General features: G+C 51.3%; 40 protein-coding genes and 1 pseudogene. 31 read left to right on the top strand and 10 right to left on the bottom strand.

The window, feature by feature from the left end:
- The 6 genes from VGK02_10025 to VGK02_10050 form a co-directional block, all read right to left on the bottom strand.
- On the bottom strand, positions 1 to 244 hold a 244-nt coding region (locus VGK02_10025; GenBank protein HEY3375388.1), incomplete at its 3' end, for a hypothetical protein.
- A 97-nt stretch (positions 245 to 341) separates the two neighbouring features.
- Positions 342 to 1,253: a zf-HC2 domain-containing protein gene (locus tag VGK02_10030; GenBank protein ID HEY3375389.1), complete on the bottom strand. Its 912-nt coding sequence runs from the start codon at positions 1,251 to 1,253 to the stop codon at positions 342 to 344.
- The gene (locus VGK02_10035) at positions 1,250 to 2,824 is read right to left on the bottom strand and encodes a zf-HC2 domain-containing protein (protein ID HEY3375390.1); all 1,575 of its coding nucleotides are present in this window, start codon (positions 2,822 to 2,824) and stop codon (positions 1,250 to 1,252) included. The genes VGK02_10030 and VGK02_10035 overlap by 4 nt, the downstream gene beginning before the upstream one ends.
- A 104-nt stretch (positions 2,825 to 2,928) precedes the next feature.
- Positions 2,929 to 3,783, bottom strand: coding sequence for a NapC/NirT family cytochrome c (locus tag VGK02_10040; protein HEY3375391.1), 855 nt, complete (start codon positions 3,781 to 3,783; stop codon positions 2,929 to 2,931).
- A 20-nt stretch (positions 3,784 to 3,803) separates the two neighbouring features.
- Complete coding sequence (locus VGK02_10045) at positions 3,804 to 4,679, bottom strand: hypothetical protein (protein ID HEY3375392.1); 876 nt, start codon at positions 4,677 to 4,679, stop codon at positions 3,804 to 3,806.
- 364 nt (positions 4,680 to 5,043) lie between these two features.
- Positions 5,044 to 5,763: a cytochrome c biogenesis protein CcdA gene (locus tag VGK02_10050; GenBank protein HEY3375393.1), complete on the bottom strand. Its 720-nt coding sequence runs from the start codon at positions 5,761 to 5,763 to the stop codon at positions 5,044 to 5,046.
- Between the two features lie 220 nt (positions 5,764 to 5,983).
- On the opposite strand from VGK02_10050, the gene VGK02_10055 reads away from it, so the two are divergent.
- The 7 genes from VGK02_10055 (at position 5,984) to VGK02_10085 (ending at position 11,951) form a co-directional block, all read left to right on the top strand.
- A complete protein-coding gene (locus VGK02_10055; GenBank protein HEY3375394.1) occupies positions 5,984 to 6,400 on the top strand; it encodes a BlaI/MecI/CopY family transcriptional regulator in 417 nt (138 codons plus the stop codon).
- Positions 6,401 to 7,381: a M56 family metallopeptidase gene (locus tag VGK02_10060; GenBank protein ID HEY3375395.1), complete on the top strand. Its 981-nt coding sequence runs from the start codon at positions 6,401 to 6,403 to the stop codon at positions 7,379 to 7,381. It begins immediately after the preceding gene.
- Positions 7,382 to 7,526: 145 nt separating this feature from the next.
- On the top strand, positions 7,527 to 8,189 hold the full coding sequence (locus VGK02_10065) for a Fe-S-containing protein (GenBank protein HEY3375396.1): 663 nt from the start codon (positions 7,527 to 7,529) through the stop codon (positions 8,187 to 8,189).
- 38 nt (positions 8,190 to 8,227) lie between these two features.
- Positions 8,228 to 8,860: a hypothetical protein gene (locus tag VGK02_10070; GenBank protein ID HEY3375397.1), complete on the top strand. Its 633-nt coding sequence runs from the start codon at positions 8,228 to 8,230 to the stop codon at positions 8,858 to 8,860.
- 34 nt (positions 8,861 to 8,894) lie between these two features.
- Entirely contained in the window at positions 8,895 to 10,055 is a 1,161-nt protein-coding gene (locus tag VGK02_10075) for an FtsX-like permease family protein (protein ID HEY3375398.1), read from the top strand.
- 10 nt (positions 10,056 to 10,065) lie between these two features.
- Positions 10,066 to 11,223, top strand: a complete 1,158-nt coding sequence (locus VGK02_10080) for an ABC transporter permease (protein HEY3375399.1) — start codon at positions 10,066 to 10,068, stop codon at positions 11,221 to 11,223.
- 8 nt (positions 11,224 to 11,231) lie between these two features.
- Positions 11,232 to 11,951, top strand: coding sequence for an ABC transporter ATP-binding protein (locus tag VGK02_10085; protein HEY3375400.1), 720 nt, complete (start codon positions 11,232 to 11,234; stop codon positions 11,949 to 11,951).
- A gap of 117 nt (positions 11,952 to 12,068) precedes the next feature.
- On the opposite strand, the gene VGK02_10090 is transcribed toward VGK02_10085, so the two are convergent.
- Positions 12,069 to 12,344 (bottom strand): metal-sensitive transcriptional regulator, encoded by a 276-nt coding sequence (locus tag VGK02_10090; GenBank protein HEY3375401.1) that lies wholly within the window; start codon positions 12,342 to 12,344, stop codon positions 12,069 to 12,071.
- 337 nt (positions 12,345 to 12,681) lie between these two features.
- Here VGK02_10090 and VGK02_10095 point away from each other — a divergent pair.
- The 5 genes and pseudogenes from VGK02_10095 (at position 12,682) to VGK02_10115 (ending at position 19,577) form a co-directional block, all read left to right on the top strand.
- Positions 12,682 to 13,020: pseudogene (locus tag VGK02_10095) on the top strand (heavy metal-associated domain-containing protein).
- Positions 13,021 to 13,149: 129 nt separating this feature from the next.
- Positions 13,150 to 15,066 carry a copper-translocating P-type ATPase gene (locus VGK02_10100; GenBank protein ID HEY3375402.1) on the top strand — a complete coding sequence of 639 codons (1,917 nt, stop codon included), beginning with the start codon at positions 13,150 to 13,152 and terminating at the stop codon, positions 15,064 to 15,066.
- A gap of 184 nt (positions 15,067 to 15,250) precedes the next feature.
- On the top strand, positions 15,251 to 16,033 hold the full coding sequence (locus VGK02_10105; GenBank protein ID HEY3375403.1) for a metallophosphoesterase: 783 nt from the start codon (positions 15,251 to 15,253) through the stop codon (positions 16,031 to 16,033).
- Positions 16,034 to 16,044: 11 nt separating this feature from the next.
- Complete coding sequence (locus VGK02_10110) at positions 16,045 to 17,004, top strand: ROK family glucokinase (GenBank protein ID HEY3375404.1); 960 nt, start codon at positions 16,045 to 16,047, stop codon at positions 17,002 to 17,004.
- A gap of 125 nt (positions 17,005 to 17,129) precedes the next feature.
- Positions 17,130 to 19,577, top strand: a complete 2,448-nt coding sequence (locus VGK02_10115) for an ATP-binding protein (GenBank protein HEY3375405.1) — start codon at positions 17,130 to 17,132, stop codon at positions 19,575 to 19,577.
- 97 nt (positions 19,578 to 19,674) lie between these two features.
- Here the strand turns inward: VGK02_10115 and VGK02_10120 are convergent, their stop codons facing one another.
- A complete protein-coding gene (locus tag VGK02_10120) occupies positions 19,675 to 20,334 on the bottom strand; it encodes a BON domain-containing protein (protein ID HEY3375406.1) in 660 nt (219 codons plus the stop codon).
- 274 nt (positions 20,335 to 20,608) lie between these two features.
- Here VGK02_10120 and VGK02_10125 point away from each other — a divergent pair, with 274 nt between their 5' ends.
- Positions 20,609 to 21,709: a DUF362 domain-containing protein gene (locus tag VGK02_10125; GenBank protein ID HEY3375407.1), complete on the top strand. Its 1,101-nt coding sequence runs from the start codon at positions 20,609 to 20,611 to the stop codon at positions 21,707 to 21,709.
- A 95-nt stretch (positions 21,710 to 21,804) separates the two neighbouring features.
- Positions 21,805 to 22,665: a 16S rRNA (cytidine(1402)-2'-O)-methyltransferase gene (gene rsmI, locus VGK02_10130; GenBank protein HEY3375408.1), complete on the top strand. Its 861-nt coding sequence runs from the start codon at positions 21,805 to 21,807 to the stop codon at positions 22,663 to 22,665.
- An 81-nt stretch (positions 22,666 to 22,746) separates the two neighbouring features.
- Here rsmI and VGK02_10135 read toward each other — a convergent pair whose 3' ends face one another.
- Positions 22,747 to 22,998, bottom strand: coding sequence for an AbrB/MazE/SpoVT family DNA-binding domain-containing protein (locus tag VGK02_10135; protein ID HEY3375409.1), 252 nt, complete (start codon positions 22,996 to 22,998; stop codon positions 22,747 to 22,749).
- Between the two features lie 132 nt (positions 22,999 to 23,130).
- On the opposite strand from VGK02_10135, the gene metG reads away from it, so the two are divergent.
- The 10 genes from metG (at position 23,131) to VGK02_10185 (ending at position 31,919) form a co-directional block, all read left to right on the top strand.
- On the top strand, positions 23,131 to 24,663 hold the full coding sequence (gene metG, locus VGK02_10140) for a methionine--tRNA ligase (protein HEY3375410.1): 1,533 nt from the start codon (positions 23,131 to 23,133) through the stop codon (positions 24,661 to 24,663).
- Positions 24,664 to 24,814: 151 nt separating this feature from the next.
- Positions 24,815 to 25,591, top strand: coding sequence for a TatD family hydrolase (locus tag VGK02_10145; protein ID HEY3375411.1), 777 nt, complete (start codon positions 24,815 to 24,817; stop codon positions 25,589 to 25,591).
- A gap of 254 nt (positions 25,592 to 25,845) precedes the next feature.
- Entirely contained in the window at positions 25,846 to 26,886 is a 1,041-nt protein-coding gene (locus VGK02_10150; GenBank protein HEY3375412.1) for a ubiquitin-like domain-containing protein, read from the top strand.
- A 42-nt stretch (positions 26,887 to 26,928) separates the two neighbouring features.
- Complete coding sequence (gene rsmA, locus VGK02_10155; protein ID HEY3375413.1) at positions 26,929 to 27,795, top strand: 16S rRNA (adenine(1518)-N(6)/adenine(1519)-N(6))-dimethyltransferase RsmA; 867 nt, start codon at positions 26,929 to 26,931, stop codon at positions 27,793 to 27,795.
- A gap of 210 nt (positions 27,796 to 28,005) precedes the next feature.
- Complete coding sequence (locus VGK02_10160) at positions 28,006 to 28,293, top strand: Veg family protein (protein HEY3375414.1); 288 nt, start codon at positions 28,006 to 28,008, stop codon at positions 28,291 to 28,293.
- 52 nt (positions 28,294 to 28,345) lie between these two features.
- Positions 28,346 to 29,242, top strand: a complete 897-nt coding sequence (gene ispE, locus VGK02_10165) for a 4-(cytidine 5'-diphospho)-2-C-methyl-D-erythritol kinase (protein ID HEY3375415.1) — start codon at positions 28,346 to 28,348, stop codon at positions 29,240 to 29,242.
- Between the two features lie 45 nt (positions 29,243 to 29,287).
- Positions 29,288 to 30,037 (top strand): nucleotidyltransferase family protein, encoded by a 750-nt coding sequence (locus tag VGK02_10170; protein ID HEY3375416.1) that lies wholly within the window; start codon positions 29,288 to 29,290, stop codon positions 30,035 to 30,037.
- On the top strand, positions 30,030 to 30,413 hold the full coding sequence (locus VGK02_10175; protein ID HEY3375417.1) for a Rid family detoxifying hydrolase: 384 nt from the start codon (positions 30,030 to 30,032) through the stop codon (positions 30,411 to 30,413). The genes VGK02_10170 and VGK02_10175 overlap by 8 nt, the downstream gene beginning before the upstream one ends.
- A 17-nt stretch (positions 30,414 to 30,430) precedes the next feature.
- Positions 30,431 to 30,691 carry a septation regulator SpoVG gene (gene spoVG / locus VGK02_10180; protein HEY3375418.1) on the top strand — a complete coding sequence of 87 codons (261 nt, stop codon included), beginning with the start codon at positions 30,431 to 30,433 and terminating at the stop codon, positions 30,689 to 30,691.
- Positions 30,692 to 30,746: 55 nt separating this feature from the next.
- Complete coding sequence (locus tag VGK02_10185) at positions 30,747 to 31,919, top strand: copper amine oxidase N-terminal domain-containing protein (GenBank protein HEY3375419.1); 1,173 nt, start codon at positions 30,747 to 30,749, stop codon at positions 31,917 to 31,919.
- A gap of 76 nt (positions 31,920 to 31,995) precedes the next feature.
- Here VGK02_10185 and VGK02_10190 read toward each other — a convergent pair whose 3' ends face one another.
- Positions 31,996 to 33,018 carry a hydroxyacid dehydrogenase gene (locus VGK02_10190; protein ID HEY3375420.1) on the bottom strand — a complete coding sequence of 341 codons (1,023 nt, stop codon included), beginning with the start codon at positions 33,016 to 33,018 and terminating at the stop codon, positions 31,996 to 31,998.
- Between the two features lie 222 nt (positions 33,019 to 33,240).
- Here VGK02_10190 and glmU point away from each other — a divergent pair, with 222 nt between their 5' ends.
- From glmU to mazG, 7 genes are all read left to right on the top strand, one after another.
- Entirely contained in the window at positions 33,241 to 34,623 is a 1,383-nt protein-coding gene (gene glmU / locus VGK02_10195; protein HEY3375421.1) for a bifunctional UDP-N-acetylglucosamine diphosphorylase/glucosamine-1-phosphate N-acetyltransferase GlmU, read from the top strand.
- Positions 34,624 to 34,637: 14 nt separating this feature from the next.
- Entirely contained in the window at positions 34,638 to 35,603 is a 966-nt protein-coding gene (locus VGK02_10200; protein HEY3375422.1) for a ribose-phosphate pyrophosphokinase, read from the top strand.
- 207 nt (positions 35,604 to 35,810) lie between these two features.
- A complete protein-coding gene (locus VGK02_10205) occupies positions 35,811 to 36,455 on the top strand; it encodes a 50S ribosomal protein L25 (protein ID HEY3375423.1) in 645 nt (214 codons plus the stop codon).
- A gap of 54 nt (positions 36,456 to 36,509) precedes the next feature.
- Positions 36,510 to 37,088, top strand: a complete 579-nt coding sequence (pth, locus tag VGK02_10210) for an aminoacyl-tRNA hydrolase (protein HEY3375424.1) — start codon at positions 36,510 to 36,512, stop codon at positions 37,086 to 37,088.
- Positions 37,089 to 37,247: 159 nt separating this feature from the next.
- Entirely contained in the window at positions 37,248 to 40,664 is a 3,417-nt protein-coding gene (gene mfd, locus VGK02_10215; protein HEY3375425.1) for a transcription-repair coupling factor, read from the top strand.
- Positions 40,665 to 40,668: 4 nt separating this feature from the next.
- Complete coding sequence (locus VGK02_10220; protein ID HEY3375426.1) at positions 40,669 to 41,763, top strand: peptidylprolyl isomerase; 1,095 nt, start codon at positions 40,669 to 40,671, stop codon at positions 41,761 to 41,763.
- Between the two features lie 263 nt (positions 41,764 to 42,026).
- Positions 42,027 to 42,806 (top strand): nucleoside triphosphate pyrophosphohydrolase, encoded by a 780-nt coding sequence (gene mazG / locus VGK02_10225; GenBank protein HEY3375427.1) that lies wholly within the window; start codon positions 42,027 to 42,029, stop codon positions 42,804 to 42,806.
- Positions 42,807 to 42,919: the final 113 nt, after the last annotated feature.

The raw sequence follows: 42,919 nt of genomic DNA on the forward strand, positions 1-42,919 counted from the left end.
GGCAGACAAAGCAATTATTTGCCGCGGTCGAATGCGATGATATCTTCCACGAATCGTAGTACTTTTGCATATCATGGCAGCGGGTGCAGCTTTGAGGGTTTGACGTATACCAATAGGGGATAGCGAGGAACAGGATGATAACTGCTGTAACAGCAATCCACAGTGTGGTGCGCCGCTTGTTTGCGGGCCCGGACGGCTGTGTTGGTTGCGCTACATCTGTGTCTAGTTGTTTCGAATCAGGCATAATAACCCCCACTTGCTTCAGTTATTGGTTAGTCGGCTACTCGTTATTTTTTTAATTATCTAGCAACTGACGGTCTATGACAACCATGTATGCTTCATTACTCTGTATACATAACCGCGTTGCGAGTCGGGTCGATTACAAACGCAGATACATTAGAAAGCTGCGATCCAGGCCCGCCGGCGCTCCATACAATCACGATAATCCAGGCGTTTTTACCCTCAAAGCGTACTTTTTCTATATACGCGGGGAGGGCCGGCTTTTCAAACCGTGAAAGCAGTGTTTTTAAAGAGGTCTGCAACATCGCTTGGTCTTCTCCAGCCTGTGCGGCCTGGCGTGCAGCATCCGATACATACTGGTTTTGCAGTTGTGCTACCTGCATTTCGTTATATGTCAAACTAAAATCGCGCACGATTGATTGAAATTTCGCATCGTCAACATCGGAACGATCGTAACGAGCATGAGTAATCTTAACCTGGGGCTGTGGCATACGATTTGCCCTGTCGTTAGCATTTGCGTCTTCAAGGCTTTCAACGCCAGGCTCCGCAGCTTTTGGCTTGGCCGGCGAGCGCAGCGAAACCGGAGGTTGCTGCGCGGTCGTCTCGACGCTGCTTTGTGCCGAGGTATTATTGTCTGAGGCATTCTCCCCCTGAGGTATCCATAGCCTGAGAAGAAAAGCGATGCATACGAGCATAACAATTACGTAAACGATGTTTGCCAGCGTACGGTAGATGTGACGACGATTAATCGCCATAACGCGAGCCGCTCCGACCATACGCTGTCGCGTGCTGGTGGTTTGCACGGTGCCCGCTAGCTGTTCGGCTATTGATTTTGGCAGCTCAATGCCCGAAATTGTCTGAAGTGTGCCCACAAGCTGTTCTACCCGCGCAAATTCCGCGCTACAATCGGGGCATACTTTGATGTGCTCCTCGACCTCTTTTTTCTCGCTTGTATCGAGCTTTTTATCGAAATACGCAGGTAGAAGTAAACGGATTCTCTTGCACTGTTTCATCTGGTACCCTCCGGTTTTGCGCTATGCTTCTTGCTCGACATACTAGCCGTCTCGGGCTCACTGCCTAGGAGTCCGGTTATTGCAGTTAGGTACCGCATGATAAATGTACTCTGCAATTCTTTATTATACCCGTGGATAAGTTTTGCATACGCGGCGAAATTGCTGTCGGAACCCTCGTGACATTTCTTACACGTGCTCGGCAATTGGACGGATGCTACATGAGACCGCGTATTCGTTAGAGGCTGGATATCATGGTAACCATGGCAATCCCAGCAGGCGGGGGCATCTTGGGCGCCGGCTTTATAGCCTTTCCCATGGTAGTAATCATTGTATGATTGCCAATATTTCTCGTGGCATCTGCCACATATCGCTTTAGCCATTCGGTGCATTTCAGCCTGTTTCCCAGGGTTGTTTTTAAGGGCAAGCGTGGTATGCCCGCTGTGGCAATCGGCGCAGGTCGGGGCCGGGATACCATCTTTCCCGGGTTTATTTGCGAGCGCGAGTTTACCGTGAATACTGGTTTTATACTTTGCAAACTGTTTCTTATGATCGTGGCACTTAGTGCAAGCCGTTTTTGCGGTTCGGCGCCAATCGACAGATGAAAACCTCTTTGGCGTATTATCGAAGTTAGGATGGCAGTCTCTACAGAACAGCGTTTTATGGGGATTCTCTCCTTGCGCATACATATCGAGAAGCGTCGGTTGCGGCCACGACTCTACGATTTTTGAAGTGGATTCATCGATTGCATAAACGGCAATTCGGGATAGTGCCGTACCCGGTTTACCGCTTTCCCAATTCAATACAATAACCCAGGCATTGTGTCCGTTAAGGACCGCATGTTCAGCAAAAGACGGAACCGCCGGCTTCTTAACAGACGCAGCCGCCGTTAATACCGCTTGTCTCAGCGTCCCCGCGTTAAGCCCAAGCGATGACGCTTGCAGTAGTAATTGGTTAATAACCTGATCGCGATATGCATTTGCCTCAACGATCCTAAAGTCCTGAGAAAATTGAACCACTATAGGCTGGATTGCGGCTTGCTCAATCGTTTCCTTGGTTTTGTGTTCGGTGCCTATGCGTACTTGCGGATCTGGAAGATATATAAACGGTTTTGGAAAAACGGGTTTCTCCGGCTCGGCATGCTTTTTCGTTTTATTACCTTGCACTGAAGCATGCTGCGAACCTTGGGAAATGTTAAATACATCTTTAACGTGCGTCGCCACCAGTGATAACCGTCCGGTTATCATAAGAGGGGTGATAACCAGCATAGCTGAGACAAGGATAATCGCCACAGCAATAGCCCATGCCGGAAGCATCGGCTGTTTTGTTCGAGCAGCCTCATTCGTTGTTCTGTCGTGGAGGCTAGACCTGCGTACAATGTGGCGTTTTGTTGTTTTCGGCAAGTTTTCAACAGAGATGCCCCGCAGAAGGTGCGGTAGCCCGGTTAAGGCAGCTAACACTTCAGAGCAACGCGTGCAGCTTGCTAAGTGGGTCTCTAGCTCTTGCTTATCGGCAGAATCAAGACGATTATCATAATAAGCGGCGAGCAATTTGCGTGCCTTCGTGCAATCCATATGACCCCTCCTATAAAAATCATAGTATGCAAAAGCAATCCTGACAATAAAAAAGGCTGCCTTTTAGCAGCCTTTATATCTGTCTTAGATCATGCGCGAAATGCTTACGGTGCGACACCGTGGCAGCGCAAGCAGAAGGTCTCCTGGTGGCAGGCGTTGCAGCCGGTGCGATCGGCTTTTGCATTTGCCCCATGATTCGAACGCCACAATACAAGGTGAGATTTCGGTTTTTGTTTGTGACACTGCATACACCAGTCAGGTCTCCAGTTGTGGCACTGGCCGCAATTGATCGTCTTTGTCATCTGGCCGTGAACCTTAAACCAGTTACCTTGCTTATGACTCGCCGGAACCGCTTTCTTGGTATGGCAGGCGCCACACTTGTCCGGCGCCTTTTTGCCGTCGTGGCACGTTAGACACGTTTCCATTTTTGGTTTGCGCTGATCAGGGTTTCCATGCACGACTCGCGAATGGCATGTCGGGCAGGTGAGGCCTTTATCGAGGTGCAGCTTATGCGGCACTTTCAAATCGCCTGAGAACGAGTACGTTCTGTTCATCGAATGGCATTGCCCGCACGCATCATTTACCGGTTCGAAGTCCCGTGCGTGAATCTTCGGTGCGTTGGGTTTGTTGTATACCGTTAAATGGGCGACGATCTCTTTATAAGACATCATCTTATGCAGCAGGAGGTTGCCGAATCCAGGTTTTATATGGCAATCGACGCAGCCAACCTCGGCATGGACCGATGTTTTCCAGTTGCCGTACGCCGGTTTCATCTCGTGGCAGCTTTGGCAGAACAGCGGTGAGTTTGTCGCCATAAGCATCCCATAGCTTCCAAGCACCACCACCACGACTGCGACACCAAGCAATTTTAAGCGTCTCGGGTTACCGCGGAAATACTTGATCACGGTTTTCGATATATCTTTAGTTTTATTAAGTATATTTCTCGGGCCGCCGCTCACGGTTTTCTCTGTCCTTCCTATTAATTCTTAAATGGATCGTGACATCTCTGGCAGAAGCTTTTCTCGTTATGGCACACGAAACAGCCGGTTTTATCTGCTTTGGCGCGAATCGCATGGAATGAGCGCCACTTTTCGCCGCCGTAGTGTGTCGACGGGCGCTTGCCGGCATGGCACGCGTTACAGAAATCGGTTGTCCAACCATGGCAACGCCTGCACTGCTCGTCCGGATTCTTCGGATCTTTTGCGATTGTGCCGTGCATTGCAAACCAATTGTCTTTTTTATGATTTGACGGAACCGCTTTCTCCGTATGGCATTTCTTGCAAGTTAACGTTGGCGCGGTGTTCGAGCCGCCGCCATGGCAGCTCAAGCAGAGTTCCATCGGTGGGCGCCGCATGAATTTTCCTTCGGTTTGCTCACCGTGAACGACGTCGGCATGGCACCGAACGCACGCAAGTTTTGCTTTCTTGAAGTGTTTCTCATGCGGGATAACAAGGTCGCCCGATGGGGATACGTTTCTCCAACTCACGTGGCATTGCTGGCAAACCTCGTTTTGGATCGAGCTTTTTGCTTGAATCGGCTCTTCGTAGGCACCCATCATGTGGGTAACTCCGTCCGTTATTTTGTGCGGTATGCCTAAGATAAAGCCGTAATAGCCTGGTTTTTTATGGTGACATTGGGTGCAAAGTATTTTTTCATGCGAAGACGCCTGCCACGTGCCTACCACCGTATTCATTTCATGGCACATCTGGCAGGTTTGATGGCGGTTAACCATGGCGTTGCCTGCGACCATGAAGCCAAGAAGCACAACGACGAGTAGCCCAACTTGGTAAAGAGCGAACCTTCTTACTCTAGGTGTGATTTTCGGTAATTTAGGTAATTTCTTAGGCAATCGCATCTAATGAACCATCCTGAATTCGTTATGAACGGCATGTTATACAGCTATCAAACAAAGAATCGGCCAAAATGCCGTAGACTTTAGCGGCTATGTCCAGGCCGATGAATATTACAAATTCACAAAATAAGAAAAACTTACACCTTGTTTCACAACAGTAATCCTGCAACACGGTAACCATCAGGTGATTTCGTTGCTTAAGTAGTAGTGCGCAGGATGTGTCAATAATTACAAGGTGCGATAAGGCCATCCCTATTATAGCCAGTATGGGCTTGGGTTTGTCAAGTGTTTGTCAAGCGAATCAGATGTAAATATTAACAAGGCTCCCTGCTTTTTAAATTGCCCTACAAGCCGTATGTACTGCATGCTAACTTGCAAGCTTTTGAAACAAGATGTTCAGCATATTCAATTTTCCGGTTAGGATAAGCACACCCATTGTGAGTAGAAGCAGACCGCTAACAATATTTACCGCACGATAGTTCTTTTTAATCCATTTAAATGCGCTCAATGCGGCATTAAAGAACAACGCCGTCGCTATAAAGGGAACACCTAAGCCTAGCGCGTAGGTGCTGAGCAGTATTGTGGCTTGGCCCACGTTCTGGCTTGTCATTGCAACCGCATAAATAGAGGCAAGGATCGGGCCGACGCATGGTGTCCAGGCAAAGCCAAACGCCATACCGAGGGGAAGCGCACCCCAGATGCCGAAATTCCGCGAACCGAAATCAAGGCGCTTGGTACTATAGAGTTGTGGAATTTTGATGATCTCCATAGTAAATAAGGCGAACACGATAATCATCACGCCCGCAGCTTTGGTTAACACCGATTTATATGAGATAAGCCAGGACCCGGCGAGCCCTGCCGAGGCACCGAGCGCAACGAAAATCGCGGCAAAACCGGCGATGAAGAGAAGCGTAGCCGCCAGCACGCGCATGCGAGATTGCGCCGAGGCGTTTCCGAGTTGATCTACCGATACCCCTGAGATAAAGGAGAGGTATCCTGGAATTAGCGGCAGGACACACGGAGAAACAAACGATATAATACCTGCCGAAAAGGCCATAAGCAAACTAACTTCTGGACTAGCGCTCATATATACCCCCCGATACCCCCTACCGGTATAAGTATTACTTCCAATTCTAACATAGGATACCAGAAAAAGGAGTGGTTTTTAAATGTTTCAACTTTTGTTTATGTTCGCTAGTGCGATCAAGCACACATTCTCTTGCCAGTATGGTTGAACCGAGATATACTACAAAGCATAGTAAATAGAAAAATAGTTTGCTTAACACGGAAATCAGAGGTTGGCTACAATGGTATTTAGGGTGGGAAATCTAAGGCTTGGTGAATCGGGCGTCCGGAAAGCTCTCGGAGACCTTGAGGCCGATATTATGGAACTGGTATGGCAGCGTGACATCGCCAGCGTGCGCGAGATACACGGTCTGCTCGAGCAAAACCGCGATATCGCGTACACAACGGTAATGACGGTTATGAGCAGGCTTGCCGACAAGGGTATTTTGAAGAAAGAACGTGACGGTAAGCAGTACCTCTACGCTGCCGCAATCAGCAAAGCCGAGTTTAGCCAAACCATGTTCGATTTAGTTATGAAAGGCTTCCACATCGATCTCGGTGCCCGAGCGCTCGCGTTTTTTGTCGACAGCCTAACCGAGGATGAGAGTACGCTTGACGAGCTCGAACGGTTGATTCAGGAGAAAAGGAAACAGCTGTAAATGACTGATTTGCCCTCTAAAAACACGAAGTACAGCTTAATAGGGCTTGGGGCGCTCGGGTTGGCTGTAGCCTGCCTGCTTCTCTATAATCTGGGCTCCTGGATTGCCGGCAGCGCTGCAATTCAAGAAGTGACGCATACCTGCAACGTGCTGGAATCACGGTGCACGAGTGCGTATCATTCAAGTCTACAGATACTTGGAAATCCGCAGCAGCTGTTGTTTACCGTTACGCTCGCAGCACTGATACTTGCGGTTATCAGGGCGGCAACGGTTATTGTTTTAGCTCGCAGAGCAGCACAGCGGTACCATATTAAGGCTGTTTGCGTGCCAAAGCTTCGCACTGTTCTTGAAGAGCTTAATGCGGAATCGTTCGATGTTCGCGTCTCCGAGGAGAGCAATGTTGTGGCGTTCACGTACGGCGTGCTTAAGCCGGTCATGTGCCTTTCGGGAGGCGTTATCGAGGTTTTGAGCACTGAAGAGCTATCGGCACTGGTTGCCCATGAGATCGCTCATATCAAGCGGCGTGATAACCTGGCAATATTTGTCGCCCTTTTTGTTCGCGATTTCTTGTGGCCGTTACCGGTAAGCCACCACTTGCTCTCAATTTTTATACACGAAAAAGAATTTGCGGCGGATGATTTCGCCGTTAGTATTACCGGCAAGCCGGTAGAGTTGGCGAGCGCGATTGTTTCGGTTTCGAAGGCCGCCCGCAGTCACAAACGCTTATCGCCGGCGTACGCTACGTTTTTTTCCGACAAGGCTACGGCAAAAACCCGGGTTCACCGGCTTCTGGGCTCTACGGACCGGGTGCGACCGTCTGCCGTGAGGCTGGTTGTTAGCATAGGTTTAAGTATCGTTATTCTTGCAGGTGCAATAGGCCTTGCCTACGCACAGCCGTATGCAAAATCTGCGCTTGTTTCGAACTGTAAAATGGGAGGGGAATGCACCGTAAAGAATAAGAGTTGTTGCCGTGTAAATTAATATACGAGACGAAATTTTTTTGGCTTGTACTACTATGCATTGTAGTAGTTATTTTGGAACAAAGAGTTAACTCAGTAACGACGGGTGCCGGTCACTATGGAAGACCAAGGTCGTTGATAGATCGAGATGAAAGGTGTTATGTACGATGGGAAATACAACGGGATCCCGAACCAAAGGCAAACGAGATCAATTTGTTGCGAAAAAGAAACCCTCGATGGTGCTTTATATAGTCATTACCGTTATTGCGCTCACAGCAATCGGCGGCGGAGTATGGTTGCAATCACGGGGGTCGAATGTAGCCCAGGCAACGCCTGAAGAGGCTAAATACTTAGGGCGATTTCTATCCCAAGGTTACCAGCCGGCCGTATTAACCGAGCCGCTTACATATGATTCAGCGATTCAGATGTCGCCGGTACAGCCGCAAATCAAGGGCGGCGCGATCTCTATCAGCGCGGCCGATATCATCAAAAACAAGATAGTCTACTTTGAATACACCAGGCCGTCCGATCGGCAGATCATTCCAATGATGGCCTACATTAAACCGTCTGGCAAGCTCTTCACCGGCGTGAGCTTTTGCCCGCCGTGCCGTGGTAAATACCAGCATATCGAAGCAGCTGGCACTCTCACCTGTAATCAGTGCGGGACCAAGCGGGATCTGGAGACGCAGGTCGGCATTTCGGGCGCATGTAAACTCTATCCGCCGGATGAAATTGCGCACAAGCAGGCCGGCGATACCATTATTCTTGCCGAGGCGGATTTAGCGACATGGCAGGCGCAGGCAATCGATAGGCCGGTCGGCGGCCAGTAAAGATATATCTAAGCCCTACGAGCACAAGGAGGAGTCTCATGTCTGATGCACATGACGGAAGAATCGAAGGCGATATGCAAAATACCGAGACGCAGGTCGAACAGGTCGAAGCAAATAGTCCAAGCGAAGAACGGCACGGCAAAAACAACACCTGGCGGCATGTGGCGCTGTACGCTGCCGCTTGGATTGCGGTGGTAGCCCTCTTCTTCGTCGTCAATGCGGGGATACGCTCATCCGCAGTATCGAGGGAACAGCGAGCGCAACAGCAGAGCGGTTATACGGTGGCAAACCAGATAACCGGTGATTATAGTTATGATGGACAGCCGGTCGCGCAAGGCAGCGGCGCCCAAACAGCAACACCCGGCACCGGCGGCTGCGACAGCGGTGGGTGCGGTGCGGCCAGCAGGCCAAGCGGAAGTGGTGGAACCGCTGGGTGTTGTGGCGGCAAAGGCGCTGCCGGAAGCACGGGAACATCCGTCACCCCGGCAGATGCCAAGCAGCTACAGAATATCGCGATCCAGTGGTATGCGAAACAATACGGCGATGCTAATGTTACCGCAGATGTAAAAGACTACGGCTGCCATCAGCAGATCAACATTATCAAAGACGGCAAAGTCGTAAAAGAACTCAAGTATCAAAACGGGCAACTGACGCAGCTAACACCTTGGTAAGCGCAGAATTATCCGCCTGATGGAGTTTTGATCTATGAAGCTTTACCACATTACGTGGAAGAACATTAAAGAGCGTCCCGCAAAGATCGCTTTGCTTGTTGTTACGCTTGCCATCGGGGTCGCAACAGTAGCGAGCCTCTATAGTATAGTGCGGGCTATGTCGGTCGATTTGCAGGATAAAATCGATGAGTACGGTGCAAACATGGTGATCGTACCCAAATCAAAAAGCCTCCCGCTGTCGTACGCCGGGGTGACGGTAGGTGGGCTTACCTACCGATCGGCTTTGCTTTCAGGCGCCGATGTGGCGAAGATACGCACGATTAAGAACAGCGCAAACATCGCCACCGTCGCCCCGAAGCTCTTGGGGATTGTTCCGGTCAATGGGCACAAAGCCACACTTGCGGGCGTGCGGTTTGCGGATGAATTTAAACTGAAGAAATGGTGGGCGATAAAACAAGGAGCGCGCCCGGTAAGCGCAGACGATGCTCTGCTCGGTGGTAAAGCGGCACACGTTCTCAATGTCAAAGCAGGCGATACGATTACCATAAAGAACACTCAATTCAAAGTTAAAGGTATCTTGAGCCGGGTTGGCAGCCAGGAAGACGAGCTTGTCTATATCGATCTGAAACGGGCACAAACGCTTCTTGGTAAACCGGGCCAGGTAAGTTTGATCGAGGTCGCCGCATGGTGTAAGAATTGCCCGATTACCGACATGCAGGAACAGCTTAGCGAGAAACTCACGTCGGCTAAAGTGTCGGCGGTGCGGCAGGCGACTCAAACCCGCGATGCGGTAGTCGGCCGGTTTATGCTGTTTTCGGTGATTCTTTCAACCACAATGGCTACTATCGCGTTTCTCATCGTGTTTACGAATATGCTCAGCGCAGTGCGGGAACGCCGGCGTGAAATCGGCATTATGCGTGCCGTTGGCTACCGGAAAGCTCATGTCCTCTATATTATATTGCTGGAATCAGGAGCAGCGGGGCTTGTGGCCGGAATTACCGGTTATACCATTGGCTTTGTCACATCGAATATTATAGCGCCGTTTGCCGTGGGTATCGATGTCGGCATAGCATTTGATCCGTTATTCGCCATACTCGCCGCCGGCTCCACGGCACTAATTGCGATTGTTGCAAGCATTTACCCGGCGGTTGTCGCGTCGCGACTGAGCCCGGCTGAAGCCATCAATACGATATAGGAAGATCACTATGCATGTACGCACGATTGCAATAAAGAATATACTGCGACGAAAGAGCAAGACGGCAATGATTGTCGCTGCGCTCGCTGTCTGCGTCGCCTCTCTGGTCGCTATCGTGACCATTATGCTTGCGCTGCAAAAAAGCATCGAGAGCAAGCTTGAAACATTTGGTTTTACCGTCATCGTGCAGCCTGCGTCGGCGAACCTCTCGCTTTCCTACGGCGGAATGGCGATATCGGGCGTCGATACATATGAGGTGCAATCCCTATCCGAACAGGATATGTCACGCATCAAGCATATGCCGGGTGCGTCGCGGCTCGTGGCTGTATCCCCGGCATTGCTGCAAGTTGTGACGGTCGGTAAAGAACAAGCCCTGCTGGTCGGCACTGATTTTGCCCAAGAATTTCGCGCTAAGAAATGGTGGATGCTCGATGGCCGGCGTCCATCGGCACCGGGCGACATTATCATCGGCACCGAGGCGGCAAAAACACTGCGCCTTAAGAAGGGCAGCGCGGTCGAAATTGCGGGCACGCGTTTCACGGTCACCGGCATCCTTCACGATACCGGCAGCCAGGATGACAGCTTTATCTTTGCCGATCTTCGCCAGGCGCAAACCCTGTTTAATCGCGGGCACGCGTTGAGCCTGATTGAGGTATCCACACGCAGCAGCCAGGACACCAACCAGGTCGTTGCAGATATCGAGCGAGCGGTGCCCCACGCGTCGGTATCGTCGATCAAGCAAGCGGTACAGTATAAAGAGAGAACAGCGGGTTCTCTGGCAAACTTCGGCCTCGCAGTCACAGCGATCGTTATACTGACTAGCGGATGTATTGTTTTTACCACTATGATGTCTGCGGTTAGCGATCGAAAGCGGGAAATCGGTATATTTCGGGCGATTGGCTACCGCCAGGCTACGATCGTCAAGATCGTGCTTCTTGAAACCGCAATATTAAGCCTTTTGGGCGGCTTTCTCGGCTACGTTATCGGTTTTAGCTCGGTTTACGGGTTACCGGTGATATATAAGCAACTTACGCTTAGCGTTAACCTAAACGGGCTCGTATTTGCAGGGGCGCTAGTGCTGGCCGTATTCGTCGGTATTATCTCGAGCATTATCCCGGTGTACCGGGCAGCCCGTATGGACCCGGCCGAAGCACTAAAAAGTATTTAGGAGGATATATGTCCTTACTTATTGCAACGAATTTGTGTAAATATTTTGGAAGCGACGATGCGACTCGCGTATGCGCGCTTAATGACGTGAGTTTCTCGATAGATGCGGGTGAGTACGTGGCGGTCATGGGTCCCTCGGGAAGCGGTAAGAGCACGCTTCTTACGATTCTTGGAGCGATGAGCCCACCGACTTCGGGCGCTTTGGAAGTTGACGAAATCGATGTCTACGATCTTTCGCAAGAGAAAATGGCCGATTTTCGCCGGGAGTATCTGGGGTTTGTGTTTCAGCAGCTTCAGCTCATTCCGTATCTTACGGCGATCGAAAACGTCATGCTGCCGCTCGTGATTACCAAGCACGATAACAAACGCGATATCGCAATCCAGGCGCTTGAACGTGTTGGCCTGGGAACAAAGCTTAAAAGGTTGCCATCCGAGTTATCCGGTGGTGAACAAAGCAGGGTTGCGATTGCGCGCGCCGTCGTCAACGAGCCGCCGGTTTTACTTGCCGATGAGCCGGTTGGAAGCTTGGATAGTAAAACCGGCGAAGAGGTTCTTGAGCTGTTTAAGAAGCTTCACAGTGAAGGGCAGACCATAGTTATGGTCACCCATAATCCTGATTCGATACGTGACGCGGATCGTCTTATCCAACTCAAGGACGGATTGCTTCTCGCAGACATCCGCAGCAAAGATCAGGGGCTTGTTGAGGCAATGAATAGTAGCTGTAGGTAAACGGATAATAAGATAGATATTATGCCGTGGTTATACTGGGACCGGCTGAAAGCAAAGAACAAGCAGGGGGCAACTGCACGTTCCTTTTTGTTCTTGAAGTACTGAGCAGAGGAGTGTTTACGTTTTTATAAAGCGCTGTACGACACTGATGAGTTCTTGAATAGCCTCATCCCCGCCATCACTCTGCACTGCTGTTTTAACGCATCCTTTGATATGGTCGTCCAGGATCATAAAGCCAACACGCTGGGTAGCACCAAGTACCGATGATATCTGGACAAGTACATCGACACAGTACTTTTCGTCATTCACCATACGTTGGATGCCCCGGAGCTGACCTTCGATGCGCTTTAGCCTCGAGAGGATTTTTTCTTTATCGGCTGCGTACGAAGCCATACCCTACCCCCTATATACATATACTCCTATTATTAGGGATTTGTTCCCACTGTGTCAACATTCACATATCTGCATATTTAAGTATTCATATGCAGATTGCTAGAAATTGAAGCAAAATGGTATAATTATAATACCTATAGGGGGCATAGGTATTATTTTACAATTAGTGACGTTTCTTTGCTTAAGTAGTCACTTATATCGTGATACATTAAGTGTATTCGGAAGATTAAGGTAACTGCTCGCGATAGTAATATACAAATAATAGCATTGGCAGGGTTTATTTATGACACAGCGGTTCATATTTCCGGTTTCAGGCATGACGTGAGCTTCATGCGTCCGCCGTGTGGAAACGGCGATTGCAAAGATTAATAACGTGACCAGCGTAAATGCAAACTTATCAAGCCAAAAGGCGACGGTTGAGGTTGGCGAAAACGTTACTTTTGCCGATCTGGTGCATGCTGTGGAAGATGCCGGCTACGGTGTCCCCACCGTAGATATCAGTATTCGAGTTGATGGTATGACGTGCGCATCGTGTGTCCGCCGTGTTGAGTTGGCGCTCTCCAAAGTACCGGGCGTTGTTTCCGCAAGCGTAAACCTGGCAACTAATAAAGCGACCGTGCGTTATGTCCCGGAAATGACGGGGGTCGCACAGCTTAAAAGGGCGATCGTGGACGCCGGGTACGAAGTGCCGGAGGCGGAGGCGCAGGCCGGTACGACGAAACGTGCACCGCGAACTGAAACGCAGACGCTAAAACAACGCCTGATGATTTCGGCGATTCTTACCATTCTCGTTATGCTCGGCAGCATGCCTGATCTTATTCCAGCGATTAAAACCATTCCGACGCAGCTGCGCTTTATCGTGCTGCTCGCCTTAACGATCCCGGTTCAGTTCTGGGCCGGTTGGCGCTTCTACCGCGGTGCGTTTAAGGCTGCACGACACCGCACAACCGATATGAACACCCTGGTCGCAGTCGGTACCAGCGTAGCATTTCTCTATAGCGTTGCCGTTACCTTCTTCCCGGCGTTCTTCGCAGTTCAGGGATTACAGAAAAGCGTCTACTACGACACGGCGGCCGTGATTATTACGCTTATCTTGCTCGGTCGCTACCTTGAGGCGCAAGCTAAGGGGCGCGCCTCCGATGCGATAAAACGGCTCCTCGGCCTGCAACCAAAAACCGGCCGGGTGGTTCGAGACGGGCGCGAGGTCGACATTCCTATTGAAGATATCCGTGCCGGCGATACTGTCATCGTTCGCCCCGGTGAGAAATTACCGGTTGACGGCGTCATAACTGGAGGACATTCATCTGTCGATGAATCGATGATTACCGGTGAAAGCCTGCCGGTTGAGAAGCAAGCGGGTGATGAAGTTATCGGCGCTACAATCAACAAAACCGGCGCCTTTAGCTTCACGGCTACTAAAGTCGGCTCGGAAACCGCGCTTGCACAAATCGTCCGCCTGGTTGAAGAGGCGCAGGGCTCGAAAGCGCCGATACAGCGTCTGGCGGATATTGTGGCCAGCTATTTTGTGCCGATCGTTCTCACGATTGCGCTCATCACGTTTATTATCTGGTTGATATTTGGGCCCCAACCATCGTTTACGCCCGCGCTTCTCAGCTTTATTGCGGTGCTCATAATCGCGTGTCCGTGTTCGCTGGGCTTGGCAACACCGACGGCGATCATGGTCGGCACCGGCCAGGGGGCGCAGAACGGCATCCTCATTCGCGATGCGCAGGCGCTGGAAAACGCGCATAAAATCGATACCATCGTGCTCGATAAAACCGGCACGCTTACCCAGGGTACCCCGGTAGTAACCGACGTAATCAGCGTGAACAACTTTGATGAGGCCGATATCTTGCGCCTTGCGGCATCTGCCGAGCGCCACTCAGAGCACCCGCTTGGCGAAGCGATAGTCGCAAAAGCTCGCGAGAGCCATGTACAGTTCACCGAGACGGATGAGTTTGAATCATTGACCGGTCGCGGTATTAGAGCGCTTATTAATGGTAAATCCGTGCTTCTGGGCAACCTGCGCCTCATGCAAGAACACACCATCTCGCTTGATGGTTTGGCCGATCGGGCGCTTTCCCTATCCGAACAAGGGAAAACACCGATGTATCTTGCGGTCGATGGCCGGGTCGCGGGCATCGTTGCCGTTGCCGATGTATTAAAACCGCATTCAAGTGCGGCGGTTGCAAAGCTCCGCGAGATGGGTCTGACTGTTGCTATGATTACCGGGGACAACGAGCGCACCGCACAGGCAATCGCGCGCGAAGTCGGCGTCGATAAAGTGCTTGCCGAGGTGCTTCCGGTCGATAAAGCCAAGGAGGTAAAGCGCCTGCAAAATACCGGGCACGTCGTTGCCATGGTCGGCGATGGGATCAACGATGCGCCCGCACTCGCCCAGGCAGATATCGGTATTTCAATCGGCACGGGCACCGATGTTGCAATCGAGGCTTCGGACATCACGCTCATCAGCGGGGATATACAGGGTCTGGTAACGGCAATAGCGCTGTCACGTCGTACCCTTAAGACGATCTACCAGAACCTCTTCTGGGCGTTTTTCTATAATGTTATCCTTATACCGGTTGCCGCAGGTGCGCTGTATCCGATATGGGGCATACGGCTCGATCCGATGTATGCGGCCGCCGCAATGGCGTTTAGCTCGGTCTCGGTTGTGTCAAACTCGCTTCGCTTACGGCGTTTCAAAGCACCGCAGCTGCAGTAATACTTGCAATGAACCCGCAATAATACTCAAGTCGTAGAGCAATTGTCCGATGTAACCACTAATAAGCGAAGGCTTGTTAGGCGAAGTTGCATAATCCCAACAAGATTAGGAAACATACGTCGTAAAGCGCGAGCTTTTACTGAGTCTTGGCTGAATATCTTGCATCTAACAGGCGGAGCTGCTCATGGAAATCGAATCGTATAAAATAGCGCAGATATCTGATTTGCATTGCGGCGATCCCCGCTTCGAAGAGGGTTTATTGCTCAGCGCGATTCGCGAGATCAATGAAGCACAGCCGAAGATCGCAGTGATCTGCGGCGATCTCACGACCGCCGGCTATCGCGATGAATTCGAGCAGGCCAAGACATATATTGATATGATTGAATGCCCGGTAAAAATTGTGACCGCCGGCAATCATGACCATCGAAACCTAGGATACTTGCATTTCGAGAGTATATTCGGCACCCGGTACAGAGCGTTCGATCTTGAATTCGGACTGCCTTCGAAGGATAACTTCCAGTCACGAATCAAGTTTGTGGCGGTCGACTCCGCCAAGCCCGATCTCAACGACGGCGAGATCGGCCGCGAACAATACGATTGGATGCGCGATGAATTTAATATCGAACATGCTTACAAGGTGTTTGTGCTGCATCATCACCTGGTGAGTATCCCGGGGACGGGGCGCGAACGAAATATCGTTCTCGATGCCGGTGATGTGTTGGCCCGGCTCCGCGGCATCGGTGTTGAGCTGGTCTTGTGCGGACACAAACATGTGCCGTACGTATGGCCGGTCGCCAATATGCTTATCGTAAACAGCGGGACGGTTTCAACGCTTCGCACTCGCGGGTATACTCCACCATCGTATAATATTGTTACCGTCACACCGGGAACCGTGATCGTTACCACGAGGACGCCCGGCGAAGATTTCGCCGAGGAATGGTCGTTCCCGAGAAGCCCGGTGTTTTAGGGGTTGAATCAGTGAATCGTCTCGCAATCGCTTTGGATGTTGGAGGAACGAAAATCGCGGCCGCCGTTGTCGACCGCGACGGGCGCATGCGCTCGTCTCTTCAGATCGATACACCCAACGTAACCACAGAAACCGTTATCACCGCAATCAAAGAAACGATTGCAAAACTCATCGACGTGTTCAAAGCCGAAGAAATTGTCGGCGTCGGGCTGGCGGTTGCCGGCACGATCGATTTTGCACGCGGGATAATCGTCGAATCACCCAACCTGCCGTTTCGTAATGTAAGCTTGCACGCGATTATTGAAAGCGAGTTCGGCCTACCGACATTTATGGATAACGACGGCAATCTGGCGGCGCTCGGTGAACTCTATTATGGGTCCGCCAGGGGTGCGCGCGATGTTGTTGCACTTACGCTGGGCACCGGCATCGGGGCCGGCATTATCATTAACGGTTGTCTGTATCGCGGTGAGACCGGAAGCGCCGCCGAGATCGGGCACATGGTCGTGCAAGCGAACGGCCGCAGGTGCTCGTGCGGCTCTTGCGGGTGCTTTGAAGAGCTGGCTTCAGGCAGGGCTCTCGTTCGCATAGCTAAGGAGTTGGCAGCCAGGCATCCGGAGAACCTCGTAGTCAAAGGCGCCGGCGGAGAAATTGAGCGAATTACCGGGCCTATGGTTACCGAGGCAGCTCAACATGGCGACGCCGTCGCTATGGAAGCATTTAAGGAAACCGGCTACTGGCTCGGCATCGGTGTTAATAATATCATCAACATTTTCAATCCCCAGCTTGTTGTGCTTGGCGGCGGCATGGCCGAGGCCGGCGAGCTCGTTCTCGAACCGGTTCGCAGGATTGTTGCCGAGTGCACGCTTTCACCGAACAAAGAAGTCGCTCAAGTCGTGCTCGCCGATCTTGGCAATCAGGCGGGCGTACTCGGTGCCGCCGCGCTTACCTTCAATGAGCTGAGCTTGCAGTAGGTTGCTTATATTCCTACCTTATGTATCCCCTAAAAGAAAAACCATAGTCTCCCTCTTGCATGTTTCCTGTTTTGGTTTGAAGGGAAATTACAAGGTAACGAGTTTTATGAATGAAAGGGGAAGGTATGGCAGAGCTAAAGCTTACGAAATCCAGGGGGAATTTCGCTGAAGTCGCCGTCGAAGACCTGCGGCGCGAGTGTGACCCTTCAATATTTTCATTCTCTTCCACTGCGGACGTAGCGCCGATCGAGGTAACAATCGGCCAGCAGCGGGCCGTCGAGGCTATGCAGTTTAGTCTCGGTATAAAAACAAAGGGTTTCAATCTCTACGCGGCCGGGCCTTCTGGAGTAGGCAAGACATCGACGATTCAAGACTACGTCAATATGAAAGCAAAGCAAGAGCCGGTACCGCGCGACTGGTGCTACGTCAACAATTTTAACGACCCGGACCGGCCGCTCGCTATTTCGCTACCGCCGGGCCGCAGCAAAAACTTCGCAAAAGATATGGAGGACTTGATTGAAAGTGCGCGCTCCGAGATCCCAAAAGCATTCGAGAGCAAAGAATACGAGGAGCGCAAAACCCGCATTGCAAACGAATTTGAGACCGAACGCGAGCAAGGTTTGGCGGAGATCGAGGCGGAGGCCGAAAAACGCGGGTTCGCTGTTGATATTACGACGGCCGGTATCGTTACGATACCGTTAGTCCATGGTAAGCCGCTTCGTCGTGAAGATTACAGCACGCTTCCGGATGACCAGCGCAAAGAGATCCAGCGCGAAGGCGAAGAGCTCCAGTCGGAGATCAACGATGTGCTGGCCCGCATACGCAAAGGTGAAAAAGGGGCCAAGCAAAAGATTCAAGACCTCGACCAAGAGATAGCGTTGTTTGCGATCGGGCACCTTCTGCAGGATATACGCGATCGCTACAGCGATTGCTCGAAGGTACTGGAGTACCTCAACGAGGTCGAGAAGGACATTATCAACAATCTAGACGATTTTCGCCCGGGGGAAAAACCGGCAGTTTCAATTCCCGGCTTGGAAGCGCTGCAACGGCCGATAACGTTTGACCGCTACAAGGTCAATATCGTAGTCAACAACAGTGACCTTCAGGGAGCGCCGGTGGTGCTCGAGCTTAACCCATCGTATTACAATCTGATCGGTAAGACCGAGTACCGGGCTCAGTTTGGTGCAATGAGCACCGATTTCAGTATGATCAAATCAGGCGCGCTGCACCGGGCGAATGGCGGTTATTTGGTGATGCACGCTCTTGACGTGCTCACAAGCCCGCTAGCCTGGGATGCGATAAAGCGTGCAATTCGAAGCGAAGAGATCCGCTTAGAGCTTATGGGCGAGCAGTATCGCGTTATCCCGGCCACCACAATCAAGCCGGAGCCGATTCCGCTCGATGTGAAGATCATCCTCATCGGCAATCCGTATATTTATATGCTGCTCTATGCCATGGATGAAGATTTCCGCGAGCTGTTCAAGGTCAAAGCGGATTTCAACACCGAGATGGTGCGTAGTGACGAGCATATGCAGCGCTACGCTAATTTCGTGAGCGAACGTGTGCGGGCATCACACATCAAGAACTTCGATCCGGCGGGTGTTGCACGTCTCGTTGAGTACGGCTCGTGGCTTGCAGGGGACCAGCAAAAGCTCTCAACCAGGTTCTTAGATATCGGCGATCTTGCGAGCGAGGCCAGCTACTGGGCGAGCGCGGAAAATGCCGAGCTTGTATCGGCTAAGCATATCGATAAAGCGATCGGGCATAAAAAGTTTCGCTCGAACATGATCGAAGCGAAAATCCAGGAAATGATCGAGCGTGACATCGTGATGATAAAGACTGAGGAGGCGGTTGCCGGGCAGATAAATGCGCTCTCTGTTATCAGCCTGGGTGATTATATATTCGGGCGCCCCTCGCGCATCACCGCCAAGACGCACCTGGGCACCAAGGGCGTGATCAACATCGAGCGCGAGATCGATCTAAGCGGCCCGTCGCACAGCAAAGGCGTGTTGATTTTGTCCAATTACTTCGCCGGCCAATACGCGCAGGATAAACCGCTCTCGATATCGGCGAGCCTCACCTTCGAGCAGAGCTACGAGGGCGTCGACGGCGACTCAGCATCGTCGACCGAGCTGTACGCGTTGCTCAGTGCACTATCTGAAGTGCCGATACGCCAAAACATCGCGGTTACCGGCTCGGTTAACCAGCTCGGCGAAGTGCAGCCGATCGGCGGCGTCAATCACAAGATCGAAGGCTTCTTTGATATCTGCAACGCCCGCGGCTTGACTGGTGACCAGGGCGTTATGATTCCGCACCAAAACGTCGTCAACCTGATGGTCAAATCCGAAGTCGTCGAAGCGGTTAAAGCCGGTAAGTTCCATATCTGGCCGGTCAAGACCATCGATGAAGGAATTGAGGTTCTAACCGGTGTAGACGCGGGACAACGCCGTGAAGACGGCACCTATCCCGAGGGCACAATTCACTACCTAGTTAACGAGAAGCTCAAAAAGATGGCGGATACGCTCAAGGAATATGAAGTTCCCGAAGAGCGGGAAGGTAGGCAAGCAGCATAGCGCATAGCAAAGCAAAAGTAAGAAAACAACGGGAGATATCGGCGGGCACGAACAACGGATCGCACATCAAGGGTTAAAAGGCGGCTTACATAACGATTTAAGCCGCCGCCTTAACTGTGAGTTCGTTAACGACGTCGCGAACACCCGGCGTCCACCAGGCGATATCGGAAGCGATCCATTTCTGGGTAAAATCGGCGACGGTACCGCGCAAGTAGACAATGGCGTCAACCACTTCGATATCGACATTTTCAATGTCGATCCGCGTATCGCGGGCAAGAGAAGCCCGAGCGTCGGCTTCAATATCCTTGTCCATTCGAACAAGCGCCGGCGTTACAACAATATTGTTGATGACGTCGGTTGCGCCGGGTGTCAGCCAGGCATCGCTCTCGGCGGCGTTTTTCTCAGTGACAGTACCCACGGCGCCGCTTAACACCACGATACCGTTGGCGATGTTAACCACGATGTCGGTCTCATCAACTAAGACGTCACGGCGAAGCGCCGCCTCGATGTCGTCGCGAATTTCAAGGTCTGATCGGACGATACGCGGTCGGACAATGAGGTTGTTGATGACGTCGGTTACGCTCTTGATGCGGCTTGCAATCTGGCTTGCGTCAAGTTTTTGCGCGTAGGTTTCGACCGTGCCGTTCAAAGTCACGCGCCCCTCGCGCACCGAAATATATATATTTGCCGCGTCCACCCGGACGTCCCACGTCAACGCGTCCTGGACATCCGATAAAATCTCTTGATCGCTTGCCATGTGTGCTCCTCTCATCTGTGCCCGGTGACTCTATCACACAGTTATCCTACCCGTGCGTTCAATGTGCATAACTCGGGTAAAGGCTCTGCGGTGAGCGGCCCGGCCCGTCGCAAGCAACCCGTCAGGGCTTATGCAGAAGGCATAAGATGTACAGCACATATAGGGATTGGCAGCATCGGGAGAAACACCTACGCAAAAACCTGCCGTGCGTAGGCTTTTGCTATAATAAGCGGAAGAAACCGTACAATCCATACAACTTCTTAGGGGGGGCAGTATGTCAGACGTTTATTTCAGCAGTTTCAAGGGACAGAAGAAAAGCTGGCTTGATAGAACCGGCCAGCTTTTTGATAGAGCAAAATTCACCTCGCTGATTGAGCCAGGCGATATCGTAGCGATTAAACTCCACTTCGGTGAGCCCGGCAACACCGCGTTTTTGCCGCCGATCTATGCGCGGCGGGTCGTTGAGAAGGTAAAAGCGGCGGGCGGGAAACCGTTTCTCACCGATGCCAACACGCTCTACGTCGGCCGGCGCTCCAACGCGGTCGATCATGTCACCGCGGCGCTCGAAAACGGCTTCAGCTATGCGACCGTAGGGGCGCCGATCGTTATCGCCGACGGCCTTAACGGCAAAGATTATGTGAGTATCGAGATCGACGGCAAGCGCGTAAAGGAAGCAAAAATCGGAAGCGCCGTGGTTCATGCCGATGCGATGATTGCGCTCACGCACTTCAAAGGACACGAATTAACCGGCTTTGGCGGCGCTTTGAAGAACATCGGCATGGGATTGGGCGCCCGCAGCGGCAAACAGGTGATGCATTCCGACATGCTCCCGTATATAGAGGCCGGCCATTGCCAGGGTTGCGGAAAATGCGTTAAATGGTGCCCGGCATCGGCAATTACGGTCAACAAGGAAACGGGTATCGCCGTTATCGATCAGAACAAATGTCTGGGATGCGGGGAATGCACGGTTACCTGTCCCTCGCAGGCGATTGCGGTTAACTGGAAAACAGAAGCAAGCGCCGTGCAGGAGAAAATCTGCGAGTACGCGTGGGCGGTCTGCAAAGATAAGCCGGGCAAAGTCGGCTTTTTCAATTTTGTTCTCAATGTGAGCCCCGACTGCGATTGTTGGAACTTCAATGAAATGCCGATCGTTACCGATCTCGGTATTCTCGCCTCAACCGACCCAATCGCCATCGATCAGGCGAGCGTCGACCTGGTAAATAAAGCGCCGGGTTTGGCGGGGAGCAGGGCCGATGTGCCTGCCGGCGCCGATAAATTTAAAGCGGCAAACAGCGCCGATTGGGAGCCACAGTTGGCCCACGGCGAGGCAATCGGCCTGGGTTCGAGGCAGTATGACCTTATTGAAGTTAAATAGCCGTGTCGTGCGTTTTTCGATAAAGCAGCTAAAGTCTACTAAGTCTATCAACTTAGTAGACTTAAAACACTTATAGAGCAAGCAGGGGAAATATAGTGAAAACGACAGGAAAGCTCTACGTATGCGCGACGCCGATCGGCAACCTTGAAGATATCACGCTTCGGGCGCTTCGCATTCTTAAAGAGGTCGACCGCATCGCCGCCGAAGATACGCGCGTTACCGCAAAGCTTCTCGCGCGCTACGAGATTCAGACGCCGATGACGAGCTATCACGAGCACAACGAGGTGTCCAAGGCGCAAGAACTTATTAACGATATGTTGGAGGGCCAAACGATCGCCCTGGTTTCCGATGCCGGAATGCCGGGTATCTCCGACCCCGGGCATCGTCTGATTACCGCATGCATCGCCGCCGGTATCCCGGCAGAACCGGTACCGGGCCCATCGGCTCTTATCACGGCAGTCGTCGTCTCGGGGCTTCCAACCGATTCGTTTATTTACCAGGGGTTTTTACCGCGAAAAAGAGGCGAGCGCATGAAACTTCTTGCCGAGCTCTTGTCCATCGGACGGACGGTTGTTTTATTTGAATCACCTCGGCGTATTAAAGCTACGCTTGGTGAGATAGCCGAGATCGACTCCGCACGGAAAACGGTTATCGCCCGGGAGCTTACAAAGAAATTCGAAGAAATTATCAGGGGTACGGCGAACGAGCTCGTAGAGAAACTCAGCGAAACCGAAGTCAAGGGCGAAATCGTGTTATTATGCGGGCCCGGCGAACTGGTTTTCCGTGAAGTAACGGGAGCTGAGCTGCGAGAAGCCGTGATTGAAAAAATAAATAGGGGCGCAACAAAAAAAGAAGCAATCGCTACCATAGCAGGGGATTTTGGAATAAGCAAACGTATCGTTTACGAGGCGGTCATGGACATACATGAACAAGACGCAACGAGCAGGCGTTTGTAGGTTTTATGTGTAGGCAAACCGGAAAAAAAATAACGGTCGCTTCTAGGTTTCCGGTACTTCTATGCGACCGTAGTCGATTTACTACATTTTCTTGTCGGTGAGTAGCTCTTTCTTGCAATCCTGACAGACGTTCTTACCCTTAAAGCTCTCAATTCCCGTTCCGGTTCCGCAGAAAACGCACACCGATTGGAATTTCGAGAGAACGATGGAGTCGCCATCCACGAAGATTTCCAGTGGGTCTTTGATTTCGATGCCAAACGTACGTCTGAGCTCCATAGGTATTACGATTCTGCCTAATTCATCTACTCGTCTCACTATACCAGTGGACTTCATGCGGTATCCTCCTGCTGCTTTCCTTGACAAGTGGTTGTATCAATTATAATGTTTGTGGAAAAATTGTGTCAACGACGTTCTATGCTATTTTAGTTAATATAAGAATATATTTTCGTTTGAAGGTGGAAAATTGTGGCACGGAAAAGCTTTTATGTTACCACTCCAATCTATTATGTAAATGACGTTCCTCATATCGGACATGGTTATTCTACCATAATAGCAGATACTATGGCTCGGTATAAGCGCCTGGCCGGTAACGACGTTTTGTTTTTAACCGGTACCGACGAACACGGCCAAAAAGTGGAAAAAGCGGCGCGCGATCGCGGTTTATCGCCGCAAGAGCATTGCGACCTCATGGTCGGCCCGTGGAAGGAACTCTGGGGAAAGCTCAATATCTCCTATAGTGACTTTATCCGGACGACGCAGGAGCGCCATATCAAAGTGGTGCAGGCGATCTTCCAGAAGCTCTACGAGCAGGATGACATCTACAAAGGCTATTACGAGGGCTGGTACTGCATTCACGAGGAAACGTTTTACCCGGAGTCGCAGCTGGTCGAGGGGTGCTGCCCGCAGTGCGGGCGCGCGGTTGAATGGCTGCGTGAAGAGAGTTACTACTTTAGAAGCTCCAAATATCAGGACAGTCTGCTCGAGTATATCAACAGCAATCCCGGTTTCGTACAGCCGAATTTTCGCCGCAATGAAGTAGTAAGTTTTATCGAAGGCGGCGTACAGGATACCAGCGTTTCGCGAACGACGATTAAGTGGGGTATCCCGGTGCCGTTTGATCCCGATCACGTTGTCTACGTGTGGTTCGACGCGCTCATCAACTACTTAACCGGCTCTGGTTACCTGCAGGACGAGGCGAAATACGACAAATTTTGGCCCGCCGATGTTCATGTGATCGGTAAAGATATCATTCGCTTCCATGCGGTGATTTGGCCGATGATGCTGATGGCGCTCGGCATTGAATTGCCGAAGAAAGTACTGGCGACAGGTTTTTGGACGCTCGGCGGCGAGAAGATTTCCAAGTCGACCGGCGTCGTGGTCGACCCGAACCGCCTCATTGAAGAATACGGTGAGGATACCATCCGCTACTTCTTACTGCGCGAAATATCGATCGGTGCCGACGGGGAGTTTACGCAAGATGCGGTTATACGCCGGATTAACGGCGACCTCGCGAACGACCTCGGCAACCTGGTGCACCGCACCGTGGCGATGATGATGAAGTATTTCGACGGCGCAATACCTGAAGCGGGTGAACTCGGACCGCTAGAGGTTGCCCTCAAGGATGAGGTGTTGGCGCTTGCTGATATCGTCGATGAGGCGATGAGCAGGGTAGATATACGCGAAGCACTAGTGCAAATCTGGCGGATCATCGGCCGCGCCAATAAATTCATTGATGAGGCCGCGCCATGGTCGCTCGCTAAAGAGGGCAACACCGAGCGCCTGCAAACGGTCATGCGCACGCTCTTGGAGGCGATTCGCGTGGTCACGGTCTTAGTCACGCCGGTGATGCCGCACACCGCAGAAAAAATTTGGGCACAGCTCGGCCAGAGCGATTTTGCTTCCGTTACGCTTGACGATGCACGCAAGTGGGACACGCTGGCAGCCGGAACGAGCGTTAAGAAAGCCGAACCACTCTTTCCGCGCATCGAGGTCACGTAGAGTATGAAGATTGCATAAAGATTGTTTTTAATGGGCGTGCGCAATGGGCGCCCTCCTTAATTTTCTGAAAACCCAGCAATTGGAATTGGGTAAGTAGAAGCCCGGGTAGACTCGATAAGCATGAACGCTTATCCCATTGAACAGGAGACATATGCCAAAAACAACGCAGCTCACAGATACGCACGCACATCTTGATTTTTTTGGAAACGATGGCGCGGTTGAGGCCGTTATCGCGCGGGCACGCGATAACGGTGTGACCAGAATAGTTACCGTTGCCGATAAGCTTTCCTCAAGTTACCGGGCGGTAGAGATCGCCGAGAAATACGAGGGCGTATACGCGGCGATAGGCTTTCATCCGCATGAAGCCAAGGATGTTACCCCTGAAGCGTTGCAAGAGATAAAAGCCCTAACCAAACATCCAAAAGTAGTGGCGATCGGCGAAATCGGCCTCGATTACTTCAAGGACCACTCGCCCCGCGCCACGCAGCGCAAAGTTTTCGAACAGCAGCTCGACCTGGCTAATGAAGTCGGTTTACCGGTGATAATCCACGACCGTGATGCCGATGATGACACAATTGAGATCGTCACCAAGCATCGCCCCAAGAAGGGCGTCTTTCATTGCTTTAGCGGTACGACCGATTTTGCGGAAGTCGTGCTCGCAATGAATTTTTATATTTCGATTGCCGGACCGGTTACCTTCAAGAATTCCGGTGCTTTGCCCGATGTGGCGAAATTCGTGCCGCTTACCAAACTTTTAGTGGAGACCGATACCCCGTATCTCACCCCGGTTCCCAACCGAGGGCAAGAAAACGAGCCCGCGTTCGTGCGGTTTGTCGCCGAAAAAATCGCTGAGCTTAAGGGTGTCAGCCTTGCTGCGGTGGCGTCATCGACGCAGGAAAATGTGTCGCTTCTCTTCTCAATTCCATAAGTTTTAAGGGCAATTCTGGCAAATTATGCCTAATAATTCCAATAATTATCCAAAGCAACCCTATATATTGTGCATATGTGAATACGATATATCTACAGGCCATAGGCTTGTTTAGTGCTTGCCGTACACGGGTAACCTCTGAAAATGGCCCGAAAATTAAAGTTTCATATTCGTTAGCCGATTATGCTATCATAGCGAGCAGTTATTGCGCTTGTGCCTTGACAACATAATAAGCAAGCTGAAGGGACTGATTGATGATGGCACGTTTTCATCAGATAGCCCGCAGCCTCAAAACGAACAGGTATGAAATTGTTTTACTCTCACTCATCATGTTCTTCATTGTGGCTGATATGGTCAGCAGCGCGGCTAAAGTGCAGCTTACCATCGACGGTCAAAGTAAAACCGTCGTAACGCGGGCGAGAACAGTAGCAGCTGTTCTGAAGGAAAACGGCGTAACAGTTAAGGCAAAAGACGACGTAACGCCAAAGCTCTCGGCAAAGATTCAAGAGGGTATGGCACTCAACGTAAGACATGCAGTACCGATTACAGTAAAACTTGACGAACAAAAAATCGCTACCGTATCAACAGCTGGTACGGTTGGCGGAGTCCTTAGGGACATGGGGTTGCAGATCGGATCGGACGATAAGATCCGACCGAACCGCGACGAGAAGGTCGCAGCAGGCATGACCGTCGAGGTTACGCTGGTAACGAAGAAGTGCGAAGTCACGAAGGTACCGGTACCGTACCAGACGATCAGCAAAGCCGATCCAAATTTGGATTACGGCAAGCAGGTCGTTGTGACGCAGGGTAAGCCGGGCTTACTCATGAAAGTGATGGAAACCGTATTTGAAGGCGACCGTCCGGTACAAAGGCAAGAAAAGATACAAAGTCTGGTAACGTCACCGGTGGCACAAGTGGTGGCGGTAGGCACGAAACGCAAGATCGCTCGCTTATACAGAACGACGAATGTCTCACGGGGTACAGAGCGTAAAGCTTCAAGCTTCGTGGGCGGCCGGATCATAACGATGCGCGCAAGCGCGTATGCACCGAATTATGGTCCAGGCGTCGGTACGAAATGCGCAAACGGTATGCGCGCACGGAAAGGCGTCGTGGCGGTCGACCCGAGATATATTCCGCTCGGGACCAAGCTCTATATCGAGGGCTATGGGACGGCGATCGCAGCAGATACCGGTGGTGCAATCAAAGGGAATCGTATTGATTTATGTTACAATACGCCTGGCGAGTGCTTTAAATTTGGCCGGCGCCCGGTGAAAGTAACGATTCTTGGTAAATAGCAGGAATGGAATGGTTTCGAGCGTGTCGGGGAGTGCAGAGAAATGACATTGGCGACACCGCAGGCAACGCTTGAAGTAGTTAAAAAATTTAGCCTCAGGCTCGATAAGAGCCTGGGGCAACATTTTTTGATCGACCAGAATATTTTGGGGAAGATTGTTGCCGCCGCCGATCTTGGGCAAAGCGACGTTGTCGTTGAGGTCGGACCGGGCATCGGGACGCTAACCCAGGAGCTTGCCAAACGAGCGGGCTGTGTCGTGGCTATCGATCTCGACCGGCGGCTCAAGCCGGTCCTTGAGTATACGCTTCGCGATTATCCGAACGCCAACGTTGTGTTTGCCGATGCGCTCTCAGTGGATATTAAGCACCTACCGGGCAATCTGCCCGTTCCGCATAAGCTTGTGTCTAACTTACCGTATCAAGTAGCGACGCCCATTCTAGCCACATATCTCGATAGGTTTGAGAGTATCGGGCTCTACGTCGTTATGATTCAAAAAGAGGTGGCCGATCGGATTCTCGCAAAACCGGATACGAGCGCGTACGGTGCATTTTCGGTAAAAGCGCAGTTTTATTGTGATGTAGACCGGGTAGTAACAGTGTCAAAAAATGTGTTTCTGCCTCCGCCCGAAGTATCATCCGCTGTTATTAAGATGGTTCGTTTAAGCGCACCTCGGGTGCATGTAACCAGCAAAGACCTCTTTTTCAAAGTTGTTAAAGCAGCGTTTTGGCAGCGTCGTAAGACGCTGAAGAACGCGCTTACCGGCAGCCCGGAGCTTCACTTTACCGTGGATGAAGTCATGGCTGGGTTGCAAGCAGCAAATATCGATCCGCGCCGGCGAGGAGAGACGCTGTCCATTACCGAATTTGCATCCGTTGCTAATGCGCTCGTGCCTTATATGGGCGAACTCTGATAAAGCGGATGAGGAGTACAAATTGACCTGGCTAGCAAGCCATGTCTTTAAAAATATAGGCGCTATAAGCAGGAATTCTCAATCCACTGTCGTATTATAACTTAATGTCGCCAGTAAGTCTTGCAATTCGTTGCGGCACAGAGTAAACTTGAAATTTTTGCAATTTTGCTGTATACTATTCGGAGCACCTGAAGGAGAGGGATAAGCAACATGGCGATCAGTCAATTATCGCAAGTGGAGGTCGTAGATAAGATACGTAAGCAGCTCGATGAGTTTGTTGGCGAGAAGATGCGCCTCAAGGCGAACATGGGGCGTTGCAAGATTATTGAACGTGACGGCGTCCTAGAAGAAACACACCCCAACCTCTTTGTCGTCAAAGTTGAAGAGAAGAGGAATCGTTGCCGCAGGGTATCGTATAGCTATGCAGACGTCTTAACCAAGACAGTGGAGCTCTCCAACCCCGATAACGGGGAGAGCATTCTCCCTTGGCTTATGTAGGCAGGAGATAAGGAGCGATAAGGACAGTGGCGCATATACCCCAAGCGCCGTAATGGCCGGCACAACGATGCTAACAATCTATGCCTACGCAAAAATCAACCTGTATCTCGATGTTATCTCGCGTTACCCCGACGGTTACCATCAGATCGAAAGCGTCATGCAGAGCGTATCTCTGCATGACCTGGTCGAGGTAGCCCCAATCGATACAGATACTATCACCGTTACCTGTTCGCACGAAGAATTATCCGGTCCGCACAATCTGGCCTATAAGGCCGCCCAAGCGCTTCGTTCAACCTATAATGCACAAAACGGTGCGAAGATCTCTATCACGAAACGAATTCCCATGGCGGCAGGTTTAGCCGGTGGAAGCGCCGACGCTGCAGCGACGCTCGTCGGACTTAACGAGCTCTGGGGCCTTAAACTCGAGCTTGCCGAGCTGCAACATTTAGGGATACAGCTGGGCGCCGATATCCCGTTTTGTTTGGCCGGCGGCACAATGCTTGCCGAGGGCAAAGGAGAAGTGCTTAGCAAACTTCAGTCTATGCCCAATGTGCCGATTGTCATTGTGACGCCGCCGATACACGTATCGACCGCCGATATATACCGTGCCGTCGATACGCAAGCGCCGGAGCCGCTGCGGACAAAAAACGACATTGTAATCGCGCTTGAAAGCGGCGATATAGATAAAATTGCGGAATCCTCCCGCAATCTTCTTGAAACGGTTGCTGTAAAGCGATATCCTGCTATTTCAAGGATAAAACAATTATTGGTTGACGCAGGAGCCAAAGGCGCATTGATGTCGGGCAGCGGGCCGAGTATCATCGCATTGTGTGCTGATAACACGGCAGCGCGCCGGGTTGCGGTTGCAGCTAAAAAGTTTGATCCGGCAGCGTTTGTCGAGATTGTAGAGCCGGTAACGCGTGGTGTATGCATTGAGCACAGCGCATGATATAAACTCGGTTCCAAACACCGGTATTGCGGCTAGGAGAATTACATGGTTGATGCAGTAGTTTTAGCAGGCGGTAACGCGAAAGAATTAGCGCCTGTTCCGGCAAAAGGGCTGGTGCCGATCAACGGCAGGCCTATGGTAAACTATGTTATCGATGCGCTGCGTCGTTGCAGTGATATCGGCCGCATCTGCGTCGTGGTTCCGGTCGAATACTCGCTCAACGGAGCGGGAGAAGGCGTCGATCTCATGGTAGAAAGTGGGAGTCTTCCCGATGTTACACGAGCGGGCATCGATCATCTCGGCGCCACCGATAAGGTTCTTATTCTATCATCCGATATTCCGCTTATCACACCTGAAGCTATCACGGATTTTCTTGCCAGGTGCAGCGAGCGCAAGGCGTCGCTTTATTATCCGATCGTTAAATACGGTGAATCCGAGAAGCGTTTCCCCGATGTAAAGCGTACCTATGCACGGGTACGGGAAGGGCGTTTTACCGGCGGTAATATCGTTCTGGTCGACCCCAGTTTTATCACCAATAATATGAGCCTCATAGATCGCATTTATGAACTTCGCAAGCAACCGGTAAAGATCGCCGGTGTTTTAGGATATGGGTTTTTACTGCGGTTTATTCTAGGGCGGCTTAGCATACAACAAATTGAGGAAAGAATTGGGCAAATAACCAGTACGACATGTGCAGGGATTATTACACCCTATGTTGAAATAGGCGTCGATGTAGATAAAGAATCGGATCTTGCACTGGCAACGAAAGCGCTAGGCGGGAGCGTAAATGGGTAGAGTTACTGTATATTCTGAAGGCGCTCCTCAGCCCGTAGGGCCGTATTCTCAAGGTATTAAGGCCGGAGGTCTTGTTTTTGTCTCAGGCCAGATTCCGCTCGATCTCGAAACGGGCGAGCTCATAAATGGGGATATGAAAGAGCAGATTACAAGAACGCTGCAGAGCGTGGAGTCTGTACTAAAAGCAGGCGATAGTTCACTTGACATGGCGGTCAAAATAACCGTTTATTTAATTAATATAGACGATTTCTCAGCGGTCAATGAAGTATTCAGCGATTATTTTTCTGAGCAACCGCCAGCAAGGGAAGTAGTAAAAGTTTCTGCCTTGCCAAAAGGAGCACAGGTAGAAATCTCGGCCATAGGGTTGGCACGATAGTAGCAAAGGAGCACAAAGTGGAAATTACCAAGGTGAGCATACGAAAAGTAGAGATGAACAAAGTTAAAGCCATTGCGAGTATCACCATTGATGATGAATTTGTCGTTCATGATCTTCGCGTGGTTGAGGGCGAGAAAGGTCTTTTCGTAGCTATGCCGAGCCGCAAATTACCGAACGGAGACTTCCGTGATATCGCTCATCCAATTAACAGCGAGACCAGGGAAAGAATCCAAGCTGCGGTTATCGCTGAGTACAAAGAGCAGTTAGGTACTGCGTAAATAGTCGTTGTAGTCTTTGCAGCACGACATGGTCGGCATCCTTGAAAGGAATCATATGAAACGTGCGCTTAGGGTTGTCCTTGTAGTGCTGGCAGCTTTTCTACTGTCGTCAGGCACCGCTTGGGCTTCTTCAGAGATATCGATAAAAGTTAACGGGGTTGGCCTCTCCACAGAGATACCGCCTCTTATTGTATCGAATCGAACGATGGTACCGATGCGCAGCATTAGCGAAGCGCTTGGTGCCGATGTCGTCTGGGACCAGAAGAACCAGACAGTTATCCTCGAAAAATCAGACACCATCATCAGGCTTCCGATCGGAAGCAGCGTAGCCACCAAGAATGATCATCCGGTACGCCTCGATGTCCCCGCTATGGTTATCGAAGGACGCACCCTCGTTCCCGCACGTTTTATATCCGAGGCATTTGGCGCTGACGTGACGTGGGATAATCCAACGCGAGCCGTTCTGATTGCCGCGCAGGAAACCAGAGCTGGCAAGAGTGCTCTGGATATCTTCAATACGGCTACGGCCAGCAATGACGCCCTGTCTTCATATAAGTTTAACGGATCGATAAAAATGGCCATGTTCGCTGCTCCCAGTGCGGTTGCAACGATTAATATTGAGACTGCGGTTTATGGCGCATTTAAAACACCGCAAGAAGTATATTCCAAGACGTCGATAGTATCATCGAACTTCGACATTGACCTCGGCGACAGCGAGACCTTCACGAACGGCACCAATTATTACGAGAAGGTGGGCGACCGGTGGGAAAAACTCGAATCGTCCGGGCCGAACCAGCTTCTTGACGGCGGTGCATTCGATAACCCCACGACCATTCTTTCGATGCCGGGGAGCATAAAAAAGGTCGCGGCGTTTGGCAACGATGCGCTCGTCGCGGGTAAGCCACATTACACGATCTACCTTAAGCTCGACCCGGATGATTACAAAGCCGAACTTCGCAATACCATTTCTAAACTGGGGCCGGACGATCTCTCCGCCGATGAAAAGGCGCTGGCAGAGCGCAATTATGACGAGCTACTCAAAGGCCTTCGCTTCGATGCGGTATATAAGGTTTTTATCGATAAAGCAACGTTGGTCGCCGACTACGTCGAGATGCGAAGCATTACCAAGATGAGCGTTGAAGGGCAAGGCTTGACCACCACGAGTTCGAGCGGCTCCTTTACGATCTTTGCCATCAATCAACCGGTAGAGATGCCCGTCGTGAAGTAAAAGCCGGCAAATCGTAGCTCCGGGGAAACACCGCGAGTAACTTCGGCAACGGCAGAGCGGATATCGTTACCGCACGTTATGCAGCCCGCCGGTACTCGACGACGTTTTGCGGCCGTTCCTCCAAGAACGCAATGATATTCGACATGGTCGTATCCAGAATCCTCTGCACTGCTTCTGCGCTGTTAAATGCGTTATGCGGTGTAATAATAACGTCGTCGCGAAACAGCAGCAAATGGGTTTCAAGGGCGATCCGCAGGCGCTCACGCGTATACTCGTGCGACAAAAGTTGGCGCTCCTCTTTTATTAACCCTTCTTCCTCAAGAACATCGAGACCTACACCTTGCAATATGCCCTCATTGAGCGCTTCAACTATTCCGGCTGTTTCAACCAGACCCCCGCGCGACGTATTGACCAGTATCGCACCCCGCTTGATCATATGGATATTTCGTTTGTTAATCATGTGATGGGTGTGGGGATTGTAGGGTGCGTGAAGCGTGATGACGTCGGATACCTTCAGCAGTTCTTCAAGCGGCACGTAACGGAAGTGCAGGTTGCGCGCCAGCAGCTCGTCGGGGCGCACGTCAAAGACCACAATATTCATATTAAACCCGTGCGCTATACGGATAACATGTTGGCCGATATGGCCGCCGCCGACTACTCCCAGGGTTTTTCCTTTTAAATCGAAACCCCTCAGCCCTTCGAGGTCGAAATTGCCGCGGCGCGTGCGCTCGACCGACGGAAGAATCTTCCGTGAGAGTGCCAGTATGAGCGCCATTGTATGCTCGGCGACCGTATTCTCGCCGTACGAAGGTACGTTAGCCACGACGATGTTGCGCTCCCGACACGTATCAAGATCGATATGGTCAAAACCGGTCGACCTGGTTGCAATAAGCCGCAGTTCAGGAAGGTGTTCTATAACCGTCCCGTCGATATTTGAATAGATGAACGGTGATATTATTTCAAAACCTTCGGCAAGCCGGACATTGTCGATGGTAAGCGGCTCGGTAAAAAAGGCGAGCTGCATCTGCTTATCCATACGGTCGCGAATATAGAGTTCCTCGAAAGGCTCAACTTCGAAGAATGCTGCTTTTGCAGGCATAGTTACCATCTCCATGTGCGTAATTGAGTCACACTTATACGTATTCTTTCCAAATCGTCATGTTTTTAAGTCACGTGCAAGCGCTCTGACGTGGAATAAGGGCTCTATAGGCGAGCTTTATTGTAGCAATTATTTCAAATGGCACACCAAAATGGTATAATATGTGGTGTTCTCACAATATAACCACTGACCAGAGCATATCTTTACAGGAGTTTTTACCAGATGGGTCTTGCTGTCATTGTATTAGCGGCGGGCGAGGGTACCCGCATGAAATCATCCCGTCCCAAGGTGCTTCACGCAATCTGTGGGGAACCTATGATCCACTTCGTTCTCAAATCAGCAGCCGAGCTTTCGCCTGAGCGCACTATCGTCATTGTCGGGCACATGGCGGATACGGTACGGGCCGAGCTAACCGGGGTTGAGTTTGCGCTGCAAGAAGAGCAGCTTGGAACCGGGCACGCGGTAACGCAGGTAGAGCAGATGCTCGAAGGTTTCGCTGGTGCGGTGCTGGTTTTATCCGGCGATACCCCGCTTGTAACGGCAACAACACTGCAAAACCTATTTGCGGTGCATGAAAAACAAGGCGCAGCCGCAAGTATCCTTACCGCCAAAATCGATAATCCAACCGGCTATGGGAGGATCATCCGGGCAGGTGACGGCACGGTATCGGCTATTGTCGAAGAAAAAGACGCAAGCAATGCCGAGCGCGCGATTTGCGAGGTTAACTCCGGCACCTACTGTTTCAATAAGACTAAGCTCTTTGACGCGCTCAAGCGTATCGATTCCAATAATGCACAGGGAGAGCTTTATTTGACCGATGTAATTAAGGTTTTTAGTAACGCAGGAGAGACGATTATGGCAAGTATCGCTCCCGACGAGAACGAGATTATGGGTGTAAACACCCGCGTACAGCTTGCTGAGGCCGATGCGGTCATGCGTGGGCGCATTAACGAGCAACATATGCTGGCCGGGGTCACCATCGTCGATCCAACGACGACATACATCTCAGATGAAGCCGTAATCGGCAAAGACACGATAATCTACCCGATGACGTTTATCAGCGGTGTGACCACGATCGGTGAAGCTTGTATTATCGGCCCGATGAGCCGCATTGAAGACTGTACGATCGGCAACCGGGTAGTTGCTGAAAACGCGATCGTACGCCGGAGCACCGTCGAAGACGATGCCGCGCTTGGGCCGTTTTGCCATGTGCGACCGGCCACCCTGGTGAAAAAAGGTGCTAAGGTAGGCGGCTTTGTCGAGGTTAAAAAGAGTGAGATCGGTGAAAACAGCAAGGTCCCGCATTTAAGCTACATCGGTGATGCGCATATTGGCACATCAGTTAATATAGGCGCCGGCACTATTACATGCAATTACGATGGCGCAAATAAATATCAGACGATTATTGAAGACGAGGCATTTATCGGCAGCGACACTATGTTGGTGGCGCCGATTAAAATTGGTAAAGGAGCCTTTACGGGAGCCGGATCTGTAATAACAAAAGACGTGCCGGAGGATAGCTTATCTGTAGAGCGTTCCGAGCAGTATATTATCAATCACTGGGCACGTAAGAGGCGTAAAAAGAACGATGTTCAATTTGATTAAGGTATGGGGAGAACATGTCAAGCGAACAAAGTAAACGGTTAATGGTATTTAGCGGGCGATCCAACCCGGATTTAGGGGCAGAGATCGCTTCGCACTTGGGAGTTCAGCCCGGCAAAGTCGATATCTCAACGTTTAGCAACGGCGAGATCTATTGCCGTTACCTCGAGAGCGTCCGTGGCGCTGAGGCGTTTATCGTCCAGACGCTTGCCGAGCCGATTAACGATAGCCTTGTTGAGCTTCTTATTATGGTGGATGCCTTAAAGCGGGCATCGGCTTACAAGGTTTATGCGGTTATTCCGCACTATGGGTACGCTCGTCAAGACCGCAAATCAGCGGCACGCGAGCCTATTACCGCAAAACTGATAGCCGACCTTTTGATGACGGCAGGAATCAACCGCTTGGTTACTGTAGATCTACATGCGGGGCAGATTCAGGGCTTCTTTAATGTTCCGGTTGACCACCTGATGGGCCTCCCGTTGCTCGTCAAATATTTCGAAGATAAGAAATTAGAAAATGTCACCATTGTTTCGCCTGATGTCGGACGGGTAAAGACAGCAAAAAGATTTGCTGATAAACTCGGGGCCGAGCTTGCGATTATGCATAAAACACGCCCGCAGCATAATGTGGCCGAGATTACCCACATTATCGGCGAGGTCAACGGGCGCACCTGCATAATGATCGACGATATGGTCGACACTGCCGGAACGCTGGCAAGCGGCGCACAAGCGCTGGCGAATCATGGGGCGGTTGAGGTTTATGCCGCGGCTACGCACCCGGTACTATCCGGGCCGGCAGTCGAGCGAATTGAGAAGTCATCGATAAAAGAGCTCGTGCTGACAAATACGATACCGGTACCGGCGGAAAAAATGATTTCGAAATTCACGGTACTCTCAATTGCCCAGCTTCTTGCCAAAGCGATGAAAAATGTCTACGAGGACCGTTCGGTCAGCGATCTGTTCGATGGCCAAAATCAGTCATAGCGCAATTTGTTTTCTCATAAAATACTAGAGCACCGCGGCACTAGAGCATTAGAGCATTAGCGCCTTGAGTTATATGATAGAATACTTAAAGGAAACCATATAAATGTGGCGAACTAGCCAATAGGACTATTGTCGTGATAGCGGTGAGATAGCCCTATTGGCTACTTAGCTTATCGCTCTACGCGAAGAATATGAGGAGTGATCTTAATGGAGATAGCAGAGCTTAAAGCAGAAAAGCGCGAGATTGCCGGTAAAGAATCAAGCAAGAAGCTCAGAAGAGATGGAAGAGTACCGGCGATCGTCTACAGCGGTGGAAAGGCCACCGAGATCTCGGTAAACGCGCGGGAGTTTTCGGCACTTACGCATTCGGATGCCGGGAAGAACGTCATCGTTAAGCTAAAAATACCAGGCGTAAAGAAAGCGCCGAACGCGATTATCAAAGAAGTCCAGCGCAATCCGATTAAGAACGAGTACTTCCACGTGGATTTCCAGGAAATCGCGATGGACGAGCTGATTCAAGCCATGATCCCGGTTGTCCATGTTGGCGATGCGGCGGGCATTAAGCTTGGCGGTATCTTGGAACGTCATCTTGATCAGCTGGAAATCGAGGGTTTGCCAGGTGCTATGCCTGATCACTTAGATATCGATATTACTGATATGCAGATCGGCGATAGCATTCATGCTAAAGACGTCCAGCTACCGGGCGACATGGCTATGCTCACCGACCCGGATGCAGTTCTTCTAACGATTGCTGCTGCAGCTGCGGCAGAGGTTGAAACAACTGCCGTTGAAAGCATTGAGCCGGCAGTGGTTGCGGGCGGCGGCGAAGCTGCAGCCAGTGAAGAGGGCTAAGCACGAGCTTGAGAGGCGCGGGGCATGCCCCGCGCCTTTTTATTATGAGGGCATATGTATATAGTTGTCGGCTTAGGGAACCCAGGAATCGAATACGAAACCACGCGCCACAACGTCGGCTTTATGGTGATCGACCGGCTTGCCGATGTTGCGAACGTGAAACTCAACCAGAAAAACCGGCTTGCCCGCTGGGGTGAAGGCGTAGTAGCTGGTGAGCGCGTACTTCTTGCGCAGCCGCTTACCTTTATGAACAATAGCGGTGTGGCGGTGTGCCAGCTCCTTAATGACACTCAGACCACCGCGGAACATCTTATCGTTATCTACGACGACCTTGACCTTGAACCGGGCAGGATACGGGTGCGCACTGACGGCGGCTCCGGCGGACATAAAGGGATAAAGTCCATTATCGCCCAAGCCGGAACCGATGAGTTTATCCGGGTGCGTGTCGGCATCGGGCGCCCTCCCGGCAGAATGGACGCGGCAGACTACGTGCTTCGCCCATTTAGCGACCGCGATTGGGAAGAGATCGAGTTTGCGATTATACGGGCGACAGATGCTATCGAGTACATTATCGAAAACGGTGTCGAACGGGCGATGAACGAGTTCAACCGGAAAGAAGAGGTTGCCGAATAGATAAGTACATGTGTCTGGTATCGCGAACATGCGAGCTGCTATAGTGAAAGAAGTGAAAGTAATAAATAGGGAGGTCTGGGCAACTTTGCCGAGGCCTATTTGCTGTGCGCACCACCACTTCATTACGGTTGCGGCGCACGGAAAAGGATAGATAAGTTCGTGAGATTAGACAGTACCGTAAGCATTCTTCAAAAGAATAAACAATTTAGAGGCGTGATTGAAGATATTAGGGCCGGCGAGCAGACCGTGATGACGGTCGGCACAGCAGCCCGCCCATATGTGGTCGCAGTGCTTTACGCTGCTCTCAATCGCCCTATCTTTATTATTACCCCTAACGCCGAGCGGGCGCGTCGCACGGTGGCAAACGCACGAGCGTTTGGCACACCGGCGGAGCTGTTTCCCGACGTTGAGACCATGCCATATGATTCTTTAAGCCCGAGCGCTGCCGCCATCGGTCGCCGGTTCGCTGTTCTTGAGAGCATCGAGGCCGGCACTCCCGGCGTTTGGGTGGCGCCCGTTCAGGCGGCACTTCGAACGATTCCACCGGCATATGAAGGCGTACATCGCTCACGCAGTCTTCGTGCCGGCGATGAGATCGACTTCTATAAACTGGCCGACGTGCTGGTGGCGATGGGATACGTACGCGTTCCGCTCGTTGAGGACAACGGGCAGTTTAGTTTGCGCGGCGGCATCATCGATATCTTCCCATCCCACATGGATGAGCCGGTACGGGTCGAGCTTTTCGGCGATGAAATTGATTCAATTCGCCCGTTTAGTGCATCGACACAGCGCTCAAACGGCGGCCTAAAAGAAGTTAAGTTATACGGTTGCCGCCAGGTTGCGTTAACGGATATAACCGTCGCGCGAGCGTCAAAAACACTGCCCGAGGACGTGCCGGAGTGGCTTGCCGATGAAATCGGCAGAATCAAGGACAAACAGCATTTCGAGGGAATCGATAAGTATCTGCCGTTTTTCTACGAGGCGTCCGAAACCGTTACCGATTATATACCGCGCAAGGCGATTATAATTATTGACGAGCCGGAAGAAGCGTTTCAGCACGCCGGGCACTACCTTGAACAACAGCTCGCTTATATCGATCACTTAGTCGAGCACGGGGCGATGGTAAAACCGGTCCGCTCATATTTTGCCGATCCGTCCGACGTGCGCGCACGTGTTGCCGTTGAGCTTACGTCAATCGGTTCAGATTCAGACCGGTTTGTATGCAAGGCCGCTCCCATTCAACACACCTCCGGAGCGAAGCTTACCGAGCTGCTTGCCGGGTATCTTGGGCGAGGCATGACAACGGTGGTTTCCTGCGTCGATGACGGGCAATGCAATAAGCTTGCTCAATCACTTGCCAGGGAGAACGTCGATTTTTCCCGTGATTTCAAACCGGGCGCCAAACGGGTCAGCCTTCTCACCGGAAATCTGCAAAGCGGTTTTGAGAGTAGCGATCTTAATCTTGCCGTTATTGCGATAGCCGATATTTACAGACATGCCAGCGTGTCTACCAAAAGAAAACCCGCTGAAAAGGGTACGGCGATTAGCAGTATCGCCGAGCTTGCGATCGGCGATTACGTCGTGCACAGCGCGCACGGAATCGCTGTATACGCAGGCCTGCAGCGCCGTGAAGTCGCCGGAGTCATCCGCGACTATGCATTGTTAGAGTATGCGGGTTCCGACCGCCTCTTTGTACCGACCGATCAACTCGATCGTATTACGAAATACATCGGTGCAGCGGGTGAAACCCCGCCGGTATCGCGGCTCGGCAGCGCCGATTGGCTCAAAGCCAAAAAAAAAGCGAAAGCCTCGGTTAAAAAAGTCGCCTATGATTTACTCTCACTCTACGCCACCCGCGCTCAGGTAAAGGGAACAGCGTTCTCACCCGATACGCCGTGGCAACAGGAGCTTGAAGACTCGTTCATCTACGACGAGACGCCGGATCAGCTCATGGCGATCGAAGACGTTAAGAGCGATATGGAAACCGATCGCCCTATGGACCGTTTGATCTGCGGCGATGTCGGTTACGGAAAGACCGAAGTGGCGGTTCGTGCCGCCTTTAAAGCCATCGCCGACGGCAAACAGGTGATGGTGCTCGTACCGACGACAATTCTGGCACAGCAACATTACAGCACGTTCAGCGAGCGGCTCTCGGCGTTTCCGGTTTCGGTAGAAATGGTAAGCCGGTTCAAAACGGCCGCGCAACAAAAAGATATCATTACGCGATTTAATGAGGGTAAGGTCGATGTCTTAATCGGCACGCACCGTTTGCTTTCAAGCGATGTCAAGCCGTTGGACCTGGGACTCATCATTATCGATGAGGAGCAGCGCTTCGGTGTTAACGACAAGGAAAAACTCCGGGCATACAAGCAAAGCGTCGACGTCCTGGCGCTATCGGCCACGCCGATTCCCCGCACGCTGCAAATGTCGCTTGCGGGCGTGCGCGATATGTCGACAATTGAGACGCCGCCGGAAGGGCGAACGCCGATCGTTACCCACGTCGGGCAGTATGACGAGGACATGCTTATTGCAGCTATTCGGCGCGAGCTCGGTAGAGGCGGCCAAGTCTATTATGTACATAATCGCGTTGAAAGCATCGACCGCGTCGCTAGGCGGGTAAACGAGCTTATTCCGGATGCGCGCGTCGGTGTGGCGCACGGCCAGATGAGCGAGCACCAGCTTGAGAAGGTAATGATGACATTCCTCAAGCGGGAATACGACGTGCTGGTGTGTACGACCATCATTGAATCGGGGATCGATATCCCATCGGTTAATACGCTTATTGTCGATCACGCCGAGATACTCGGGCTTGCACAGCTTTACCAGCTCAGGGGCAGAGTCGGTAGGACAAAAGAGCGCGCGTACGCGTACTTCTTCTATTCGCCGCAGCGGGTGCTGACCATGCAGGCGTTTGAGCGCCTTAAGACAATCAGCGACTTTACCGCGCTCGGTTCGGGCATCAAGATAGCCCTTCGCGATCTAGAGATACGAGGCGCGGGTAGTCTGCTTGGCGCCGAGCAGCACGGCCACATGTCTTCGGTCGGGTTCGAGCTCTACTGCCAAATGCTGAAAGAGGCAATCGATGAGTTCGAAGGCAAACCGGTGGTCGACCCGACCGAGATCAAAATCGATATCCCGGTGAGCGCATATGTTCCGGATGCGTATATTACTGAGGAGAGCCTGCGCATTGAAGCATATAAAAAGGTGATACTCGCTAACGACATGTCGGATATTGAACAAATCGGTATCGAGCTGTCCGACCGATACGGCGCACGCCCCGAACCGACTGAGAGGTTGCTGGATATCGCTAAACTCCGCGTACTATGCAAACAATCTGGAATTAGTGAAATAACGTATCAAAACAAAAAACTTCGTATAGCGCCGATCGCATTTGCCCGAAGACAAGAAGTGACACTGAAAAGTAAGTACCACACGGTATCGATTAACACCCAACGGCAGTATCTTTCAGCAACTTTGCAAGAACCCGCCCACATAATACCTTTTCTTTTCAGGTTATTTGATGATATAATGAGGGCGCTCACTACGGAGGTAATGGTAAGCCAGAAAGCGAGGTAATTAAATGAAGTTTTACAAGTACGGAATATTAGCAGTTGCCATGAGTGCGGTAATTGCTGTATCCGTCGTGGGCTGTTCCGGATCAAAAGTTGATGTGGCAGCAACCGTTAACGGCAAGGATATTAAGATTGCTGAAGTTGATAACCGGCTCGCACAGATGACCGGTCAGCCAGTATCTGCACTTACGGGTCAGCAAGGTGACCAGCTCAAAGCACAGTATAGGGATAAGGTGCTCGATCAGATGATCGATATGGAGGTTCTACTCTCTGAGGCCGATAAGCGTGGTTTACAGGCAACCAGCAAAGACATCGATAAAAAGGTCAAAGAGATATTAAAGACCTACAACTTCAAAGATCAAAAAGCGCTTGAGGATGCACTTAAGCAGCAAAACTTGACTTTCGCACAGTTCAAAGAGCAGTTAACCCAGAGCATTCGGGTTGAAAAACTCGGTGATTCGCTTACTAAGAGTCTTAAGGTGAGCGATAAGGAAATCACGACCTACTACAATAAGAATAAGACCAAGTTCGCAGTCAAAGACCAGATCCACGTTGCCCATATCCTGGTGCAGAAGGAAGACCAGGCTGCTAAAGTCCTCAAAGAGATTCAGGCTGGTGGCGATTTCGCTAAGCTTGCGAAGCAATACAGCATTGACCCGGGCAGCAAAGATAATGGAGGCGACCTTCCATTAACAGACAAGGAGAAATTCGTCGCTGAATTCTCGAAAGCGGCTTGGGCACTTAAGCCAGGTCAGATTAGTGGGCTTGTAAAAACATCATATGGTTACCATATTATTAAGATGATCGAGAAGAAGGATGCTTACCAAAAGACTCTCGATCAGGCAAAGAAAGAAATCAAAAACACATTGCTCGCTCAGAAAAAGCAAGAGATATTTGCGAAGTGGCTTGCTGACGCAAAGAAAAAGGCAAGCATTAAGAAATACCTGACAACGCCATCTACTACCGCTGCTCCTGCGGCTGATGCACAGCAAGGCGCACCGGGCGCACCGGGCGCAAGTTCAGGTACGGGTAGTACGGGAACGCAGTCTACCCAGGCAGCGCCAACACAGCCCAGCCAGTCAGCACCGGCATCAGGCCAATAAACAAGTTAATATAACCTTACGGTTACGCAAGAGCCCGCTTTAAAAGCGGGCTCTTTTTTATTTCCTCTATCCGGCTCGTTAGCCCGAGTTAATTCCCGGGAATTACTATTCCATGATGTACGCTCGAAAGAGTATGAACGCCTTCATGCAGCGCAGAAAAACCGTTTATACAGCCATGCGTAGCAAAAGGTACATTAAGGAGCTGAGCGTGTGTACTTCGAGCGCCATTTCATGGTATTGTTGTCGACATAGAGGTGAGGGATGTGTCAAAAAATTATGGGTGCGAGCGCCTCGTTGAGCTCATGCGCAGACTTCACGCGCCCGACGGGTGCCCCTGGGATAGAGAACAAACGCATGAAAGCCTAAAGCGGTATCTCATCGAAGAGGCATATGAATTCATTGAAGCGGTCGATAACCACGACCCCGAGCACCAGAAAGAAGAGCTCGGCGACTTACTTCTGCAAATCGTCTTTCACGCTGTAATTGCCGAGGAAGCCGGCGAGTACAATATGAACGATATCGTCGAAGGTATCGTCACAAAACTGGAACGACGTCACCCGCACGTGTTCGGCAAATGCGACGTTTCCTCGGCAAATGAAGTGGCAATAAATTGGGATGAGATAAAACGCGAGGAAAAGAAAGAACGGCAAGCATCGGCTATTGCCGGCATACCCACGTCGCTGCCTGCGCTGTTATACGCAAATAAGCTGCAGAGCAGGGCGGCAAAAGTCGGATTTGACTGGGACGATGTCGGCGGTGCCATCGAGAAAATCACCGAAGAGCTTGATGAACTCAAAGAAGCTCGAACCGGCAGTGGCCGTGTTGAGGAAGAGCTCGGCGATCTGTTGTTTACTGTGGTCAATGTCGCCCGGCACTTCGATATCGACCCCGAACTTGCTTTGAAAGGCACCAGCAATAAATTCGAGCGCCGGTTTCGCTATATGGAGCAGCACGCGGCTGACATGAATACTACATTATCGGCAATGTCACTGCCAGAGAAAGACGCGCTCTGGGACCAGGCGAAAGAAACGGGTATTAATTAAGTTTTACACATAAAAGGAGATGCTATGAAAGAGGTAGTCGCTGACCGCTCCAGGGAATATATAGTAGTACAACCTGGAGTAGATAGGCTATAGGCTGGATATTGTTCTGGGGC

The organism is Candidatus Aquicultor sp., from assembly GCA_036504445.1.
In the GTDB taxonomy this organism is placed as follows: Bacteria; Actinomycetota; Aquicultoria; order Aquicultorales; family Aquicultoraceae; genus DASXVE01.

Coding starts and splice junctions, on each gene's coding strand:
- VGK02_10030 (HEY3375389.1), bottom strand. CDS start 1,253: ATGAAACAGTGCAAGAGAATCCGTTTACTTCTACCTGCGTATTTCGAT.
- VGK02_10035 (HEY3375390.1), bottom strand. CDS start 2,824: ATGGATTGCACGAAGGCACGCAAATTGCTCGCCGCTTATTATGATAAT.
- VGK02_10045 (HEY3375392.1), bottom strand. CDS start 4,679: ATGCGATTGCCTAAGAAATTACCTAAATTACCGAAAATCACACCTAGA.
- VGK02_10050 (HEY3375393.1), bottom strand. CDS start 5,763: ATGAGCGCTAGTCCAGAAGTTAGTTTGCTTATGGCCTTTTCGGCAGGT.
- VGK02_10055 (HEY3375394.1), top strand. CDS start 5,984: ATGGTATTTAGGGTGGGAAATCTAAGGCTTGGTGAATCGGGCGTCCGG.
- VGK02_10060 (HEY3375395.1), top strand. CDS start 6,401: ATGACTGATTTGCCCTCTAAAAACACGAAGTACAGCTTAATAGGGCTT.
- VGK02_10065 (HEY3375396.1), top strand. CDS start 7,527: ATGGGAAATACAACGGGATCCCGAACCAAAGGCAAACGAGATCAATTT.
- VGK02_10070 (HEY3375397.1), top strand. CDS start 8,228: ATGTCTGATGCACATGACGGAAGAATCGAAGGCGATATGCAAAATACC.
- VGK02_10075 (HEY3375398.1), top strand. CDS start 8,895: ATGAAGCTTTACCACATTACGTGGAAGAACATTAAAGAGCGTCCCGCA.
- VGK02_10080 (HEY3375399.1), top strand. CDS start 10,066: ATGCATGTACGCACGATTGCAATAAAGAATATACTGCGACGAAAGAGC.
- VGK02_10085 (HEY3375400.1), top strand. CDS start 11,232: ATGTCCTTACTTATTGCAACGAATTTGTGTAAATATTTTGGAAGCGAC.
- VGK02_10090 (HEY3375401.1), bottom strand. CDS start 12,344: ATGGCTTCGTACGCAGCCGATAAAGAAAAAATCCTCTCGAGGCTAAAG.
- VGK02_10100 (HEY3375402.1), top strand. CDS start 13,150: ATGCCTGATCTTATTCCAGCGATTAAAACCATTCCGACGCAGCTGCGC.
- VGK02_10105 (HEY3375403.1), top strand. CDS start 15,251: ATGGAAATCGAATCGTATAAAATAGCGCAGATATCTGATTTGCATTGC.
- VGK02_10115 (HEY3375405.1), top strand. CDS start 17,130: ATGGCAGAGCTAAAGCTTACGAAATCCAGGGGGAATTTCGCTGAAGTC.
- VGK02_10120 (HEY3375406.1), bottom strand. CDS start 20,334: ATGGCAAGCGATCAAGAGATTTTATCGGATGTCCAGGACGCGTTGACG.
- VGK02_10125 (HEY3375407.1), top strand. CDS start 20,609: ATGTCAGACGTTTATTTCAGCAGTTTCAAGGGACAGAAGAAAAGCTGG.
- VGK02_10135 (HEY3375409.1), bottom strand. CDS start 22,998: ATGAAGTCCACTGGTATAGTGAGACGAGTAGATGAATTAGGCAGAATC.
- VGK02_10145 (HEY3375411.1), top strand. CDS start 24,815: ATGCCAAAAACAACGCAGCTCACAGATACGCACGCACATCTTGATTTT.
- VGK02_10150 (HEY3375412.1), top strand. CDS start 25,846: ATGATGGCACGTTTTCATCAGATAGCCCGCAGCCTCAAAACGAACAGG.
- rsmA (HEY3375413.1), top strand. CDS start 26,929: ATGACATTGGCGACACCGCAGGCAACGCTTGAAGTAGTTAAAAAATTT.
- VGK02_10160 (HEY3375414.1), top strand. CDS start 28,006: ATGGCGATCAGTCAATTATCGCAAGTGGAGGTCGTAGATAAGATACGT.
- ispE (HEY3375415.1), top strand. CDS start 28,346: ATGGCCGGCACAACGATGCTAACAATCTATGCCTACGCAAAAATCAAC.
- VGK02_10170 (HEY3375416.1), top strand. CDS start 29,288: ATGGTTGATGCAGTAGTTTTAGCAGGCGGTAACGCGAAAGAATTAGCG.
- VGK02_10175 (HEY3375417.1), top strand. CDS start 30,030: ATGGGTAGAGTTACTGTATATTCTGAAGGCGCTCCTCAGCCCGTAGGG.
- VGK02_10185 (HEY3375419.1), top strand. CDS start 30,747: ATGAAACGTGCGCTTAGGGTTGTCCTTGTAGTGCTGGCAGCTTTTCTA.
- VGK02_10190 (HEY3375420.1), bottom strand. CDS start 33,018: ATGCCTGCAAAAGCAGCATTCTTCGAAGTTGAGCCTTTCGAGGAACTC.
- glmU (HEY3375421.1), top strand. CDS start 33,241: ATGGGTCTTGCTGTCATTGTATTAGCGGCGGGCGAGGGTACCCGCATG.
- VGK02_10200 (HEY3375422.1), top strand. CDS start 34,638: ATGTCAAGCGAACAAAGTAAACGGTTAATGGTATTTAGCGGGCGATCC.
- VGK02_10205 (HEY3375423.1), top strand. CDS start 35,811: ATGGAGATAGCAGAGCTTAAAGCAGAAAAGCGCGAGATTGCCGGTAAA.
- pth (HEY3375424.1), top strand. CDS start 36,510: ATGTATATAGTTGTCGGCTTAGGGAACCCAGGAATCGAATACGAAACC.
- VGK02_10220 (HEY3375426.1), top strand. CDS start 40,669: ATGAAGTTTTACAAGTACGGAATATTAGCAGTTGCCATGAGTGCGGTA.